Origin of the sequence: Kluyvera sichuanensis, assembly GCF_040930405.1 — a bacterium.
Lineage (GTDB): Bacteria > Pseudomonadota > Gammaproteobacteria > Enterobacterales > Enterobacteriaceae > Kluyvera > Kluyvera sichuanensis.
On the sequence record NZ_CP162271.1, the window covers coordinates 4056557 to 4114227 of the forward strand.

Sequence of the window (57671 nt, forward strand, 5' to 3'; positions counted from 1 at the left end):
AATTTGGCGACGACTAATGCTGTCATAATAACCTCGTGTCAGGGGAGGCCTGGTTTAAATAAACCGGACCAAATTATTCAGCCTTGGCACAAGGGAAGAGCGAAAAACGGGTGGGCGCAGAGCGATAAACAACTACGATTTCACCCAGAAGTGCTCCACCACTTGCGAAACGCCCGACTGCGAACGTTTCTGGTGACAACCCAGGGGATTCAGCCCCTGCAGCCGATGGTGAACGCAACCTGTTGTTCACGCATCTCGGCGTTGCTCCCCCTCAGGTGTTTTCACAGGATTGGTTCCTCCCACACCCTTTACCTGGGCAACGCGCCTCTTCTGGCCTGCGCACGCGCAGGTAGTACGTTTATAAATAAAGGGTTAGCGGGTAGCTTGTCAACGTTGGGGTTATGCGGATTTTTCATGCAGGCGAGCCCCACAGAAACGGGGCTTATAAAGGCTATACTTTTGTCTGTTTTCTGCGCGATTTTGCCAGCCTTAGGGGGGATAACATTAAAACCATCACAATTTTTTGTGACAGGCGCTACAATCGAGGCAGTTTGATTCTTAAATCAGAAGGGTATTGCTAATGAAAAACATCAACCCAACGCAGACCGCTGCGTGGCAGGCACTACAGAAACACTTCGATGCCATGAAGGACGTGACCATTGCGGAACTGTTCGCCAAAGATGGCGACCGTTTCAGCAAGCTTTCCGCCACCTTCGACGATCAGATGCTGGTCGATTTCTCCAAAAACCGTATTACCGAAGAGACCCTGGCAAAACTGCTGGATCTGGCCAAAGAGACCGATCTGAGCGGCGCGATTAAGTCCATGTTCTCCGGCGAGAAAATCAACCGCACCGAAGACCGTGCCGTGCTGCACGTGGCGCTGCGTAACCGTAGCAATACCCCGATTATCGTTGATGGCAAAGACGTGATGCCGGAAGTGAACGCGGTGCTGGAGAAGATGAAAGCCTTCTCTGAGGCGATCATCTCCGGTCAGTGGAAAGGCTATACCGGCAAATCCATCACTGACGTGGTGAACATCGGTATCGGCGGCTCCGACCTCGGCCCATTCATGGTGACTGAAGCGCTGCGTCCGTACAAAAATCATCTGAATATGCACTTCGTCTCTAACGTCGATGGTACCCACATCGCCGAAGCGCTGAAGAACCTGAACCCGGAAACCACGCTGTTCCTGGTGGCGTCTAAAACCTTCACCACTCAGGAAACCATGACCAACGCCCACAGCGCGCGTGACTGGTTCCTGGCAAGCGCGGGCGATCAGAAGCACGTGGCAAAACACTTCGCCGCGCTGTCTACCAACGGTAAAGCGGTGTCCGAGTTCGGTATCGATACGGCTAACATGTTTGAGTTCTGGGACTGGGTTGGCGGCCGTTACTCTCTGTGGTCCGCGATTGGTCTGTCTATCATCCTGTCTGTAGGCTACGACAACTTCGTTGAACTGCTTTCCGGCGCACACGCGATGGATAAGCACTTCTCCACCACCCCGGCCGAGAAAAATCTGCCGGTACTGCTGGCGCTGATCGGCATCTGGTACAACAATTTTTACGGTACCGAAACTGAAGCGATTCTGCCGTACGACCAGTACATGCACCGCTTTGCCGCGTACTTCCAGCAGGGCAACATGGAGTCCAACGGTAAATACGTTGACCGTAACGGCAACAAAGTTGAGCACCAGACTGGCCCAATCATCTGGGGCGAGCCGGGCACCAACGGCCAGCACGCGTTCTATCAGCTGATCCACCAGGGCACCAAAATCGTACCGTGCGATTTCATCGCCCCGGCCATCACCCACAACCCGCTGACCGACCACCATCCGAAGCTGCTGTCTAACTTCTTCGCTCAGACCGAAGCGCTGGCGTTTGGTAAATCCCGAGAAGTGGTTGAGCAGGAATACCGTGACCAGGGTAAAGACCCAGCAACCCTGGATTACGTGGTACCGTTCAAAGTGTTCGAAGGCAACCGTCCAACCAACTCCATCCTGCTGCGCGAAATTACCCCGTACAGCCTGGGTGCGCTGATTGCCCTGTACGAGCACAAAATCTTCACTCAGGGTGCAATCCTGAACATCTTCACCTTCGACCAATGGGGCGTTGAGCTGGGTAAACAGCTGGCTAACCGCATTCTGCCGGAGCTGAATGATGATAAAGCCATCGACAGCCACGATAGCTCCACCAACGGCCTGATCAACCGTTATAAATCCTGGCGCGCGTAAGGTTATATATTCTCAATGCCGGCGTAATGCCGGCATTTTTTTGTCAGATAATTCCGTATATCTCTGTTTTCTGAATTATATTGATATTGAGTATAATCCTAAATATCACCTATCCCAGGTGTGTGTTTCGGATTAACCGTATATTGCCATTTTTGTATCTTTAATTAACTGCTTGTTATTTATTGATATTTTATTTTCTTATATCCCATTTTCATATTTTCCTAAAAAACCTTCCCCTATTTCCCATCACCGAATTCCGTTCATTTGGTTGTGTATACTCGATGACGCCTGAATATTTTCGGGTACATCTCCATTCATCTAATGAAGGGAATATGCATGAAGAAAATCCTCTATGGCATTTTTGCCATATCGGCGTTTGCTGCGGCAAGCGCCAGCGCGGCACCTATTGAAACAGGTGAAGCGGCTGGTGCAGCAGCAACGTCCGTGTCGGCCGGGAGTTCAACCGCCACCAGCGCCAGCACCGTAGGTTCTGCGGTCGGTATGGCGCTGGCAGCGGCTGGCGGCGATGGTTCCAACACCGGGACCACCACCACGACCAGCACGACAACGACCACCCGTACCCAGTAGTAATCGGTACGTTAATCCTAACCACACTTCGGTGTGGTTATTTCGCCCCTGGAGAAGCGTCGTGAAGCGACTTGTTATTCCCCTAATTTGCCTGTTGCTTCAGGCGTGTTCACCCAGCACCAAGGGACTGGGGAAATCGCTTTGGCAAAGCGTATCTGGTGAGTCGGGCGTGCAGCTCACCGATGACGAAATCCAGACCATGCCGTACGCCAGCCAATATATGCAGCTTAACGGCGGCCCGCAGATCTTCGTGGTGCTGGCGTATTCCGAAGAAGGTCAGCAGAAATGGCTGACGCAGGACCGGGCGATGCTGGTCACTCAGCATGGACGGCTGGTGAAAACGCAGCTCGGGGGCGACAACCTGCTCACGGTGAATAACCTCGACAACGATCCCCTAGCCCGCCCGAACCAGATTACCGACGGCGCGCGCTGGACGCGGACGATGGGCTGGACCGAGCACCAGCAGGTGCGCTATGCCACCGCCACGTCCACCTTCCACTGGGACGATAACGACACGCTGACGATGGCAGGCCAGAACACCGCTGTGCGCGTGCTGGAAGAGGAGGTCACCACCTCTGAAGCGAGCTGGCACAACCGTTACTGGGTCGATAGCGAAGGTCAAATTCGCCAGTCGGAACAGTACCTCGGCGCGGGGACGTTCCCGGTGAAAACCACGCTTATCAAGGCGGCGAAATCATGAAAAAACCGTTAATTATCGCCGCGATGCTCAGCGCTATCTCCTTTGCCGCCCTGGCGGCAGGCACCGTTGAGGTTCATATGGCGGGCGTCGAAAAGCCGCTGACCTTAACCCACGCCGAACGACTAGCCGACCTGGTAGGGCAACCGAGGCTGGCGGGAAGTTGGTGGCCCGGCGCGGCGATCACCTCTCCGCTGGCAGCCGCTAAAGCCGGGCGTGAACATCAGGCGCTGTTGGCAGAACTTGCCGCGCTGGCGGTGGATGAGGGCGGCAGCGAGTCGGGGGCGATTAATGCTCTGCGCAACCAGTTGCAGGCTATCCCGGTGACCGGACGCTTACTGGTGCCGTTGGACCCTGACACCGTGCGGGTTCACAACAAAAATAACCCGCCGCTCGAAGGCAATTACACCCTGTGGCTGGGGCGCGAGCCTTCCACCGTTACGCTGGTGGGGCTGGTGGATAAACCGGGAAAAATGCCCTTCACGCCGGGGCGCGACGCCGCCAGCTACCTCGATGATGTCAGCCTGCTCAGCGGCGCGGATCGCAGCTACGCCTGGGTGATTTACCCGGACGGGCGCACGCAAAAAGCGCCGGTGGCGTACTGGAATAAGCGGCACGTTGAACCGATGCCCGGCAGCATTCTGTTTGTCGGCTTTGCCGACTCACTGTGGACGAATAAATATGAAGCGCTGAACGCTGAAATCCTTCGCTCCCTGTCGCAGCGGAGACCTGAATAATGAAAAAAGCCTGTCTTTACAGTCTACTGGCTCTATCGGTCAGCGCGGCGTGTCATGCGGAGACTTACCCCGCACCGATTGGCCCCTCGCAGTCAGATTTTGGCGGCGTTGGCCTGCTGCAAACCCCGACGGCGCGCATGGCGCGCGACGGCGAATTCAGCCTGAACTATCGCGATAACGATCAGTACCGCTATTACTCCGCCTCCGCCCAGTTTTTCCCGTGGCTGGAAACCACGCTGCGCTACACCGATGTGCGCACCAAAGACTACAGCAGCGTAGAGGCCTTCTCCGGCTCGCAAACCTATAAAGATAAAGCCTTCGACGTGAAGCTGCGCCTGTGGGAAGAGAGCTACTGGATGCCGCAGGTGGCGGTCGGGGCGCGTGATATCGGCGGTACCGGCCTGTTTGACTCAGAGTATATCGTTGCCAGCAAAGCCTGGGGGCCGTTCGACTTTACCCTCGGCTTAGGCTGGGGCTACCTCGGTACCAGCGGCAACGCGACCAACCCGTTTTGCTCCTACAGTGACAAATACTGCTACCGCGATAATAGCTATCGTAAAGCGGGCTCGGTCGACGGCAGCCAGATGTTCCATGGCCCGGCGGCCTATTTTGGCGGTATTGAGTACCAGACGCCGTGGCAGCCGCTGCGCCTGAAGCTGGAGTATGAAGGTAACAACTACCAGCAAGACTTTGCCGGCAAGCTCGATCAGAAGAGTAAAATTAACGTCGGCGCCATCTATCGCGTTACCGACTGGGCCGACGTGAACCTGAGCTACGAGCGTGGCAATACGGTGATGTTCGGCTTTACCCTGCGCACCAACTTTAACGACCTGCGTCCGTCCTATAACGACAACGCGCGCCCGACCTATCGACCTCAGCCGCAGGATCCGATCCTCCAGCATTCGGTGGTGGCGAACCAACTCACCCAGCTTAAGTACAACGCCGGATTTGCGGCACCGAATATTCAGGTGCAGGGCGACACGCTGTACGTTACCGGCGAGCAGGTGAAGTATCGTGATTCGCGTGAAGGGATCGAGCGTGCCAATCGGATCATTGCCAACGATCTTCCGGAAGGGATCCGCACGATCCGCATTACCGAAACGCGGCTGAATCTGCCGGAAGTGACCACGGAAACCGATGTGGCGAGCCTGCAACGACATCTTGCCGGGGAACCGCTGGGGCAGGAGACGCCGCTGGAGCAAAAACGCGTTGCACCAATCGTGCCGGATAAAACCGAGCAGGGCTGGTATATCGACAAATCGCGCTTTGATTTCCATATCGACCCGGTGCTTAGCCAGTCTATCGGCGGGGCGGAAAGCTTCTATATGTACCAGGTGGGCGTAATGGGCTCGGCGGACTGGTGGGTGACCGACCACCTGCTGACCAGCGGCAGCCTGTTTGCCAACGTGGCGAACAACTACGATAAATTTAACTACACCAACCCACCGAAGGACTCAACCCTGCCGCGCGTGCGTACGCATATCCGTGAATACGTGCAGAACGATGTGTACGTGAATAACCTGCAGGCGAACTACTTCCAGTACCTGGGCAATGATATCTACGGCCAGGTCTACGGTGGCTATCTGGAAACCATGTACGGCGGCGCGGGGGCGGAAGTGCTCTATCGCCCGGTGGATAGCAATTGGGCTTTCGGCCTGAACGCCAACTACGTGAAGCAGCGTGACTGGCGCAGCGCGCAGGACATGATGAAGTTTACCGACTACAGCGTAAAAACCGGTCATCTCACCGCCTATTGGACGCCATCGTTCGCGCAGGATGTGCTGGTGAAAGCCAGCGTCGGGCAGTATCTGGCGGGAGATAAAGGCGGTACGCTGGATATCTCGAAACACTTCGACAGCGGCATTGTGGTGGGCGCATACGCCACCATTACCAACGTTTCGGCGGACGAGTATGGTGAAGGGGAGTTCACCAAAGGGGTTTACGTGAATATCCCGATGGATCTCTTCACCTCCGGCCCAACCCGCAGCCGTGCGGTGGTTGGCTGGACGCCGCTGACGCGCGACGGCGGTCAGATGCTGGGTCGCAAGTTCGAGCTGTATAACATGACCGGCGATAAGAGCCAGAACTTCAGATAATGCTTATCCCGTAGCCCGGCCAAGCGAAGCGCCGCCGGGGATTTTTCGGCTCTGTGCCCATAGCCCCTCACCCCAACCCTCTCCCCAAAGGGGAGAGGGAGCCGTAGGTGCCACCGTCGTTACAGCAGCCGCAACAACCGCGCTGGATTCCCGGCGTACACCCCTTTCTCTTCAATGGAGCGGGTCACCACACTGCCCGCGCCAATCACCACGCCATCGCAAATCGACACCGCAAGGATGGTCGCACCGCTGCCGATAGAAACGTTGTTGCCAATCGTAATCCGCCCCCAGCTTTCGCGGTCGGCGTTGGGCTTGCCCTCGCGGAACATATCGTTGGCAAACATCACCCCGTGGCCGATAAAGCAGTCGCGTCCGACGGTGACGTACTCGCAGATAAAGGTGTGCGACTGGATTTTGCTGTTGTCGCCAATCCGCGTATTACCCTGAATCTCGACAAACGGGCCGATAAAAACGTTATCGCCAAGCGTGCAATCATAGAGGTTGGCGGGTTCGTAGATAACCACGTTTTCCCCACAGGTAACGTTGCGTGTATCGACCTGGCGAATGCTTTGCATGTACCGTCTACTCCTGATGATAAACAGATGTTGATTGTGCCAGCAGGCCACGCGCAGAGGTAAGGGATAAGGGGATAAAGTGTGCGGTGAGGCAGAGTTTAAGGTTCTCCCGTGAGGGCTGGCCATGAATACGCAGACGGTTTATGGAGCTTCAGGATGGATAAAAAAGTAGATCCAGATCACATTTCTGCGCTATACAAAGATCTCGGCCTAGAAAAAGAGGAGCTAGCCATGACGTCACTCTCTCGTCCCCGCGTTGAGTTTATCTCCACCATTCTGCAGACCGTGCTGAACCTGGGCCTGCTCAGCCTTGGCTTGATCCTGGTCGTGTTCCTCGGCAAAGAGACATTACACCTGGCGGACGTGCTGTTCGCTCCTGAGAGCACCAGCAAGTACGAGCTGGTGGAAGGGCTGGTGGTCTATTTCCTCTATTTTGAATTTATCGCCTTGATTGTGAAGTACTTCCAGTCTGGCTTTCACTTCCCGCTACGCTACTTTGTCTATATCGGTATTACCGCGATTGTGCGGCTGATTATCGTCGACCATAAATCACCGCTGGACGTGCTGATTTACTCCGCCGCCATTCTGCTGCTGGTGATTACGCTGTGGCTGTGCAATTCGAAGCGGCTGAAACGAGAATAAAGCCCGCACGTTTGTAGCCCGGCCAAGCGAAGCGCCGCCGGGAACGACTCGGAGCCTACCGATACCTGCGACAAAAAAAGGCGCTCCATAGGAGCGCCAAACAGTCACAAGTTAGGGTACGTTCAAGTTGAGGATAATAGCAGTGGCATTGCTGATGAAAATTAGCCCTTCACGCCCCCGGCCGTCAGGCCATTCACCAGCCAGCGCTGCGCCAGCAGGAAGACCACGGTAATCGGGATAGCGGAAAGTACGGCCGCCGCGGCAAAGTCACCCCACAGGTAGTTTTGCGGGTTGAGGTATTGCTGCATACCAACGGCCAGGGTGTAGCTGTTCACATCACGCAGCAGCAGTGATGCAACCGGAACTTCGGTGATCGCGGCGATAAACGACAGGATAAACACCACCGCCAGAATCGGTACCGACAGCGGTAGCAGAACCAGACGGAACGCCTGCCATGGGGTAGCGCCATCCAGCGCCGCCGCTTCTTCCAGAGAACCATCAATCGTTTCGAAGTAGCCTTTAATCGTCCAGACGTGCAGCGCGATACCGCCGAGGTAGGCGAAGATCACGCCGCCGTGAGTGTTCAGGCCGATAAACGGAATGTACTGGCCCAGACGGTCAAACAACGCGTACAGGGCAACCAGCGACAGCACCGCCGGGAACATCTGGAAAATCAGCATCCCTTTCAGCAGCGTGGCTTTGCCCGGGAAGCGCATGCGGGCAAAAGCGTAGGCGCAGGTGGTGGAGAGCGTCACGATGCCAATCGCGGTGATACCGGCGATTTTTACCGAGTTCCACAGCCACAACAGGACCGGGAACGGCGGCGGCGTTACGCGCCCATCGGCGTGCTCAACGCTGAAGCCCAGCGCCAGCTTCCAGTGCTCCCAGGAGATGTTCTCCGGGATCAGGCTGCCGGTGGCGAAGTTACCTTCGCGCAGTGAAATAGCGATAACCATCAGCAGCGGGAACATAATCGCCGCAATGAAAATCAGCAGCAGAAGGTGCGTGGTAAAGAGACGCAGTTTCTGAGATTTGGGTTGTACCATAGCCATGTTCGAGTCTCCCTTAATCAAACTTCATGCGCGTGGCTTTCAGGTTCACTATCGCAAGCGCACCGACCAGCAGGAAGATAAGCGTCGCAATCGCTGCCGCCAGACCGAAGTCCTGGCCGCCGCCGCCTTCAAAGGCGATACGGTAGGTATAGCTCACCAGCAGATCGGTATAGCCAGCCGGCGTGGTGGTGCCGAGACGGTCCGGGCCGCCGTTGGTCAACAGCTGAATCAGCACGAAGTTGTTAAAGTTAAAGGCGAAGCTGGCGATCATCAGCGGCGTCAGCGGCTTAATCAGCAGCGGTAACGTAATCTTGAAGAAGTTCTGGAACGGGCCTGCGCCATCCATTGCCGAGGCTTCATACAGGTCGTCCGGAATCGCCTTCAGCAGGCCCATGCACAGGATCATCATGTACGGGTAGCCGAGCCAGGTGTTGACGATCACAATCATCGAACGCGCGGTGGTCGGGTCGCTGAACCAGGCCGGTTTGATACCGAACAGCGCGCTCAGCATCATGTTGATTTCACCAAAGCTCTGGTTGAACAGCCCTTTGAAAATCAGAATCGAGATAAACGACGGTACGGCGTACGGCAGAATCAACAGCACGCGGTAGATAGCTTTGCCCTTCAGTGATTCCCACTGTACGAGGCAGGCCAGTACCATGCCGACGGCGACGGTCAGAATGACGGTCAGCACCGAGAAGACCACCGTCCAGACGAAGATAGCGAAGAACGGCTTCTGGATGCCCTCGTCGGTGAAGACGCGGGTGAAGTTGTCCCAGCCGATACCGACGGTGTAGCCAGGGCTCAGCTTCTCATCGCCCCAGGAACCGTCGGCGTTCACCGTCTGGTAGAAACCGACGTCATTGTTAGGACGGTATTTTACGCCGCTCTGGTTGTTGGTCAGCAGGCCGTCATCGGCCAGGGTGTAGAGCGGCTGGGTGCCGGAGAACTGGCGCAGCGAGCTCATGGTGACTTTGCTTTCATCCGGCAGCACGGCGGTCAGTTGGTTCAGCGCCTGACGGTTTTGGGTGATCACGCGAAGCTGCGCACGCTCGCCGGTCGGCAGCGCTTCTGTCTCTTTCAACTGCAGCTTCTGCTCGCCGCCAATCTTAAAGTTGTCGGAGAGGTAATTTTTGCCGCTCTCGCCGTCGGTGAGGGCCAGTTGCCACTCATCACCCGCCGGGAACAGGCTGAAGTTGTAGGTTTTGCCCGCCTGATAAGAACGGTCCATCAGCACCTGCTGGGCGCGTTCAAAGGTGAGCTGGTTGGTGCTGCTGTAGTTGGTAAAGGCGATGGCGATGGTGCAAATCAGCGGGAACAGGACGAACAGCCCCATCCCAGCCATACCAGGGTAAACGTAGCGCCAGGCGTAGGTTTTACGGTTGGCGAAAATATACAGGCCCGCTGAGCTTAAGATCAGCGTCATGATGGCGAACAGGTACTCCCCTTGTGCGTACATTAAAACTACAAGGTAACCCACCAGCAAGCCCAGCAGACCAATCACTGACCATTTCAGCGTGTCGCTTTGCCACCAATGTTTCTTTTTAATGACATCCATGGGGATCTTCCTCTACAGCGTTTGAGCTTTTCCCCTCTCCCTGAGGGAGAGGGGATAAAAACATTACTTGGTGATACGACCCTGCGCGTCCTTCAGCGCTGCATCGACGGTCTGACGACCGCTTGCGGCGTTGATGACCGCGGTACGAACGGCATACCAGAATGCAGACATCTGTGGGATGTTCGGCATGATTTCGCCTTTCTGGGCGTTATCCATGGTGGCCGCGATACGCGGATCTTTCGCTAAGGTATCCTGGAAGGATTTCAGCGCAACGGCGCCCAGCGGTTTGTCCTTGTTCACTTCTTCCAGACCCTGATCGGTCAGCAGGTAGTTTTCGAGGAACTCTTTCGCCAGCTCTTTGTTCGGGCTCGCCGCGTTGATACCAGCGCTCAGCACGCCAACGAACGGTTTAGACGGCTTGCCTTTGAAGGTTGGCAGCAGCGTAACGCCGTAGTTAACTTTGCTCTTGTCGATGTTTGACCACGCCCACGGACCGTTGATGGTCATCGCCGTTTCGCCCTTGTTGAAGGCCGCTTCCGCGATGGAGTAGTCGGTATCCGCGTTCATGTGTTTGTTCTTGATAAGGTCAACCAGGAAGGTCAGGCCCGCTTTCGCGCCAGCGTTGTCCACGCCCACGTCTTTCACGTCATACTTGCCGTTTTCAAACTTGAACGCATAACCACCGTCGGCAGCAATCAGCGGCCAGGTGAAGTACGGTTCTTGCAGGTTGAACATCAGCGCAGATTTGCCTTTCGCCTTCAGCGTCTTATCCAGCGCCGGGATCTCTTCCCAGGTTTTTGGTGGATTTGGCACGAGGTCTTTGTTGTAAATCAGCGACAGCGCTTCAACCGCGATTGGGTAAGCGATCAGCTTGCCGTTGTAGCGAACGGCATCCCAGGTGAATGGATAGAGCTTGTCCTGGAACGCTTTGTCCGGGGTGACTTCTGCCAGCAGGCCAGACTGTGCATAACCGCCAAAGCGGTCATGCGCCCAGAAGATGATGTCCGGGCCGTCGCCGGTAGCTGCAACCTGCGGGAATTTTTCTTCCAGCTTGTCCGGGTGTTCTACGGTGACTTTAATCCCCGTGTCTTTCTCAAATTTCTTACCTACCTCGGCCAGGCCGTTATAGCCTTTGTCGCCGTTGATCCAGATAACCAGCTTTCCCTCTTCAATTTTTGCCAGGGCAGAGGCGGAAAACATCATCGTGGTCAATGCGGACAGCGCGAGGATGCGAGCGCCAGTTTTAATTTTCATATATCCCGTCCTTTCTAGGTGATGTACTCGTGGATACACAGAGGTGGTTTAACGTCGATGAGTTTCCTTTTTTAGCAACCCCTTTCCATCCTCCTGGAGTCTACGCCCTAGGGGTCTGTAGTGTGATCTCCGTAACATAAATCCCGGTTATGCGTCTTGGCGCACAAAAAAAAGCGCCGTTTTTTGCAGGCCCCATCACGATTTTCGTTTTGATGAGATGTCATCGGGGGCAGAGCGCCCCTTCTCATCCTCCCGTCTCCTCCCCCATAAAAAACCGGGGGGGTGGAGGATTCACCGAATGGATGTGTACGGCATAGTCAGCCCATCTTGAATGTTTCTGTTGGTGACAAGTTGTAACGAGGGAGAAGGGCATGGCGAACGTACAGCTACGCAATGTAACGAAAGCCTGGGGCGACGTGGTGGTATCAAAAGATATCAACCTCGACATCCAGGAAGGGGAGTTCGTGGTGTTTGTCGGGCCATCCGGCTGCGGTAAATCGACGTTGCTGCGTATGATCGCGGGCCTCGAAACCATCACCAGCGGTGATTTGTTCATCGGTGAAACCCGCATGAACGATATCCCGCCAGCCGAACGCGGCGTGGGCATGGTGTTCCAGTCCTACGCGCTGTATCCCCATCTGTCCGTCGCCGAAAACATGTCCTTTGGCCTGAAGCTGGCCGGAGCCAAAAAAGAGATTATCAACCAGCGCGTGACCCAGGTCGCTGAAGTGCTGCAGCTAGCCCATCTTCTGGAACGTAAACCGAAAGCCCTGTCCGGCGGCCAGCGCCAGCGCGTGGCGATTGGTCGTACGCTGGTGGCCGAGCCGCGCGTCTTCCTGCTGGATGAACCACTTTCTAACCTGGACGCCGCGCTGCGCGTTCAGATGCGTATTGAAATCTCCCGTCTGCACAAACGGTTAGGCCGCACGATGATTTACGTCACCCACGATCAGGTTGAAGCGATGACGCTGGCCGACAAAATCGTGGTGCTGGACGCCGGTCGCGTCGCGCAGGTCGGGAAACCGCTGGAACTGTATCACTACCCGGCAGACCGCTTCGTTGCAGGCTTCATTGGCTCGCCGAAGATGAACTTCCTGCCGGTCAAAGTCACCGCGACCGCCATCGACCAGGTGCAGGTCGAGCTGCCGAACCGTCAGCAGATCTGGCTCCCGGTGGAGAGTAACAACGTTCAGGTTGGCGCCAACATGTCACTGGGCATTCGCCCGGAACACCTGCTGCCGAGCCACATCGCTGATGTGACGCTGGAAGGGGTGGTCAACGTTGTCGAGCAGCTTGGTCACGAAACGCAAATTCATATCCAGATCCCTGCCATCCGTCAAAACCTGGTCTATCGCCAGAACGACGTGGTGTTGGTTGAAGAGGGAGCCACATTCGCTATCGGTTTGCCGCCAGAGCGCTGCCATCTGTTCCGTGAGGATGGCACCGCATGTCGTCGGCTGCACAAAGAGCCAGGCGTTTAAAGAAGTCCCATAAAACAAAACAAGCATGAAGCTCTTACATCGCCAGCGATAAGGCAAGAAGGGTGGAATGTTCAAGAAAAGCAATGATCTCAGGAGATAGAATGATGATTACTCTGCGCAAACTCCCCGTGGCGGTTGCCGTCGCAGCAGGCATTATGTCTGCTCAGGCAATGGCCGTAGATTTCCATGGTTACGCGCGTTCCGGCATTGGCTGGACGGGCAGCGGCGGTGAACAACAGTGCTTCCAGGCAACCGGTGCCGGCAGTAAATACCGTCTCGGTAACGAATGTGAAACCTATGCTGAAATTAAATTAGGTCAGGAAGTGTGGAAAGAGGGCGATAAGAGCTTCTACTTCGACACCAACGTGGCTTACTCCGTAGCACAGCAGAACGACTGGGAAGCCACTGACCCAGCGTTCCGTGAAGCGAACGTCCAGGGTAAAAACCTGATCGAATGGCTGCCAGGCTCCACCATCTGGGCCGGTAAGCGCTTCTACCAGCGTCATGACGTTCACATGATCGACTTCTACTACTGGGATATTTCTGGTCCTGGTGCTGGTATCGAAAACGTTGATCTGGGCTTCGGTAAACTCTCTCTGGCAGCGACTCGTTCCTCTGAAGCAGGCGGTTCTTCTTCCTTCGCCAGCAACGACATCTATGATTACACCACCCGTACTGCGAACGACGTCTTCGACGTTCGTTTAGCGCAGATGGAAGTTAACCCAGGCGGCACCCTGGAGTTGGGTGTGGACTATGGCCGCGCTAACGAGCGTGATGGCTACTATCTGGTTGATGGCGCATCAAAAGATGGCTGGATGTTCACTGCTGAACATACCCAGAGCATGCTGAAAGGCTACAACAAGTTTGTTGTGCAGTACGCTACTGACTCCATGACCTCTCAGGGCAAAGGCCTGTCACAGGGTTCCAGCATTGGCACTACTGACGATATCAACTATGCGATGAACAACAACGGCCACCTGGTGCGTGTTCTGGATCATGGTGCGATCTCGCTGGGTGAAAACTGGGATCTGATGTATGTCGGTATGTACCAGGACATCAGCTGGGATAACAAGAACGGAACCAAGTGGTATACCGTGGGCGTTCGTCCAATGTACAAGTGGACGCCAATCATGAGTACCCTGCTGGAAGTCGGCTACGACAACGTCAAATCTCAGCAAACTGGCGATACCAACAACCAGTACAAAATCACCCTGGCACAACAGTGGCAGGCTGGCGACAGCATCTGGTCCCGTCCGGCAATCCGCGTGTTCGCAACTTACGCCAAGTGGGATGAAAAATGGGGCTATGCGCCAACGGGTAATGGCACCATTTCTGGCTACACACCTGGCGTAGCATACAGCGATACTGCTGCGAAGAGCTTTAGCCGTGGCGACAGCGACGAGTTCTCCTTCGGTGCTCAGATGGAAATCTGGTGGTAATTCAGCACTAACCTGAAGCAATAAACTGACGAGGGGCGAAAGCCCCTCTGTTCCGTAGGGTTTAGCGCGCTATTGCCTGGCTACCGCTAGACTGACGATTTCTGAGGTCATCATAATGAAAATGAAAAAAAGTCTCGTTGCTCTGTGCTTATCCGCTGGATTGCTGGCGAGCGTTCCGGGTATCAGCCTTGCGGACGTCAACTATGTGCCGCAAAACACCAGCGCCGCGCCCACTATCCCCACCTCGGCCCTCCAGCAGCTGACCTGGACGCCGGTCGATCAATCTAAAGTGCAGTCCACCCAAATTTCTACCGGTGGTCAGAGCCTGAACGTACCGGGCATCACCGGTAACGTCGTGGCCTACAGCGTGCCGGCCAATATTGGCGAACTCACGCTGACGCTGACCAGCGAAGTGAACAAACAAACCAACGTCTTTGCGCCGAACGTGCTGATTCTCGATCAGAACATGACGCCTTCTGCTTTCTTCCCAAGCAGCTACTTTACCTATCAGGCACCGGGCGTAATGAGCGCCGACCGTCTGGAAGGCGTTATGCGCCTGACCCCAGCCTTAGGCCAGCAGAAGCTGTATGTCCTGGTCTTTACCACGGATAAAGATCTCCAGCAGACCACTACGCTGCTGGACCCGGCTAAAGCCTACGCCAAAGGCACTGGCAACGCGGTACCGGATATCCCAGACCCGGTGGCAAAACACACCACTGACGGCCTCGTGAAGCTGAAGGTAAAAACCAACAGCAGCTCCAGCGTGCTGGTAGGCCCACTGTTTGGTTCCTCCGGCCCGGCACCGGTCACCGTGGGTAACACCGCCGCACCGGCCTATAGTGCGCCTGCTGCCGCCCCGGTGGTTGCGCCAGTCGCGGCTCCAGCGGCGAAAGCTGAGCCGATGCTGGATGACACGGAAACCTACTTCAACAACGGTATTAAACAGGCGGTAGCGAAAGGGGATATCGACAAAGCCCTGAAGCTGATGAATGAAGCCGAACGCCTGGGCTCGAAATCTGCTCGTTCCACCTTTATCGGCGCTGTAAAAGGCAAGGGGTAAGCTTTACCCCGCAGCGCCGATGTTTAGGCGAAGCCTTTTGGTGTGCCCATCCGGGCACGCCATTTTTCTACACTCCATAGCGTGACAACAAACTGTTGCACTGCTGTTGCGCTAATGATCGTATTTGACCATTCCTGCACCCCCTCCCGCTGTGTTCTGCGATACAATGGCCAGAAGCTATGTATTGGAGAGACAGGCATGTCGCACCCCGCACTGACGCAACTCCGCGCACTGCGCTATTTTGACGTCATTCCCCCGCTCGAATCGGCACAGCGTGACTGGCTGATGCTGGAAGATTCCATGACCAAACGGTTTGAGCAGTTCGGGAAACCCGTTAGCGTCACGCTGCTGAATGAAGCCTTCGTGGGCCGGGACGCGCTGGACGGTGAGCAGCACTTGCTGCCGGATGAACCTCGCTATTGGCTGCGAGAAATATTATTGTGCGTGGGCGACGAACCCTGGCTTGCCGGGCGTACCGTGGTGCCGGAGTCGACGCTGTGCGGCCCGGAACTGGCGCTACAGCAACTGGGGCAAACGCCGCTCGGGCGCTATCTGTTTACGTCATCGACGTTGACCCGGGATTTTATCGAAATAGGGTGTCATGATGCGCTGTGGGGGCGACGTTCCCGCCTGCGTCTGAGCGGCAAACCGCTGCTGCTGACGGAGCTTTTTTTACCCGCATCGCCGCTGTACTAAGAGGAAGAAGAAAAATGGAGTGGAGTCTTAGGTCGAATAAGCTGCTCGCTTACCATCGACTCATGCGTACGGACAAACCGATTGGCGCGCTATTGCTGCTGTGGCCGACGCTGTGGGCGCTGTGGGTGGCTTCCCCAGGCGTGCCACCGCTGTGGATCCTGGCGGTGTTTGTTGCCGGCGTCTGGCTGATGCGCGCCGCGGGCTGCGTGGTGAATGACTATGCGGATCGCAAATTTGACGGCCACGTAAAGCGCACCGCTAATCGGCCGCTGCCGAGCGGGGCGGTGACGGAGAAAGAGGCCCGTACGCTGTTTATCGTGCTGGTGCTGCTCTCCTTCATACTGGTGCTGACCCTCAACACCATGACAATCCTACTGTCGATTGCCGCGCTGGCATTGGCGTGGGTTTACCCGTTTATGAAGCGCTATACCCATTTGCCGCAGGTAGTGCTAGGCGCGGCGTTCGGCTGGTCTATCCCGATGGCCTTTTCCGCCGTCAGCGAAACGCTGCCGCTGAGCTGCTGGCTGATGCTGCTGGCTAACATCCTGTGGGCGGTAGCCTACGATACGCAGTACGCGATGGTTGACCGCGACGACGATGTGAAAATCGGCATTAAATCGACGGCGATTCTATTCGGCGATAACGACCGCCTGATTATCGGTATTCTGCAGGCGTGCGTGCTGGGGCTGATGGCGCTTATCGGCTGGCTGAACGGTCTGCATTGGGAGTTTTACTGGTCAATTCTGATTGCTGGCGCGCTGTTTGTTTACCAGCAGAAGCTGATTCGCCACCGCGAACGTGGGCCATGCTTCCAGGCGTTTCTGAATAATAACTACGTGGGGCTGGTGCTGTTTATTGGCCTGGCGATGAGTTACTGGCAGATCTGATACAGGTATTGCCGAAACGCCTTATCCGGCCTACAAACCGTTGCCCGACCCGTAGCCCGGCCAAGCGAAGCGCAGCCGGGATTGGCTCGGAGCCTACAAAATCAACGGATAAAAAAATCCCCGGTCTCAGCCAGGGATTTTTGTTTTTACTGCGCCGCCTCTTCCTGCGTCACGCTCTCAATCGTCAAGCGCACGTCCGAGGTAATCAGGTTTGCCATCATCTGGTACACCTTCATCGTCTCTTCCGGCTCGGCGTCGCCGCTGTCGCTGATATAGCCTTCATCGCGCAGGGTTAACACCAGAGAAGAGAACACCGCTTTATCGAAGAACTCCGGCGAGTTGATACCGTGCAGCACCGAGAGACGCTGCGCCAGCGTCCGGCTCTCTTTCTCCAGCGTACTGCGGTTCATCGACGGGTTGCCGCTCAGCAGCCAGAAGGTGATCGCATAACGCTGCAGCGTTTCGCGCGCGCCGGCAGCCAGCAGCTGCAGGGTGCGGGAGTGGGAAGCGTTGATACGCAGCTCGCCGTTGTGCTCGGCAAGCATCTCCTGACGAACCATCTCCGCAATCAGCGTATCGATAACCGCTGGCAGCTCCGCGCGATCCCAGCGCAGGAACAGCTCGGCTTTCAGCATCGGATACAGCGTATCGATAATGCTCAGCACCTGCTCGCGGGAAATCTGGCGATGCTGGGTCATAATCGACGCCAGCAGCGACGGCATGATCAGCATATGCGCGATGTTGTTGCGGTAGTAGGTCATCAGCACCGCCTGCTCGCGCGGCAGAATGATGATGTCACCGATGGTGTCCTTCTCAACTTCGAACTTGTTCATCTGCAGCGCGTGATCGATAAGCTCGCTGGCAGAAGAGGTTGGTGCCGTTGCATCAGGCGCATACGGTGCGTTACGCAGCAGCGCCAGATAGCAATCGAGCTGCTGAGTCAGCTGCTCGCGCGTCAGTGAACGCTGACGAGAAGCCAGCAGCGCGGTACAGCACAGGTTCATGGCGTTCGCCGCGCCTGCGTTGTTGATACGCACCATCAGCTCAGCCGCCATCTTGTTGACGGTCGGCGTCAGCCAGGCAGGACGCACGGCTTCGATCGGGTCGATAGACTCGCGCCACTCCGGCACATGGTGGTTCAGGTAGGTCATCAGCGGCATCGGTTCGCCGAAGTTGACGTAGCCCTGGCCTAGATTACGCAGCTTGCTCAAGCCGCGCAGCATCTGCGGCAGGCTCTCTTTCTCTTTGGTCGCGCCGCGCAGCTCTTTCGCGTAGGTGCCCACTTCCATCACGTGTTCGTAGCCGATGTAAATCGGCACTAACGTGATAGGGCGGGAACCGCCGCGCAGCATCGCCTGAATGGTCATCGACAGGGTGCCGGTTTTCGGATCCAGCAGACGACCGGTACGGGAACGCCCGCCTTCCACAAAGTACTCCACGGAGTAACCGCGGCTGAACAGCTCGCCGAGGTATTCGCGGAACACGGTGGAATAGAGCTTGTTACCCTTAAAGGTACGGCGAATAAAGAAGGCGCCCAGGCGACGGAAAATCGGGCCTGCTGGCCAGAAGTTCAGGTTGATACCGGCGGCGATATGCGGCGGCACCAGCCCCTGGTGATAGAGCACGTAAGAGAGCAGCAGGTAGTCCATGTGGCTGCGGTGACACGGCACATAGACAATTTCATGCCCGTCGTGCGCCAGCTGGCGTACGCGCTCGGCGTTGTGAACGTTAATGCCCTGGTACAAACGGTTCCAGGTGAAGCTGAGGATACGGTCGGTCAGACGAATCATCTCGTAGGAGAAGTTCGCCGCGATCTCTTCCATCAGCGCAATGGCGTTCTGCTGCGCTTTCTCGTGGGAAATTTTCTTGCTGCGCGCTTCGTCCTCCACCGCTTTGGCGATTGCTTTTGACGCCAGCAGCTTCTTGAACAGGTCATGACGAGCAGGAAGACGCGGGCCGACCGCCGCCAGACGCTGACGAGCAAAGTGCATACGCGCGACGCGAGCCAGTTTCTGAGCGATAGTTTTATCGGTACCGTGTTCGTCAGCCATGCGGCGCAGAGAGACGGAAGGCGAGAAGCGGACAAAGCTGTCGCGGCCAAGCCAGGAGACAGCAAAGAACTTCTGGAAGCCGTTCAGCATACGCAGCGGCGGGTTAACCTCGCCTTTTTCGCGTCCTGGGGAGCGACCAAACATCACCGATACCGGCACCATTTGCACATCCAGGTCAGGATTGCTGCGGTGCAAGTCGAGATAGTCGTGGAACAGTTTGATCGACTCTTCTTTCGGCGTGTAGTAGGTGAACACGCGCGGGCCGCCGTGGATAAAGACGTAGCGCGGCAGCAGCGTACCGTCGATCTCAAGCGGTTCAAGCGGGTCGGGTAAATCGTGCGCCAGGCACTGAGCGCGCAGCGTCAGCAAGTCAGCCTTAGAGTTATAAGGCAGGACGTACATAATAGGACGCGACGTATCAAGCCCCAATTCCTGGGCAGGTTGTGCCGGAATAGACTTGCTCTTTACCAGAACACTTAATGGTAAATTCAGTAATTTGTAGTAAATTCGTGGCCAGCCGGACATAAACGATGTAAAGCCTCTGGTTAATCATGCAAATGCGCGGCAAGAATATCAGAAAGTCCGTAAAATTTCTGTTCTACCGCCTCATAACAAGCATTGTCATTGACGTAAAAACGAAAAAGGTTCTTGAGATGGCCAATAATACCACTGGGATTACCCGAATCATCAAAGCTGCGGGCTATTCCTGGAAAGGATTCCGCGCGGCGTGGATCAATGAAGCGGCGTTCCGCCAGGAAGGGGTTGCCTCTGTTATCGCGATTATTATCGCCTGCTGGCTGGATGTCGATGCCATCACCCGTGTCCTGCTCATCGGGTCCGTCCTTTTGGTGATGATAGTGGAAATTCTCAATAGTGCACTGGAAGCAGTCGTTGACCGTATCGGCTCAGATTATCACGAGCTCTCCGGCCGGGCGAAAGACATGGGGTCGGCGGCGGTTCTGCTGTCTATTTTCGTGGCGGTGTTCACCTGGGCGACGCTGCTGTGGTCTCATTTTCACTAAAGTCGTGAAAACTGCCTGATTTCGTGAGTTTTATGGTTCCAAAATAGGCAGTAGCTGTATATACTCACAGCATAACTGTATATACACCCAGGGGGCGGAATGAAAGCGTTAACGACCAGGCAGCAAGAGGTGTTTGATCTCATTCGGGATCACATCAGCCAGACGGGCATGCCGCCAACGCGTGCGGAAATTGCTCAGCGCTTGGGGTTCCGTTCCCCAAACGCAGCTGAAGAGCATCTGAAAGCGCTGGCGCGTAAAGGCGTCCTTGAGATTGTTTCAGGCGCTTCTCGCGGTATCCGCCTGCTGGTAGAAGAAGAAGAGGGCCTGCCGCTGGTAGGCCGCGTCGCGGCGGGCGAACCGCTGCTGGCGCAGCAGCACATCGAAGGTCACTACCAGGTTGACCCGTCCCTGTTTAAGCCGAGCGCGGATTTCCTGCTGCGCGTCAGCGGTATGTCGATGAAAGACATCGGTATTATGGATGGCGACCTGCTCGCCGTGCATAAAACCCAGGACGTGCGTAACGGCCAGGTTGTGGTCGCACGTATCGACGAAGAGGTGACGGTAAAACGCCTGAAAAAACAGGGTAACGTCGTCGAACTGCTGCCGGAAAACAGCGAATTTAAGCCTATCGTGGTCGATCTGCGTCAGCAGAACTTCTCCATCGAAGGGCTGGCCGTTGGCGTTATCCGCAACGGCGAGTGGCTGTAACTCTCCCCCCATTCTAATGGCTGCGATACTTCCGCTATCGCAGCCTTTTTTCGTTCTGGTCAAAACTCATGCCGCTACTTACTCACGCCGATAAGGCGCTGTGGCGCCTTGCGCTGCCGATGATCTTCTCCAACATTACCGTGCCGTTGCTGGGGCTGGTCGACACCGCTGTTATCGGCCATCTCGATAGCCCCGTCTATCTGGGCGGCGTAGCCATTGGCGCCACGGCAACCAGCTTCCTGTTTATGCTGCTGCTGTTTTTGCGCATGAGTACCACCGGGCTCACGGCGCAGGCGTTTGGCGCGAAGAACCCGCAGGCGCTGGCCCGCGCGCTGGTGCAGCCGCTTATGCTGGCGCTGGGCGCCGGGCTGCTGATCATTCTTTTCAAAACGCCGCTGATTAACCTGGCGCTCTCCATCGTTGGCGGCAGCGGCGAAGTGCTGGAGCAGGCGCGGCGCTTCCTCGATATCCGCTGGCTCAGTGCCCCCGCATCGCTGGCGAACCTGGTGCTGCTCGGCTGGCTGCTGGGCGTGCAGTACGCCCGTGCGCCGGTCGTGCTGCTGGTGGTGGGGAACGTGCTGAATATCGTGCTCGACCTGTGGCTGGTGATGGGACTGCACATGAACGTGCAGGGCGCGGCGCTGGCAACGGCGATTGCCGAATACGCCACGCTGCTGGTGGGGCTGGGGATGGCGCGCAAGGTGCTGGTGATGCGCGGGATCTCGTGGGCGATGCTGAAAACGGCCTGGCAGGGCGATTTTCGCCGCCTGCTGGCGCTCAATCGCGACATCATGCTGCGCTCGCTGCTGCTCCAGCTCTGCTTCGGCGCGGTGACCGTCTTCGGTGCCCGCCTTGGCAGCGAAGTGGTGGCGGTGAACGCGGTGCTGATGACCATGCTGACCTTCACCGCCTACGCGCTGGACGGTTTTGCCTACGCGGTGGAAGCCCACTCCGGGCAGGCCTATGGCGCGCGCGACGGCAGCAAGTTGCTGGAGGTCTGGCGCGCAGCATGCCGCCAGGCGGGCGTCGTGGCGCTGGCGTTTGCGCTGATTTACGCCCTTCTGGGTGAACATATTGTGGCGCTGCTGACGTCGCTGCCTGAGCTACAGCAGCTTGCCGACCGTTATGTGCTCTGGCAGGCGGTGCTGCCGGTGATTGGCGTGTGGTGCTATCTGCTGGACGGAATGTTTATCGGCGCCACTCGCGGCGCGGAGATGCGTAACAGCATGGCGGTGGCTGCCGCCGGGTTTGCGCTCACCATGCTGGCGCTGCCGCTGCTTGGCAACCACGGACTGTGGCTGGCGCTCGCCGTATTCCTTGCACTGCGCGGGCTATCGCTGGCCTTTATCTGGCGTCGCCACTGGAAAAACAACAGCTGGTTTGCCTGACAAAATGGTTAAAGATTCCGAATAATGAAATGACCTCAGAATGACTGACTACAATTAACCTCACGCTTAGCGAAAAAGATGCCTTTCCTGAAGCATCGGTTTTGCTATTCACTCACTGACGATCGAGGATTCGATGATGAATAAAGACGAAGTCGGCGGTAACTGGAAACAGGTTAAAGGTAAAGTGAAAGAGCAATGGGGCAAACTGACCGATGATGATATGACGGTGATCGAAGGCAAACGCGATCAGCTGGTCGGTAAAATTCAGGAACGCTACGGCTACGCGAAAGATCAGGCCGAGAAAGAGGTGGATAGCTGGGACAAACGCCACAACCACCGCTGGTAATAACGTCCTCCTGCCCGTGCGTACAAGGAAGTACGCTCCCCCTGTTTAGCGCCTGCTAGCGGGATTTCTTCTTAATCTGAATGGTATGGTCGTGATGACAGTGTTCGTGCGCGCTGCACGCTTCCACTTCCACGCAGGCCGAACACAGCCCGTGTGCTTCAATCACGTTGTGACGCAGGGCAAAGCCCATTTTGGCCGCCAGTGCATGCATGATGTCTTCCACCCCTTCCGCACACTCTTCCTTCACCACGCCGCAGCGATCGCAGATAAACATGGCGGAGGTGTGGGTTGGCTGATCGAACAGGTGACAGAGCACGTAGCTGTTGGCTGATTCGACCTTATGCACGAAGCCTTGTTCGAGCAAAAACTCCAGCGCGCGATAAACCGTCGGCGGTTTAGCCTGCGGCTCTTTAACGCGCAGCAGGTCGAGCAGGTCGTAGGCGCTAATCGCCCCTTCCTGGAGACTCATCAGACGCAGCACTTCCAGACGTTGCGGAGTCAGGCGCACGCCGCGTTGCGCACACAGCTTTTCAGCCTGCGCTAACAGTTCTTGCGTAGTGGTCTTATCCATTGGCGTCCTCGGGTTACGGGTGAAACAAACCTCTACTTTATCATGTTATGCCGGAAACGCCGAGTTTCCGCAGGTGTGCTATAGGTGTGTTATAGCAGGCGTACTTCACACTCAGGATGAAAAATGATGAAAAGACCCGATTGCATTCGCCATTGGCATGACGTTGAAGGACCCGATGACTCCACTTACCCCGACAGCAATGAGCTTTTTGCCATCGGTGCGCCGCTGGCCCGCGCGCTGGGGTTGCGGCATCTTGGTATACACCACGAGCGTCTCCCGCCAGGTCGCCGCACCTCATACCCGCATGCGGAGAGCGACGAAGAGGAGTTTATCTACGTGCTGGAGGGCTACCCGCAGGCGTGGATCAACGGCTATCTGTGGAAGCTGCAGCCGGGAGATAGCGTCGGCTTTCCTGCCGGAACCGGCGTTTGCCATACCTTTATCAACAACACCTCCGAAGAGGTTCGGCTACTGGTGGTGGGTGAGGCGAACAAAAAACACAACCGCATCTATTACCCGCTGAATGCTTCGTACGCCGTGACGCGCGAGGATCGCTGGGTCGATCACCCGCCGCAGTTTTTCGGCCCTCACGATGGAAAACCTGGGCGAAATTAGCAGCATCTTCTATAAAGATTAGGGTGCTTATTAAAAATAACGATAACCGAAAAAATTTCAGTTAGAGGAGCACGCCGCTTTTTTTCCCGCTATTCACAGCAACAGTTCGTCTCCATCCTGGTGATAACGGATGGAGGGTTGTTTCATTACCGACAATAAGACGAGCAAACTGTGAATAAAAAAGACAAATTTTCGCTAATGGGAGTCGCTGTCTCCTTTTTCGTGGCGGGACAGGCAGGGGCGGCAAATGGCTGGACGGAGGCGCGTAACGACGCGATGGGCGGCACGGGGGTGGCTTCTGCGAATTATGGCAGCGGCGTACTCATCAACCCGGCGCTGCTGGCTAAGGCGAAGCCGGATGATGGTATCACGCTGATTGCGCCGACCATTGGTGCGCAGATTTCCGATAAGGACGATCTGCGCAGCAAAATTGACGACATCAGCGATGAGGTGAACAACTACCGGCGGGTGATAAGTACGCTTAATCTTAGCCAGATTTCAGCGACGGCAGGCGATCTGGCGAATCAACTCTCCTCGCTGAACGGAAAAACCGCCAGCGGGAAAGTCGGTGCTGGACTAGCCGTCAGTATTCCTAACGATACGCTGAACGTGGCTTTCGTGGCGAAAGCGAATGCAAGGGCGAGGGTCAGTTCGTATATCGATCAAGGGGATATTGCGCTTCTGCGCAGCATTCAGTCGAACCCTCTTAATGCGGCCGGTGCGAGTGATCAGGATCTCAAGTCGAAAGGCTACGGCCGCGCAGCGATCGTCAGTGACTACGGCGTGGCTATCGCGCGCCAGTTTGACGTCGGCGGCGTGCCGGTGTCGCTGGGCATTACACCAAAGCTGCAGCAAACCTGGCTCTATAACTACACCACCTCCATCTACAATTTCAGCAGCGACGATATCAATAGCAGCCGCTATCGCAATGACGATACCGGCTTCAACGTTGACGCCGGTTTGGCCGCTGATGTTGGTGATAACTGGACGGTGGGCCTAAGCGGGCAAAACCTGTTCTCCCGTGACATCGACACCAAAGAGGTCGATGGCGTGCGCGATACCTACCAGATTCGCCCGCTGGTGACCGCCGGGGTGGCCTGGCACACCGATATGCTGACCCTCAGTGCCGACGGCGATCTCACCGAAACCAAAGGCTTTAAAAGCGAGGAGACCTCACAGTACGTTGGCGTGGGCGCAGAAGTGCGGCCGCTCGACTGGCTGGCGGTGCGCGCGGGCTATCGCGCCGATGTGAAGAACAACGACAGCAACGTCTTTACCGGCGGCGTTGGCTTTGCGCCGTTTAACCGGGTGCACGTAGACCTGATGGGGCTGTATGGCGAAAACCAAACCTGGGGCGCGGGGGCACAGTTGAGCGTCGCGTTCTGACTGAACTCCCTTACCGGCGTCGATGCTGCGCACCTCGTCCGGGCTACAGAACCATACTATCCTGTAGCCCGGCCAAGCGGAGCGCCGCCGGGGCCCTCCTCCAGCATTACATCTCTGCTCAAGCTTTATGCTATAGTAGCGCCCCATTTTTCCGGATGCTTAAATAATCACCATGCTGTCAGAAACTTCGACTCCTGCTTTCCCCGCTCACCGTTTCTCCATCGCGCCGATGCTCGACTGGACCGACAGACACTGCCGCTACTTCCTGCGCCTGCTGTCGCAGCACACGCTGCTGTATACCGAAATGGTGACCACTGGGGCGATTATTCATGGCAAGGGCGACTATCTGGCCTATAGCGAAGAAGAGCATCCGATTGCGCTGCAGCTTGGCGGCAGCGACCCTGCGGCGCTGGCACACTGCGCGAAGCTGGCGCAAGAGCGCGGCTACGATGAAATTAACCTCAACGTTGGCTGCCCGTCCGACCGCGTGCAGAACGGCATGTTTGGCGCCTGCCTGATGGGCAATGCGCAGCTGGTGGCGGATTGCGTCAAGGCGATGCGCGATGTGGTCTCCATTCCGGTAACGGTTAAAACCCGCATCGGTATCGACGACCAGGACAGCTACGAATTCCTCTGCGATTTTATCGACACGGTCTCCGGCCGCGGCGAGTGCGAGATGTTTATTATTCACGCCCGTAAAGCCTGGCTCTCCGGTTTAAGCCCGAAAGAGAACCGCGAAATTCCGCCGCTGGACTACCCGCGCGTCTACCAGCTCAAGCGTGATTTCCCGCACCTGACGATGTCGATCAACGGCGGCATTAAGTCGCTGGAAGAAGCTAAAGCGCACCTGGAACATATGGACGGCGTGATGGTGGGCCGCGAAGCCTATCAGAACCCTGGCATTCTGGCTTCGGTTGACCGCGAAATCTTTGGTGCCACCGACGTTGACGCTGATCCTATCGCGGTGGTGCGCGCCATGTATCCGTACATCGAGCGTGAGCTGAGTAACGGCACCTATCTGGGCCATATCACTCGTCATATGCTGGGCCTGTTCCAGGGGATTCCTGGCGCCCGCCAGTGGCGTCGCTACCTGAGTGAGAACGCCCATAAAGCCGGTGCCGATATCAACGTGCTGGAACACGCGTTACAGCTGGTGGCCAATAAGCGTTAATTTTTTCGCTAATTTCTGGTCAAATTCACCACGCCCTGCACAACGTTGCGGGGCGTTTTTATTGATAATCAATAAGTTAGTTTTGGCACGGTTTTTGTAATAGTTCAGACAGTGATGTTTGAATTCTGGGAGAACCACCATGCTGGAACTGTTATTTGTGATTGGATTTTTTGTGATGCTGCTGGTCACCGGGATTTCACTGCTCGGCATTATTGCCGCGCTGGTGGTGGCCACCGTATTAATGTTCGTCGGCGGGTTGTTTGCGATTATGATTAAGTTACTGCCGTGGTTGATCCTTGCGGTCGCGGTGGTGTGGATTATCCGGGCGATTAATTCGCCGAAAGAACGGCCGTATCGCGGCAATTATCGGAGGTATTGAGGTACTCGTCACAACCTCAATAATTTTGCATAAAACCCCATAGGATTTGCGTAATAAATCTGTCACTATTGCCGTCGTTAACGAATTCATCGAGCTGTACCCTACATACAGCCGAACTAAAAAAAGAAAGGGCTTCCTACGGGAAGCCCTAGTCTTTTGTGCGATACAACCGTTATGGAATCAGCAGGCTTGAACCCTGCGTTGCCCGGCTCTCCAGAATCTCATGTGCGCGTCGCGCGTCCTTCAGCGGGTACTTCTGACTCTCCGCCACGTCCACTTTGATAATGCCGCTCGCAATCAGCGAGAACAGCTCGTGGCTGGCCTCTTTCAGCTCGTCATAGTTGGTGATGTAGCCGTTCAGGGAAGGGCGGGTGGCGAACAGTGAGCCTTTTTGATTAAGAATGCCGAGGTTAACCCCGGTGACCGGGCCGGAAGAGTTCCCGAAGCTGACCATCAGCCCGCGGCGCTTTAAGCAGTCCAGCGACGCTTCCCAGGTGTCTTTCCCCACCGAGTCGTACACCACCGACAGCTTTTTCCCACCGGTTAGCTCTTTGACGCGCTCGGCGATATTCTCATCGCGATAGTTAATCACCTGCCAGGCACCGGCCGCGAGCGCACGCTGTGCTTTCTCCGCGCTGCCGACGGTACCGATAAGCTTCGCCCCTAATGCTTTAGCCCACTGGCAGGCAATCAGCCCCACGCCGCCTGCGGCGGCATGGAACAGGAACGCTTCGCCGGGTTTGATTTCGTAGGTTTTGCGCAGCAGATAAAAAACGGTTAAGCCCTTGAGGAACGAGGCGGCGGCCTGCTCATAGGAGATAGCCGCTGGAAGCAGGGCGACCTTATCCGCCGGGACGTTATGCACCGAACTGTAAGCGCCAAGCCCGGACTGCGCATAGACCACGCGATCGCCCGCCTTAATATGCGTTACGTTGCTGCCGACCTGGCTGACCACGCCCGCCGCTTCGGTGCCTAAACCGCTCGGCATTGACGGCGGTGGGTACAGCCCGCTACGAATGTAGGTGTCAATATAGTTGATACCGATGGCTTTGTTTTCCACCTGGACTTCGTTTTCACCAGGGGCGGATGGGGTGAATTCAACGGCGTTCAGCACTTCCGGGCCGCCATGTTTGCTAAATTCAATACGGGTTGCCATGCTTCCTCCAGAACGATTATGTGGTAATCTTTCGACCCACTCTTTATCTCGGTAATACCATTCACTATGGCAGCAAATAAACCCTTCAACAAACCGCAAACCGAACCTCGCGTCCGCGATTTTCAGGTAGACGGGCTGAAAGTACCGCCGCACTCGATTGAAGCGGAACAATCGGTGTTGGGCGGTCTAATGCTGGACAACGAGCGCTGGGACGACGTTGCCGAGCGCGTGGTGGCGGAAGATTTTTATACCCGTCCGCACCGTCACATCTTTACGGAGATGGGGCGTTTGCAGGAAGGCGGTAGCCCGATTGACCTGATTACGCTCGCGGAATCGCTGGAGCGCCAGGGGCAACTGGATAGCGTTGGCGGGTTTGCCTATCTGGCAGAACTCTCCAAAAATACGCCAAGTGCGGCAAACATTAGCGCTTACGCTGACATCGTCCGCGAACGTGCCGTTGTCCGTGAAATGATTGCAGTGGCCAACGAGATTGCCGAAGCCGGCTTTGACCCGCAGGGGCGCACCAGTGAAGATTTGCTGGATCTCGCCGAGTCCCGCGTCTTTAAAATCGCCGAAAGCCGCGCCAACAAAGACGAAGGCCCAAAAAATATTACCGAAGTGCTCGACGCTACCGTCGCGCGCATCGAACAGCTTTTCCAGCAACCGCATGACGGCGTCACCGGGGTGAACACCGGCTATGACGACCTCAACAAGAAAACTGCGGGCCTGCAACCGTCGGACCTGATTATCGTGGCGGCGCGTCCGTCGATGGGTAAAACCACCTTTGCGATGAACCTCGTCGAAAACGCGGCGATGTTGCAGGATAAACCGGTACTGATCTTCAGTCTCGAGATGCCCTCTGAACAGATTATGATGCGTTCTCTGGCATCGCTATCGCGCGTTGACCAGACCCGTATTCGTACCGGCCAACTCGATGACGAGGACTGGGCGCGTATCTCCGGCACCATGGGCATTCTGCTGGAAAAACGAAATATCTATATCGATGACTCCTCCGGCCTGACGCCGACGGAAGTGCGCTCCCGCGCGCGCCGTATCGCCCGTGAACACGGCGGCATCGGCCTTATCATGATTGACTACCTTCAGCTGATGCGCGTGCCGTCGCTTTCCGACAACCGTACGCTGGAGATCGCCGAAATTTCCCGCTCGCTCAAAGCGTTAGCCAAAGAGCTGCACGTGCCGGTTGTGGCGCTGTCGCAGCTTAACCGCTCTCTGGAACAGCGCGCGGACAAACGCCCGGTCAACTCCGACCTGCGTGAATCCGGCTCCATCGAGCAGGATGCCGACTTAATCATGTTCATCTATCGTGATGAGGTTTATCACGAAAACAGTGACTTAAAAGGCATCGCCGAGATTATTATCGGTAAACAGCGTAACGGCCCCATCGGTACGGTACGCCTGACGTTTAACGGTCAATGGTCGCGCTTTGATAACTACGCTGGCCCGCAGTACGACGACGAATAACAACGCTGAATCAGCAAACACATACCAAGGAACACAAATGCAAGCGGCAACTGTAGTCATTAACCGCCGCGCTCTGCGACACAACCTGCAACGTCTGCGTGAACTGGCACCTGCCAGCAAGCTGGTTGCGGTGGTGAAAGCGAACGCTTACGGACACGGCCTCCTCGAGACCGCGCGAACGCTCCCCGACGCCGATGCTTTTGGCGTTGCCCGTCTTGAAGAAGCGCTGCGCCTGCGCGAGGGCGGCATTACTCAGCCGATCCTGCTGCTGGAAGGCTTCTTCAATGCGACCGATCTGCCGACGATTGCCGCGCAGCATCTGCATACCGCCGTACACAACATCGAACAGCTTGAAGCGCTGGAAACTGCTGATATCAGCGAACCGGTCACCGTGTGGATGAAGCTCGACACCGGCATGCACCGTCTGGGCGTACTCCCGGAAGATGCCGATGCGTTCTATCAGCGCCTGAGCCAGTGTAAAAACGTGCGTCAGCCGGTTAACGTGGTCAGCCACTTTGCCCGTGCCGACGAACCGGAATGCGGCGCAACGGAAAAACAGCTCGCTATTTTCACCGCCTTTACCGACGGCAAACCGGGCCTGCGTTCTATCGCGGCATCCGGCGGCATTCTGCTGTGGCCGCAGTCGCACTTCGATTGGGCGCGCCCTGGCATCATTCTCTACGGCGTCTCTCCGCTGGAGCAGAAACCGTGGGGCCCGGACTTCGGCATGCAGCCGGTGATGTCGCTGACTTCCAGCCTGATTGCCGTGCGCGAGCATAAAGCCGGTGAACCGGTTGGCTATGGCGGCACCTGGGTTAGTGAACGCGATACCCGCCTCGGTGTGGTGGCAATGGGCTACGGCGATGGTTACCCGCGCGCGGCACCGTCCGGCACGCCAGTGTTGGTCAACGGCCGTGAAGTGCCGATTGTCGGCCGCGTGGCGATGGATATGGTCTGCGTCGATCTGGGCCCGAACGCCCAGGATAAAACTGGTGATGAAGTGATTATGTGGGGCAATGGCCTGCCGGTGGAACGCATTGCTGAAATCACAAAAGTGAGTGCTTACGAACTTATTACGCGCCTGACGTCGCGGGTGGCGATGAAGTATATCGATTAGTTTTACGCCGCTATTCCCCGGCGTCACTGCGTTCGGCCGGGCTACAATGTAAACGTAGCCCGGCCGAACGCAGTGACGCCGGGAAAAACCCACCAACTACCGCTCGACCTTCCTCCCCATCCGGTTTATTGTGTTATTTCCTGCCTTCTGTAAACCTGGAGAACCATCGCGTGTTTCAAAAAGTTGACGCCTATGCGGGCGACCCTATCCTTTCTTTAATGGAACGCTTTAAAGAAGATCCGCGCAGCGACAAAGTTAACCTCAGCATCGGCCTGTACTACAACGAAGATGGCATTATTCCGCAGCTTCAGGCGGTGGCCGAGGCCGAAGCGCGCCTTAACGCGCAGCCGCACGGCGCGTCGCTGTATCTGCCGATGGAAGGGCTGAACAGCTATCGCCATACCGTGGCTCCGCTGCTGTTTGGCGCCGATCATCCGGTTCTCCAGCAGCAGCGTGTAGCAACCATCCAGACGCTGGGCGGCTCCGGCGCGCTGAAAGTGGGGGCAGATTTCCTCAAGCGCTATTTCCCGGATTCTGGCGTCTGGGTCAGCGACCCAACCTGGGAAAACCATATCGCGATTTTTGAAGGCGCAGGCTTCAAGGTCGGCACTTATCCGTGGTTCGACAACGACACCAACGGCGTGCGCTACGACGCGCTGCTCGAAACACTGAACACGCTGCCAGCGCGCAGCATCGTGCTGCTGCATCCATGCTGCCACAACCCAACCGGCGCAGATCTGACGCATGATCAGTGGGACGGCGTGGTGGAAGTGCTGAAAGCCCGCGATCTGATTCCGTTCCTCGACATCGCCTACCAGGGCTTTGGCGCGGGCATGGACGACGACGCCTACGCGATCCGCGCGATTGCCGACGCAGGCCTGCCGGCGCTGGTCAGCAACTCGTTCTCCAAAATCTTCTCCCTGTACGGCGAACGCGTCGGCGGCCTGTCGATTATCTGTGAAGATAACGACACCGCGCTGCGCGTACTGGGCCAGCTGAAAGCGACCGTACGCCGCAACTACTCCAGCCCGCCAAACTTCGGCGCGCAGATTGTGGCTGCCGTGCTCGGTGATGCCGAGCTGAAAGCCAACTGGCTGGCGGAAGTGGAAGGGATGCGCACCCGCATTCTGGACATGCGTCAGGCGCTGGTGAACGTGCTGAAAGAAGAGATGCCGAACGGTAACTTCGACTATCTGCTCAAACAGCGCGGGATGTTCAGTTACACCGGCCTGAGTGCTGCACAGGTCGATCGCCTGCGCGATGAGTTTGGTGTCTACCTGATTGCCAGCGGTCGTATGTGCGTGGCGGGTCTCAACAGCCGTAACGTACAGCGCGTGGCAAAAGCATTTGCTGCAGTAATGTAAGTAAGTGCTTACGCTGGCTCGGAGGTATATTCTGAGCCAGCGTCCTTTCAAAGCACTAAACTGTGATCCCCTTACTTTTTTCAGGATTATTCTGAGATAAACCTTTCAATCGCATCCCTCAGACGGTAAGGTCGCAGTGCTTTTATTTGAAGCAACACTCACTTTATTACAATAACGACTCGACGAATTAAGGGAAAACATGCGCAAGATCACGCAAGCTCTCAGTGCCGTCTGCTTGTTATTTGCACTGAATGCTTCGGTGACGGCTCACGCCTCGTCACCTTCTCCAATCTATCCAGGCACCGACGTTGCGAAGCTGGCCGAACAGGCTCCTATCCACTGGGTTTCCGTGGCGCAAATTGAAAACAGCCTGATGGGCCATCCGCCAATGGCGGTCGGTTTTGATATCGACGACACCGTGCTGTTCTCAAGCCCAGGCTTCTGGCGCGGGCAAAGAACCTACTCCCCGGACAGCCAGGATTACCTGAAGAACCCGGAGTTCTGGGAAAAAATGAATAACGGCTGGGACGCGTTCAGCATCCCGAAAGAAGTGGCGCGTTCGCTGATTGCGATGCACGTGAAGCGCGGCGACAGCATCTACTTCGTCACCGGTCGTAGCCAGACCAAAACCGAAACCGTCTCCAAAACGCTGCAGGATGATTTCCTGATCCCTGGCGCGAACATGAACCCGGTGATTTTTGCCGGTGATGAACCGGGCCAGAACACCAAGACCCAATGGCTGAAAGAGAAGAACATCAGGGTGTTCTACGGCGATTCCGATAACGACATCACCGCAGCGCGTGAAGTGGGAGCCCGCGGTATCCGCGTCCTGCGCGCCTCTAACTCGACCTACCGCCCGCTGCCGCAGGCCGGTGCGTTTAACGAAGAAGTGATCGTTAACTCCGAGTACTAACGCCCTACCAATAAATGATGCTTTTTTAGTCAAAATCAGGCGCTGAAAGGTTTATCCTTTCGGCGTCTTGTTGCACACTGAGATGATGCTTTTTTGCACAACGTGGTTGGCGAGACTGAGGAGTATAAAATGATGACCAGTTCGGATCTTCTGCAGTACTGCATGGCGAAGCGTGGCGCGGAACAGAGCGTACACAGCGACTGGAAAGCAACACAAATTAAAGTGGCCGACGTGCTGTTTGCGATGGTGAAGGATGTGGAAGACCGCCCGGCGGTGTCGCTGAAAACCAGCCCCGAACTGGCAGAACTGCTGCGCCAGCAGCATAAAGACGTTCGCCCAAGTCGCCATCTCAACAAAGCGCACTGGAGCACCATCTACCTGGACGGTTCGCTGCCAAGCTCACAAATTTACTATCTGGTGGATGCGTCGTATCAGCTGGCGGTGGATCTGCTGCCGGAAACGCTCCGACAGCAGATGTACTCGTGATTAACCCAGTAGAGGCTTCAGGAAACGTGCCGTATGCGAGGCTTCGCAGTTCGCCACCGTTTCTGGCGTACCGGAAACGAGGATTTCACCGCCGCCGCTACCGCCTTCCGGACCGAGATCGACAATCCAGTCCGCGGTCTTAATCACGTCCAGGTTGTGCTCGATAACCACAATGGTGTTGCCCTGATCTCTGAGCTGATGCAGCACTTCCAGCAGCTGCTGGATGTCGGCAAAGTGCAGGCCGGTGGTCGGTTCGTCCAGAATATAGAGCGTTTGACCGGTGCCGCGTTTTGACAGCTCGCGCGCCAGCTTCACGCGCTGCGCTTCACCGCCGGAGAGCGTAGTGGCCGACTGGCCGAGACGGATGTAGGTCAGGCCAACGTCCATCAGCGTTTGCAGCTTACGCGCCAGCGCCGGAACGGCATCGAAGAACTCACGTGCCTCTTCAATGGTCATATCCAGCACTTCGTGGATAGTCTTGCCCTTGTACTTAATCTCCAGCGTTTCGCGGTTATAGCGTTTGCCTTTGCACTGGTCGCACGGCACGTAGATATCCGGCAGGAAGTGCATTTCGACTTTGATGACGCCATCACCCTGACAGGCTTCGCAGCGACCGCCACGGACGTTAAAGCTGAAACGGCCAGGCGTATAGCCGCGTGAACGCGATTCCGGCACACCGGCAAACAGTTCACGCACCGGCGTAAAGACGCCGGTATAGGTAGCCGGGTTGGAACGCGGGGTACGGCCAATTGGGCTCTGGTCGATATCGATAACTTTATCGAAATGTTCCAGCCCCTGAACGTCGCGGTACGGCGCTGGTTCAGCGATGGTGGCGCCGTTTAACTGGGTCTGGGCAATCGGGAACAGCGTGTCGTTAATCAACGTCGATTTACCAGAACCGGAGACGCCGGTGATGCAGGTAAACAGGCCGACCGGCAGCGTCAGGGTGACGTCTTTCAGGTTGTTACCCGTGGCGCCCGTCAGCTTGAGGACTTTTTCCGGGTTTGCCGGCACGCGGTTTTTCGGCACTTCAATTTTGCGTTTTCCGCTCATGAACTGCCCGGTTAACGACTCTGGCACCGCCATAATGTCGTCCAGCGTCCCTTCAGCCACTACCTGACCGCCGTGGACACCGGCGCCAGGGCCAATGTCGATAACGTGGTCGGCGGCGCGAATCGCGTCTTCGTCGTGCTCTACCACAATCACCGTATTGCCAAGGTTACGCAGGTGAATCAGCGTGCCGAGCAGACGTTCGTTGTCGCGCTGGTGCAAGCCGATAGACGGCTCATCCAGCACGTACATCACGCCAACCAGCCCCGCGCCAATTTGGCTTGCCAGACGGATACGCTGCGCCTCGCCGCCGGAGAGGGTCTCTGCGGAGCGGGAAAGCGTCAGGTAGTTCAGGCCGACGTTGACCAGGAACTTCAGGCGGTCACCAATCTCTTTCAGCACTTTTTCCGCAATTTGCGCACGCTGGCCGGAGAGTTTCAGGTTATTGAAGAAGTCCATGGCGTGGCCGATGCTCATATCTGAGATCGTCGGCAGCGGCGTATTTTCAACGTAGACGTGGCGCGCTTCGCGACGCAGGCGGGTGCCGTCGCAGCTGGCGCACGGACGGTTGCTGATGAACTTCGCCAGCTCCTCGCGCACCGCGCTGGATTCCGTCTCTTTATAGCGGCGCTCCATGTTGTGCAGCACGCCTTCGAACGGATGGCGACGCACGGACGTATCGCCACGGTCGTTGATGTATTTGAATTCAATCGACTCTTTGCCGGAGCCGTAGAGAATCGCTTTCTGCGCGGCGGCATCAAGGCTTTCCCACGGCGCTTCAACGTCGAATTCGTAGTGTTCTGCCAGCGATTTGAGCATCTGGAAGTAATAGAAGTTACGACGATCCCAGCCGCGAATCGCGCCGCCAGCCAGCGACAGCTCTGGATTCTGGATCACGCGGTCAGGGTCGAAATACTGCTGCACGCCCAGGCCATCGCAGGTTGGGCACGCGCCCGCCGGGTTGTTGAACGAGAACAGGCGTGGTTCAAGCTCGCGCATGCTGTAGCCGCAGATTGGGCAGGCGAAGTTGGCGGAGAACAGCAGCTCTTCCGCTTTCGGGTCGTCCATATCGGCGACCACCGCCGTGCCGCCGGAAAGCTCCAGCGCGGTTTCAAACGATTCCGCCAGACGCTGCGTCAGGTCATCGCGTACTTTAAAGCGGTCAATCACCACTTCGATGGTGTGTTTCTTCTGCAGTTCGAGCTTCGGCGGATCGGACAGATCGCAGACTTCACCGTCGATACGTGCGCGGATATAGCCCTGGCTTGCCAGGTTTTCCAGCGTTTTGGTGTGCTCGCCCTTACGTTCTTTAATGATCGGGGCCAGCAGCATCAGGCGTTTACCTTCCGGCTGCGACAGCACGTTATCGACCATCTGGCTGACGGTTTGCGCCGCCAGCGGCACATCGTGATCCGGGCAGCGTGGCTCGCCTACGCGAGCGTAAAGCAGACGCAGGTAGTCGTGAATTTCGGTAATGGTACCGACCGTCGAACGCGGGTTGTGTGACGTCGACTTCTGCTCGATAGAAATCGCAGGCGACAGCCCTTCAATATGATCGACATCCGGCTTTTCCATCAGCGACAGGAACTGGCGTGCATAGGCAGAAAGTGATTCTACATAGCGACGCTGCCCCTCGGCGTAGAGGGTGTCAAAAGCCAGTGAGGATTTGCCAGACCCGGACAGCCCGGTCACAACAATCAGTTTGTCGCGAGGGATGACGAGGTTGATATTTTTGAGATTATGGGTGCGGGCGCCCCGAACTTCGATCTTATCCATTCACCTTTCCCGGTAGAGGAGATACACGGATTGCCTGGTTTGTTAGAAGGACAAACGGCAGAAACGGCTAATTATGACACAACTTAACCTGAATGAATATACAGTATTGGAATGCCGATTCCGGATGCTGGTGAAAATTGCAGCGGGATAAGATGTTTAGTGGAATATACCTCGCAGCTACCAAAATACCGTCTGGAAATGATACACTGGCGCGTTTACACTTAATCAAGATTCATATTTCAGGAGAGACAAACATGGCCAGCAGAGGCGTAAACAAGGTGATTCTCGTCGGTAACCTGGGCCAGGACCCGGAAGTACGCTACATGCCGAATGGTGGCGCAGTTGCCAACATTACGCTGGCGACTTCCGAATCCTGGCGCGACAAAGCGACCGGTGAAATGAAAGAGCAGACTGAATGGCACCGCGTTGTGCTGTTCGGCAAGCTGGCGGAAGTAGCAGGCGAATACCTGCGTAAAGGCTCTCAGGTCTATATTGAAGGCCAGCTGCGTACCCGCAAATGGACCGATCAGTCCGGCGCTGAAAAATACACCACCGAAGTGGTGGTTAACGTTGGCGGCACCATGCAGATGCTGGGTGGCCGTCAGGGCGGCGGTGCACCAGCAGGTGGCGGCCAGCAGCAGCAGGGCGGTTGGGGCCAGCCTCAGCAGCCACAGGGCGGCAACCAGTTCAGCGGCGGCGCGCAGTCTCGTCCGCAGCAGCAGTCCGCTCCGGCTCCGTCTAACGAACCGCCAATGGACTTCGATGACGATATCCCGTTCTGATAAACGGCAGATAACCGTCTGAAAAAAAGCCCCGATTCGTCGGGGTTTTTTTATGTCTGTTGGGTCGGAGCCGATCCCGGCGGCGCTGCGCTCGGCCGGGCCACGATTAGGTTTGCATGGGATTGCGTTGATGGCATCGTAGCCCGGGCGAGGCGTTCACGCCGACCCCGGGGAGACCCGGAGCCTACTGCTGCGCCTTATCGCTCGCCGGAATAATCGGCGGCTTCCCGGTCGCCGCCCGCTTGCGGTTGATCTCATCCAGCACCAGCCGATAGGCAATGTAATACTTATAAATATTGCCAACGTAGGTCACCGTCTCCGCACCTATCTTCTCAGCGGCCAGATTCTCGACGTTGCCAAACCAGACGTTCGGATCAAAACCGCGCTTCTGCGTCTCTACCCGTAAACGCGCAATCCGTGCCGGCCCCGCGTTATAAGAGGCAAACGAAAACAGTGCCTTATCCAGCTGTGTCATCGGTTCGTCGCCGTAGTAGCGGTCGATCATCCAGCGCATATACTTCACCCCGGCGTGAATATTGGGGTCGAGCTGTTTGATATCGCCGACCTTCAGCTCCTTGCCAGTTTTCGGCATCACCTGCATCACGCCGATGGCCCCGACGTGGCTGCGCACCGATTGATTTAACCGCGATTCCTGGTAGCCCTGCGCCGCCATCAGCAGCCAGTCAACGTCATAGCGATCGCCATATTTCCTGAACACCTCCACCATTTTCAGAAATTTACGTCGTTCTTTTTCCGCCGCCGCGTTCTTTACGTATTTCGCACTTTTCAGGTAGCGTAGCAGCAGCGTATTGCCCAGCGTGCTGCCCTGGCGGTTCTCTTTCACAAAGCCGTTAAGCTCAGTGAGGAGCTTGGGATTATCTTTGCGCACCGCCCAGGCGATGCTGCCGTTATCGCGCAGCACCACATCCTCATGCACCTGAATTTTGGGGAAGACCTGCTGCCAGAAAACCGCCTTGTGATGATCAACCACCGTCAGCGGGATCAGCCCGGCGTTGAGCATCTCCAGCAGATCTTCATCCTCCAACGCCTCCGGGGCGGCTTTGATGATGACCGGTGGTTTTGCCGCTTTGACGAACTGCGCGTTGAGCGCGGTCAGGCTCTCGTAATAGCTCGACGATTTACGCACAAACACCGTTTTTCCGGAAAGGTCATCCAGGTTGTTAACCTGCGGTGACGCGGGGCCGGAAATCAGCAGCTCCTTGATATCGTTATAGATAGGATCAGTAAAGGCAACCGCCTGCTGGCGGGACGGTGTGATGGTCAGGTTAGCGGCGGCGATATCGCCTTTTCCCTCGTTGAGCGCGGTAAACAGGTTATCGCGGGTCACCGGCACAAAAATAATCCGCACCTTCAGATGCTTCTGCTTAAGCTTCTTATCCTTTGCTAGCTGTGCGTTCAGGCTGCGCTCAAAGGCGGCGAAAATATCGTGCGTCGCGCCGCGCTGCTGTCCTTTGTCGATAAAAAAGAAGGTTTTACTGTAAGTGGTTAAAACGCGAATCACGCGACGGTCAAGCATGCCGGGCAGGTCGCCTTTCCACGGCTGCATGATGCTTTCGATATTCACTTCCAGCGCATCGCTTTGTTCATCCGGTTTGGGGGCGGCATAAGCCGGGGTGGACAGCAGCAGGGCGCTTAAACAGACGGTAATGAGGCGATGAAAAGGGATGGCGTTCATGGTGCGGCACTCCGCAAGGCGCATCCGTCAATTTTAGTAGAAGATGGCTAAAAAACCTGGCAGGAGTATGGCTTTTTCAGGCCGTCGGAGGCCGCTATCTGGTTAGCATCGATGGCAACGGCTACAATGCACATTTTGTGCCATGGAGAGACATAATGACCAGCCTGAATCGGATGCTGTCGGTACTTGACCTGTTCACTGCAGAACGCCCCGTGTGGGAAGCCGACCGTATCGTGGAAGCGCTGGGATGCTCCACGCCCACCGGCTATCGCTACCTGAAAGAGCTGATGCACACTGGCCTGCTGCAGCGCTTTAACGGTGGCTATTATGCGCTGGGGCCACGCATCACCCTGCTGGATTATGTCATCCGCAGCACCGACCCGCTGCTGGCAGCCAGCATCCCGCAGATGCGTGAGCTAGTGAAGCAGACGGGTTGTCATTGCACGCTCTCCAGGCTTGATGGCGATGTGTTTCTCGACCTGCATCACGAGTCCTCGACTCAGGACATTGCGTTGATTTACGGCCGAGGCCGTCCGCGCCCGATGTTTTCCGGCAGCGCGCCAAAAGTGGTTATCGCCAACCAAACCTCGAAGCAGCAGCGTGGGCTGTACGAACGCTTTCGTGAAGAGGTGCTGAGGGCAGGATTAGGCGACACGGAAGAGGCGTTCCTGAAACGGATGCTGCAAATTCGCAAAGCGGGGTGCTACCGGGCGGATGAAGAGTTGGCGGCGGGGGTGTCATCGCTGTCGGTGCCGCTGCGTTTTGCGCCAAAAGAGCACTGCGCCGCGCTGGCGCTGGTCTCATCGACTCAACATTTTGCGCAAAGCAACGTGGGGGAGTGGCAGGACAAACTTAAAAAAGCGGCCCGGCGTATTGCGTTGGCCTTAGACGGGGAATAGCCGCATTCAGACAATAAAAAACCCCGCCGTGGCGGGGTTTTCTGCAATTAATAGAGCGCGACCGGCCATTCTGGCGGCGTCTGGCTCATCACTTCAACCATCACATCTTTGATATTGTTAAAGATAGTGGAAATCTCGACCAGAGTAATCCCTAACAGGCTGGTGGCAAACCAGCAGGCGGCCGCAAGACCCAGCATGCTGCAAATAGCGCCCAGGCCGATGTAGTCGGCTTTACGGAGTTTGATTTTCAGGGTACTAGCAACGAACATCAGCACGGCGCTGGTTAACGGCCAGCGTAACAGCGTAACGCCTGCGGTAAGTGAAAGCATGGGACCTTTTCCTCAGAGATAAACAACAAGCTGCCCTGACAGCACTTGTGTAATGAGGCACTGGGCGCTCTGGCTATCTGAAGGCATTCACAAATTGAGTGAAACAGTGTTTCTGTTTCATCTCGTTATGTGAACTATATCACGTTTGTTGTTTTATTCACCAGAGGTAAACGCAGGATTTTTGTCAATCCAATAACCATCCTGTAAGCATGGGTAAGGCCGCCACACGCGGTGCAGCAGCCTGAATGCGGATTAAGCGGAGATCTGGTGGCGGTAGTCCGTCGGCGTGCGGTCAAACTCGCGGCGGAATACGCGTGAGAAGGTCTGTTGCGAAACGTAGCCGAGATCCATGGCGATATCAAAGATAGGCCGCTGGGTGGTGCGTAGCGCCTCTGCGGCAAGCAGCAGGCGTCGCTGGCGGATGTAGTCACCCAGCGTCTGATGCATCACGGTGCGGAACATTCTTTGCAGATACCACTTCGAGTAGCCGGACTTACGGGCCACGATGTCGATATTAAGCGGTTGATCGATATGTTCATCTATCCATTCAATTAGCGTTTGAATAATTTCCCGATGGGACATAAGGCTCTCCCCGTTGTCTATTTTTGCGTCGATTTCTGTTCTGTCGGCGAGTATAATTCCTCAAGTTAACTTGAGGTAAAGCGGATTATGGAAAAAAAGACGACGCGCATAAAAACGCTGTTATCACCCGGCGAAGTAGCGAAACGAACTGGGGTTGCGGTCTCTGCGTTACATTTTTATGAAAGCAAAGGGCTGATCCACAGCACACGCAACAGTGGCAATCAGCGGCGCTATAAGCGCGACGTGCTGCGCTATGTGGCGATCATTAAAATTGCCCAGCGCCTCGGCATTCCGCTGGCGACTATCGGCGACTCGTTCAGCGTGCTGCCGGAAAACCATACCCTCGGGCCAAAAGACTGGAAGCATCTCACTACCCAGTGGCGCGAAGAGCTGGATAAACGCATTCACGCCATGGAGGCGCTGCGTGACCAGCTTGACGGCTGCATCGGCTGCGGCTGTATGTCGTTGCGCGACTGCCCGCTGCGTAACCCCGGCGATAAACTGGGGGAAGAAGGGACCGGGGCGCGTTTGCTGGAAGAAGAATAATCCTTATGCATTCCTCTCCGGAAAATTGCGACATTTTTGCCATAGAAATGTTGCCGGATTGCGCATGGACGATAACGTTTGCGCATGGGTTGAGCAATTCTTCATCGGCATTCGTTAATTTTCATAAACCAGGGCAAACTTCTGTTGAAAAAAGGGGCATAAAAGCCAGATAATCGTTTGCCTTCAAATTTCGGACGCATCTTACGCCGAAAATGAGCGGGCCAACCTTATCTCGCACACGCCGAGGGTAAGGAATTCCGAATATCGTTTTGTCTGCGCGGAGTTAATCGTTTGCTTTTTTGTGGCTCCCCTATTGCCGCAAGTAGCACATGGAGATGACGCTTAGCTGGAAGTGGATGTTCCACCACGCAGACGAACGAATGATAAAAACTCTCAGGGGATGTTTTCTATGTCTACGCCTTCAGCGCGTACCGGCGGTTCGTTAGACGCCTGGTTTAAAATTTCTGCACGTGGTAGCTCCGTTCGTCAGGAGATTGTCGCCGGTCTCACTACCTTCCTGGCGATGGTTTACTCGGTGATCGTGGTGCCGGGCATGCTGGGTAAAGCCGGTTTCCCACCGGCAGCGGTCTTTGTGGCGACCTGCCTGGTGGCCGGTGTCGGTTCTATCGTGATGGGCCTGTGGGCAAACCTGCCGCTGGCGATCGGCTGTGCAATCTCACTGACCGCCTTCACCGCTTTCAGCCTGGTGCTGGGCCAGCACATCAGTATTCCGGTTGCGCTGGGCGCGGTATTCCTGATGGGTGTACTGTTTACCATCATTTCTGCCTCCGGTATCCGTAGCTGGATTTTGCGCAATCTGCCGCAGGGCATTGCGCACGGTACGGGCATTGGTATCGGCCTGTTCCTGCTGCTGATCGCCGCGAACGGCGTTGGCATGGTAGTGAAAAACCCACTGGACGGCCTGCCGGTTGCGCTGGGTCAGTTCGATAGCTTCCCGGTCATTATGACGCTGGTCGGTCTGGCGATGATCATCGGTCTGGAGAAACTGAAGGTACCGGGCGGCATTCTGCTGACCATCATCGGTGTCTCCATCGTCGGCCTGATTTTCGATCCAAACGTGCACTTCTCCGGCGTGTTCGCCATGCCATCGCTGAGCGATGACAAAGGCAACTCGCTGATCGGCAGCCTTGATATTATGGGCGCGCTGAATCCGGTTGTGCTGCCAAGCGTGCTGGCGCTGGTGATGACCGCGGTGTTTGACGCCACCGGGACTATCCGTGCGGTAGCCGGTCAGGCAAACCTGTTGGATAAAGACGGCCAGATCATCAATGGCGGCAAAGCGCTGACCACTGACTCCCTGAGCAGCGTGTTCTCGGCAGTTGTGGGCGCATCCCCGGCAGCGGTCTATATCGAATCCGCAGCGGGTACGGCGGCAGGCGGTAAAACGGGTTTAACGGCGATCACCGTCGGCATCCTGTTCCTGCTGATTCTGTTCCTCTCTCCGCTCTCTTACCTGGTTCCAGGCTATGCCACCGCACCAGCGCTGATGTACGTCGGCCTGCTGATGCTGAGCAACGTGGCGCGCATCGACTTTAACGACTTTGTTGACGCGATGTCCGGGCTTATCACCGCTGTGATGATCGTGCTGACCTGTAACATCGTTACCGGCATCATGATTGGCTTCGCGACCCTGGTGATTGGCCGCGTGGTTTCTGGCGAATGGCGTAAGCTGAACATCGGCACCGTGATTATTGCGGCGGCGCTGGTGGTGTTCTATGCGGGCGGTTGGGCGATTTAATCTCGCCACTGCCGTACAAAAAACCCGCCTGATGGCGGGTTTTTTATTTGTGGCTTGGCCGGGCTACGCGTCCGGACTTTTTTTCTATTTTCAGCCACCTCTCGTTTCCTTTTGCGTTAATCTGGGTAACGTAAACTCGGAAGCACGACGCTTCATGTTTTGAATAATAAGACAACGCTGTAAACAGGGAACGCATGGAAATATTCTTTACCATACTCATCATGACCCTTGTGGTTTCGCTCTCCGGGGTGGTTACGCGCGTAATGCCCTTCCAGATCCCACTTCCATTAATGCAAATCGCCATCGGCGCGCTGCTGGCGTGGCCGACGTTTGGTTTGCACGTTGAATTTGACCCGGAACTGTTCCTCGTTCTGTTTATCCCGCCGCTGCTGTTTGCCGACGGCTGGAAAACGCCGACCCGTGAGTTTATTGAGCATGGGCGAGAGATCCTCGGGCTGGCGCTGGCGTTAGTGCTGGTGACGGTAGTGGGGATTGGCTTCCTGATCTACTGGATTGTGCCGGGTATTCCGCTGATTCCAGCCTTTGCGCTGGCTGCCGTGCTGTCTCCGACCGATGCCGTGGCGCTCTCCGGGATTGTCGGGGAAGGGCGCATCCCGAAAAAAATCATGGGGATTCTGCAGGGCGAGGCGCTGATGAACGACGCCTCTGGCCTGGTGTCGCTGAAGTTTGCCGTCGCGGTAGCGATGGGCACGATGGTGTTTACCGTCGGTGGCGCCACGGTGGAATTCCTCAAAGTGGCGATTGGCGGCATCCTGGCGGGCTTTGTGGTCAGCTGGTCGTACGGTCGCTCAATGCGCTTCCTCAGCCGCTGGGGCGGTGATGAACCCGCCACGCAGATTGTGCTGCTGTTCCTTCTGCCGTTCGCCTCTTACCTGATCGCCGAACATATCGGGGTGTCCGGTATCCTCGCGGCGGTAGCGGCCGGGATGACCATCACCCGTTCCGGCGTGATGCGCACCGCGCCGCTGGCGATGCGCCTGCGTGCCAACAGTACCTGGGCGATGCTGGAGTTTGTGTTTAACGGCATGGTGTTCTTGCTGTTGGGTCTACAACTGCCAGAGATTCTCGAAAGCTCGCTGGTAGCGGCAGAGGCCGACCCGAACGTTGAAACCTGGATGCTGTTTACCGATATCATCCTGATTTACGCGGCGCTGATGCTGGTGCGTTTTGGCTGGCTGTGGACGATGCGCAAGCTGAGCCAGCGCTTCCTGAAAAAGAAACCGATGGAGTTTGGTTCATGGACCACCCGCGAGCTGCTGATCTCCTCCGTAGCCGGTGTGCGCGGGGCGATTACCCTTGCCGGTGTGCTCTCCATCCCGCTGCTACTGCCTTCAGGCGACGCCTTCCCGGCGCGCTATGAGCTGATCTTCCTGGCTGCGGGCGTGATTCTGTTCTCGCTGTTTGTCGGGGTGATCGCTCTGCCGATTCTGCTGCGTCATATTGAGTCGGGCGATAACGTCCAGCAGCGTAAAGAAGAGCGCCTGGCGCGGGCCGCAACGGCTGACGTGGCGATTGTCGCCATCCAGAAAATGGAAGAGCGTCTTGCCGCGGATACCACCGAGAATATCGATAACCAACTGCTGACCGAGGTCAGTTCACGCGTGATTGGTAACCTGCGTCGCCGCGTCGATGGGCGTAACGATGTAGAAACCTCAATGCTGGAAGAGCAGCTTGAACGCCGCTTCCGCCTGGCGGCGCTGCGTTCCGAGCGCGGGGAGCTGTACCACCTGCGTGCGACGCGCCAGATCAGCAACGAGACTTTGCAGAAACTGCTGCACGACCTCGACCTGCTGGAAGCGCTGTTGATTGAAGATGCGTAATACGGATAAAGCGTGTGCCGATCAGTTCCCTCTCCCCCATGGGGAGAGGGCTAGGGTGAGGGGATGGCGCCGAGCATAAACCCTCACCCCAACCCTCTCCCTTAAAAAGGGAGAGGGGGCGCACCGTGCCTAAACTTCTACTCCGGCACCTTAAACCCCTCGCAGCACTTCAGCCACGCCTGGGCGCTGTGAGACAAATAGACCCCTTCGCGCCAAATCATCCCTAACTGCCAGCGCAGATCGCTCTCCAGCGGCAGCCATCGCAGGGTTTTCTCATCGAGCCTGCGGCAAATCGGCTCCGGCAAAATTGCCACGCCAACGCCCGCCTGCACCATCGCGGCGAGAAAATCCCATTGTCCGCTTCGCACCGCAATGCGCGGCTTGACGTTATGACGCGCAAACAGCTGCATCAGCTGGCGGCTAAGGGCGAAATCTTCGTTGTAGATAAGCAAAGGATGCGCGGCGAGCTGCTGTGGTGAAACCGAGGTCTGTTCCAGCCAGTCGCCGGAGCGCGGCACCAGTACGCAAAGGGGGTGACTGAACAAGAGCCGGGTAGTCAGTGCGCTCTCTTCTTCCACCGGCAGCGCCGTCATCGCCAGATCCAGCTCGCCGTTCATTACCGCCTGCTGCACGGTCAGGCCGCCGCCTTCGGAAATTTTCAGCTCCACGCCGGGATAGCGCTGGCGAAACAGGCTAATGGGCCCGGCCATCAGCATGCCAACCATCGGTGGAATACCGAGGCGCAGCACGCCTTTGTTGAGATGGTTAATGTCGCTAAGCTCGGCCTCCAGCTGGCGAAATTCGTCGAGGATAGCCAGCCCGCGATCGAACACCACCTGCCCGGTATCGGTCATCAACAGCTTACGGCCGTCGCGAATGAGCAGGGTGCAGTTCAGCTCATCTTCCAGATTTTTGAGCATCTTACTGATGGTGGGTTGCGTCACGAAGAGCTTCTCCGCCGCGCGGGTAAAGCTCTGCTGACGAACGACTTCGACAAAGTAGCGCAGCGTTCTGATGTCCATGATTATGCCTCTTAACTATGCTACCGATGAGTTTAATTCATTTTTGTCATCATCGTTGTCTCACTATACTGTGCCTCTCTCATTTTTTCTGGACATCCCTCCATGGCTGAGGCCTTAGGGCGCGTTGTGCCCTCCGTTTTAAACCGTCTTCAGGTTCCGGTGCAGGTTGTGCTGTACGCAGGTCTGTTTGTGTTTGCTGACTATCTGGTGAACCGGTGGCATCTGCCGCTGCCCGCTAATCTGGTGGGCATGGTGCTGCTGTTGGCGCTGATTGTCTGCCATATCGTGCCGCTGAAATGGGTTCGCGCCGGGTCGCGCTGGCTGCTGGCGGAAATGCTGCTGTTCTTTGTGCCGGCAGTGGTGGCGGTGGTGAACTATGCCCAATTGCTGATGGTCGACGGCTGGCGGATTTTTGTGGTGATTGCGCTGAGCACGATGATGGTGCTGGCGGCGACCGCATGGGTGGTCGATAAGGTTTATCGCTACGAACTGAAGCGGATGCGCCATGAGTAACTTTCAGCTGAGCGTGCTGTGCCTGGCGATTACGCTGGTGCTCTACTTTGCCAACAAACGCCTCTATCGCCGCTTTCGCAAGCTGCCGCTGATGCCGCTGGTGCTGACCCCGGTGTTATTGGTGCTGATGCTGGTGTTCGGCCATATCTCCTATCAGAACTACATGGGCGAAGCGCACTGGCTGCTGTGGCTGCTCGGCCCGGCGACCATTGCGTTTGCGGTGCCGGTGTACGACAACCTGGCGATCATCAAACGCCACTGGATGTCGCTGTCAGCGGGGGTGATCACGGCGACGGTAGTCGCGGTGACCAGTTCGGTGTGGCTGGCACGGCTGTTTACGCTGCCGGATGAAATCCAGCGTAGCCTGGCGGTGCGTTCCATCACCACGCCGTTTGCTCTGGCGGCGGCAAAGTCGCTCGGCGGCCAGCCTGAGCTGGTGGCGCTGTTTGTGGTGGTGACCGGCGTATTCGGCATGGCGATTGGCGACGTGCTGTTCCTGCGCTTATCCATTCGTGAAGGGATGGCAAAAGGCGCGGGCTTCGGCGCGGCATCGCACGGTGCCGGGACGGCGCGCTCCTATGAGCTGGGGCCGCAGGAAGGCGTGGTGGCGAGTCTGGTGATGATGCTGTCCGGCGTGGTGATGGTGCTGGTGGCGCCGTTAGTGGGCTGGATAATGTTCTGATGCTGCTGCCGGGTGGCGCTGCTGTACGACCGGATACATAGGTAACACTTCAGACCGGGAACATAGGTAACACTTTCCTAGTCTATCCGGATAATACTACGGCTTTTCCGGTCATAGTAAGCAAGCGTTATTCCGTTAAAGATGATGGCCTCAACGCCATCATCTTTTTCTTCCAGCATGATGTATTCCCCCAGCAGCGCTTCGCTCAGGAACACCTCCTTACCGATGTGTATCACCCCCTTCGACATCACTCTGTACAGCCGCGCTCCTTCAGGCCATTCATACTCAGGTACTTTACCGTCCCAGCTGCGCGATGATGGCCGCCATACCTCACCCGGCGTGGTTCCTCCCAGCGCTTCATGTGGACGCTCCTGGTTGAACTCTTCTCTGTAATGACTGAACCAGGCCTGTTGCTCTTCCAGCGTTCTGAAGATATTCCCGTGTTTCAGTGCGCTTTTCAGCGAACGGTGCATCCGCTCATGGCGACCATTTTCCTCCGGATGCCCCTTTCTGATTCGCTCGGGCCTGATGCCCAGTTTGATAAGCCAGACCGACAGACGGCTGAGACCCGCCACCCCAACGCCAGCAAAGGGCTGCCCGTTGTCGGTTCGCAGCACATCCGGCAGACCGTACTCAAGGAAGGAGTCGGTGAGGCACTGTCGGGCAAAGGCGGTGTTCTCGTGATGATTACCCCGGCAGCTCAGAAGGTAGCGGCTGTGGTTATCCGTCAGCGTAAACGGGTGGCAGTACTCCCGGCTCAGCAGTCTGAACTTCCCTTTAAAATCAGCGCTCCAGACCTGATTAATATCCTGGATAGTGGTCAGCGGCTGACGATTCCCGGGCGTTCTGTGTCTACGCTTTCTGTCCGGAACCATCCCCTGACGCTTGAGGATATCGCCGATAGTGCTGGCAGCCGGGACCGGGAAGTCGGCCTGATGATTAAGGAGCCACATCCGCAGTTTTTTAGGTCCCCAGTCAGGATGTTTTTGCCGTAATGCCATCAGATGGGCAGCAATATCTGGCGGGACGGTGCGGGAATGTGAGAGTGGCGCCCGTGAGCGGTCGAAAAGCGTCGCAGGCTCTGAAGGGTCGAAACGCCCGAGCCATTTATAGCCCGTTTTACGACTGATGCCGAAGAGACGGCAGAGTGCGGAGAAAGACATCGTGCCAGCGTGGCTGGCACGGATAAAATCAAGACGTTGCATAGGTCGGGTCTCAGTCCAGGGCATAGCGAGTCTCCTCTTCTATGCCTGTTATAACTGTTACCCATGTATCCGGTCTAAAGTGTTACCTATGTTCCCGGTTTGTACCCTGCGCTTACCCGGCCTACAGGGGCGCAATCCCGTAGGCCTGATAAGCGACGCGCCATCAGGAAAAACTAGCGGTTCAACCGCCGCACAATCCGCTCCACCTGCTGGCGGAAATCGGCGACCACTTCCGCGGTCGTCTGCTTACCGAGGTCCAGCTTCTCGCGGGCCGAGGTAAACTGATCGATAACCTGCAAATCCTCAATATACGGCGTGGCGACAGCGGTGGTGTGCAGCGACTGCGCCTGGCGCAAGCCGGCAACGACCGGGTCATTCGGGTCAATCACCCCTTTTTCGGTGAGCAGCGTTTCTGCCGCCTTGTTCAGCGGAATACCGCGCTCCAGCCCTAATGCCTCCACCGACTGCGGGTCGCTGACCAGGAAATTCAGCAACATAGCGGCCTCTTTCGGATGTTTGGTCGACTTCGCCACCGAGAACATCTGCGAGGTTTTAAAGTAGACGCCGGACTCATCCGTTCCCGGCTGCATCACGTAGTCGCCGAGCACCAGTTTCGCCGGTGGCGTCATGTTGTTGGCAAACATCCGGATGGTGATGTTCCAGGTGAACAGACCGCCCCATTCGCCGTTAATCCACGGCTTCATCTCATACAGATTGCCCTTGCCGTAGGCGGAGAGCGTTTTCGGTGACGGCAGTACGTGGTCATCGCTCAGCCGCTTCACAAAGTTGAACGCCTCAATCCACTGCGCCTCATCCCAGGCAAACTTACCGTCGCTGTTGAACATCGGCTTCTGGTGTTTCTGCATCATGTAGGCGTTGAGCAGCAGGATCACGTCCTGATCGACCATGGTGTACGGATAGTAGTTGTTGCCCAGTTTCTGCTGGAATACCTTCCCGGCGGCAAAGAACTCGTCCCAGGTTTTAGGATAGGCCAGCCCGGCTTTTTGCCAGGTCACGTCGTTGTAGTAAAAGACCGGCGCGTTGACTGAGATAGGCAGGCCGTTGAGCTTGCCTTTGACGGTGGTGGACTGCAAATCTTTGGCCTGATACTGGCTGAAATCAAGCTCGCCCTTGAGCTTATTGAGGTCGTAATAGCCTTCGCCGTTTTTGGAGAAGATGATCAGCCACGGCCAGTTGGTCTGCATCACGTCCGGCTCGGTGCCGCTGGCCATCTGGGTGGTCAGGCGCGAGAGGTGCCCGTCCCAGCCGGTGTATTCGGCCTTCACTTTGATATCGGGATACTTTTTCTCGAAGGCTTCCAGCGCTTTCAGCGTCGCCTGGTGACGGCTATTGCCGCCCCACCACGACATGCGTAATTCAACGGGCTGTTGCGCCCAGGCAGAGGTACAGGAAAATAACAGCGATGCGATGACACCTGAAACGAGTTTATTCATTATTTGTCTCCAGGATAGAGGCATTAATAGCGTTATTAAACAGGTGAGTAACAGCAAAATACTGACCAGTCACTCCGGCGCAGCCTCCCTGCCGCGCCGGAAAGCATGCGGCTTAACGTTTTGTCAGACGGGAAACCAGTTCAAACTCCTTAAAGTTCACCGGGCGCTGCTGCTGCATCGAAATGTTGCCCGCAATACCGGTGAGGATAGACATCGCCCCCGCGCGGTGGTCGGCAGCGCGCTGCAGCGGGTCGTTGCCCGGCTCGCCGAACAGGTCCGCCAGCATGGCGTTATCGCCGCCGCCGTGGCCGCCTTCACCGAGGTTAAATTCCGCTTTCCACGGCTCGGCAAACATCGGGAAGATGGTGATATCACACTGCTCCAGGCTGCCTTCGTTTTCGCGTTTGCCACCGGCGTTGACGTAGGATTTCTCGACGATCTTCATCTCCAGACGGCCTTCGGTGCCGTTAAACACCACGTTCAGCCCTTCCCATGGCAGATAGGCGTTAAGCGAGTAGGTGAGCTGCACCTGGTTCTGGTATTTCACCAGCACCGACATGGTGTCTTCGATGGTGATGCCGTCGCTGAACACGCTCTGGTCGCGGAAGTAGTTATCTTCGTGCTCGGCGTCCAGATACAGCGCTTTCAGCTGTTCGTTGTCCGCCATATTCAGCGCGAACGGGTCGTCCTTCGCTTCGGCAAAGCCGTGGGTGCGCGGGTAGAACTGGCTGACGCCGCGCTTCTCGGCGTTCTCTTTGCCGTAGAACTGCAGGCTGCCTTCGGCGTACACGCGCTCCGGATAGCTTGCCAGCCAGAAGTTCATCAGGTCGAAATGGTGGGTCGATTTATGTACCAGCAGGCCGCCGCTGTTGCGTTTTTCGCGGTGCCAGCGGCGGAAATAGTCCGCGCCGTGTTCGGTATTGAGCAGCCACTCGAAGTGAACGGAGGTGACGTTGCCAATCACGCCCTGCATCAGCAGTTCACGCACTTTGCTGTGGTGCGGCGCATAGCGATAGTTGAAGGCCACGCGCACGGTGTGCCCGGTCTCTTCGATGGCGTCCAGAATACGCAGCGCGCGCTTCTCGTCGATGGTCATCGGCTTTTCGGTGATCACATCGCAGCCCGCGTGCAGCGCCCGAACGATATAGTCGTCGTGGGTGCGGTCCATGGTGGTGACGATGACGATGTCCGGGCGGGTTTCGCGGATCATCTCTTCAAACTGCGCCGCTTTCCAGGTAGATACCGGCTCGGCTCCCTCTTTTTGCAGCAGCGTATTGGCGTAATTCATTCGCGTCTGGTTGGTGTCGCAAAAGGCGACCATTTTGGCGTTATTACGCCAGGTTCCACCAATAGCGGAAATATATAAACCTGCACGACCTCCAGTCCCGACCAACGCATATTTTTTCATGACATCCTCGATTAATATATCAACACCAAAATCAGCAAGGCGACGCAATGAAACGTATTCCGCATCAATTGATGGAGCTGAACAGCACTTTTATCTGGCACTGGCCCTGGTTTATTCAGGGCGTTAAAAGCGCGAAACAGCACGGTTTCACCGGCATCATCCTGCACCAACAGGAACTGCTTTCCATTCTTGCGACGCCCTCGCCGTTGAGTCCGAAACTCCACGTCGAGAACCTTATTCATCAGCAGCATTACGCGCTGCAGTATTTAAAACGCGTTGACCGTTATCTGGCGGAAAATAACCTTTCGTTCTGGCTACAGGGGGAAGCGGCGCCTAATGACGACATTATTAAGCGTAAATTTCCCGAACTGACCTTCGACGAAAGAAGCGCGCCGGATTTCTGGCAGCAGTTTTATGCCGCGATACTGCATCCGCTATTGCCGTCGTTGCCACATCTCAGCGGCATGATTCTGAGCCTGACCACCCCGGACTTTCAGACCGCTCGCTGGCAGCAGAGCCTGCACGATGTCTGGAGCCTGCTGCGCGCCCAGGGGAAAAAGCTGGTGCTGCGCGACTTTATTGATGACAGCTGGCCGCGCCAGCAGCTTTCCAACATTCTTGCTCGGCTCTCGGACGACGTTCGCGCCTCTATCAAAGCCACCGAACTGGACTATCACCCCGGTTTTGCTAACCACCCGCACATTGCGACGCTGCCGGGGCATAAAAAATGGATCGAGTACGATCTTTTCGGTACAGGCTACGGCTGGACCGCGCTGCCGTGCTATCTGGCCGATGAGATCAGCGGTCGCCTGAGCTGGGCGCTGAGCGCCGCCGAAAACGAAATTGAGGCCATTACCTCTCGCGTGAGCTGGCAGTGGCTGCCCGATAGCCGGGTTATGGACTCCGCCAACGCCATTAATCTCTTTGGGCTGTCTGCCGCCAACCAGGTTGACGACTCTGCGCCATCAGCCTTTGAACGCTGGGCCGCGCATCAGCAGCTTGGCTTTCGCTCGACGCAGGATAAACATCAGCTCTCTGCCATCGTCCACGCCAGCTACGACTGGCTGTGTAAAACGCCGAACTTCCTCGGACGGCGGTTGCACTACCAAAGCCAGATCCCGGAGAGCCTCTCTCAGGCGCAGCAGTTGCTGCATATGGACACCCGCAGCGCCAACTGGATGCACGCCTGGCAGCCCTTAATGCCGACTGACGACCCGGCGCTTGGCAAAGAGCAGCGCGAGCGGGTGACGCTGGAAAAAGAGGCCGCCTGCTTCCTCGCGGCCCGCACGGTGCAAAATCTGCGAGAGCTGATGCCGCGAATTACCTGCCCGGACGACACGCTGGAGGTGCTGCTAGCCGCCTGGCGTAGCGCGGAAATCTACAGCCAGATGTTCTCTCGCGTCGCGGCGGCGGTGACCGACGCCCTGTGGCTGGATCACTACGGCCCGCAAAGCCTGCCCGCCGACACGCTGCAAAAGCATCAACAGCAGCTACTTCGTTATGCCGATACGCTGGAACGTTGGCTGGTGAACCCGCCCGCCAGCGGCCCGCTGTTCTTGCCGCTGCTGTTAAGCCCGGAGCGCTTAACCCGCTTTGCCAGAAGCCTTGAGTAAAGAATAAAAAGCGCGGCGAGCGTTGTCTGTAAACGTCGTAGAGGTAAAACCGGGGATTGGCGTGAAAACGGGAAAAGTGTGATGGCCTTTGCGAATCGCAGATAAAGCTTGTGATGCGCATCGACTTTTTTCGTTTTGGCGACGTGATAAACGTCACCTGAAGGGGGAAAAAATGTGATCCCCGACCAGGCGGCCGGGGAGGGGATTTTAGTGTGCGCGGCCCTGGTCGATGCCCAGACCGGTCTGCGAACGGATGAACTGCGCGCGGAACTGCTCGCGTTCACGATTACCTTCTTCGGAGTTATCGGTGGCAGAGAAGAACCAGATACCGATAAAGGCGATGGCAATAGAGAACAGCGCCGGATACTCATACGGGAAGATAGCCTTCTCGTGGCCGAGGATCGTCACCCAAATGGTTGGGCCAAGGATCATCAGTACCACCGCCGTCAGCAGGCCAAGCCAGCCACCAATCATGGCGCCACGAGTGGTCAGTCTTGACCAGTACATAGAGAGCAGAATGATCGGGAAGTTGCAGCTTGCCGCGATGGAGAACGCCAGGCCCACCATGAACGCGATGTTCTGATTCTCGAACAGAATGCCCAGCAGAATCGCTACCACGCCCAGCACCAGCACGGTGATTTTTGAGACCTTCAGCTCTTCACGTTCGGTTGCGCCTTTCTTAAAGACGTTGGCGTACAGGTCGTGAGAAACCGCTGAAGCCCCGGCCAGCGTCAGACCGGCGACCACCGCCAGAATGGTGGCGAAGGCGACCGCAGAGATAAAGCCGAGGAACAGGTTACCGCCCACGGCATCGGCCAGGTGAACCGCCGCCATGTTGTTGCCGCCAATCAGCGCGCCCGCCGCGTCTTTAAACGCCGGGTTCGCCCCGACCAGCATGATCGCGCCGAAGCCGATGATAAAGGTCAGGATGTAGAAGTAGCCCATAAAGCCGGTGGCGTAGAACACGCTCTTACGTGCTTCGCTGGCGTCGCTGACGGTGAAGAAACGCATCAGGATGTGTGGCAGGCCCGCAGTACCAAACATCAGGCCGAGACCCAACGACAGCGCCGATATTGGATCTTTCACCAGCCCACCTGGGCTCATGATGGCCGCACCTTTCGGGTGTACCGCCATCGCTTCGGTGAACAGGTTATTGAAGCTAAAGCCGACGTGTTTCATCACCATAAAGGCCATGAAGCTGGCGCCGAACAGCAGCAGCACCGCTTTGATAATTTGTACCCACGTGGTGGCGAGCATGCCGCCGAACAGCACGTACATCACCATCAGCACGCCAACCAGCACCACGGCGACGTGGTAGTTGAGGCCGAACAGCAGTTCGATAAGCTTACCGGCACCCACCATCTGGGCGATGAGGTACAACGCGACCACCACCAATGAGCCGCAGGCGGAAAGCATACGGATTGGCCCCTGCTTCAGTCGGTACGACGCGACGTCGGCAAAGGTGTAGCGGCCGAGGTTACGCAGGCGTTCGGCAATCAGGAACAGAATGATTGGCCAGCCGACGAGGAAGCCGAGCGAGTAGATCAGTCCGTCATAGCCGGAGGTGTACACCAGTGCGGAGATACCGAGGAACGAGGCCGCTGACATAAAGTCACCGGCGATCGCCAGCCCGTTCTGGAAACCGGTGATGTTGCCGCCAGCGGTGTAGTAATCGCTGCGTGAACGTACGCGCTTTGAGGCCCAGTAGGTGATGTACAGCGTCAGCATGACGAAAATCAGGAACATGATAATCGCCTGCCAGTTGGTTGGCTGGCGCTCAACGTGTCCGCTAATCGCATCGGCCGCGTTGGCTGCGAAAGGAAGTGTGGCGGCCAGCGCCGTCAGGACTTTCTTCATGATGCTTTTACCTCACGCAGTACGGCCTTGTTCAGGCGATCGAATTCATTGTTGGCCCGCCAGACGTAGACGCCGGTCAACAAGAAGGAAATGACGATAATGCCGATCCCAATCGGGATGCCGCGCGTGACGCTAGTGCCCGGATGCAGCGGCGTGCCAAGCCAGCCAGGGGCAAAAGCGATGAGTAAAATAAAACCGACGTACACCACTAACATGATCAGCGATAAGAAGGTGGCAAACCGTTGCCGTTTTTCGACGAGCTCCCTGAAATGCGCACTATCTTCTATCTGCTGACAAATTTGATCATTCATCACAGAGTCTCCAGAGGTTTTTTTACGTAGTGTTTTTTGTTGTGCAAATCAGAACCAGAACACCGTACTGTTCCTTTCTCCGAACGGAAAAAGGATCGGGCGAGGGGCGGTGTACGGCGGTGCACCCTCACCCCGGCCCTCTCCCGGTGAACAGGAGAGGGGGAAGTCTGCCCTTATGACGGCATCGTGATGGCCTGCTTCTCTTCCAGCAGTTTGTCCACCACGCCCGGATCGGCGAGCGTAGAGGTATCGCCCAGGTTGCTGGTGTCGCCAGCGGCGATCTTGCGCAGAATGCGGCGCATGATCTTGCCCGAACGGGTTTTTGGCAGCGAGTCGGTCCAGTGCAGCACATCCGGGGTTGCCAATGGGCCAATCTCTTTACGGACCCAGTTGCGCACCTCGGTATACAGCGCTGGCGTCGGCTCTTCGCCGTGGTTCAGCGTGACGTAGGCGTAAATCGCCTGGCCTTTAATGTTGTGCGGAATACCAACGACGGCGGCTTCGGCAATTTTCGGGTGTGATACCAGCGCCGATTCGATTTCTGCGGTTCCTAAGCGGTGGCCGGAGACGTTCAGCACGTCATCGACGCGGCCGGTGATCCAGTAGTAACCATCTTCATCACGACGTGCGCCGTCGCCGCTGAAGTACATGTTTTTGAAGGTGGAGAAGTAAGTCTGCTCAAAGCGCTCATGGTCGCCGAACAGGGTACGCGCCTGGCCCGGCCAGGAGTCGGTAATCACCAGGTTACCCTCGGTCGCTCCTTCCTGCGGATGGCCTTCGTTATCAACCAGCGCGGGCTGCACGCCGAAGAACGGACGGCTGGCGGAGCCGGCCTTCAACTCGATGGCGCCCGGCAGCGGGGTGATCATAAAGCCGCCGGTTTCGGTCTGCCACCAGGTGTCCATCACCGGGCACTTCTCGTTGCCGATCTGCTTCCAGTACCACTCCCAGGCTTCCGGGTTAATCGGCTCGCCGACGGAACCCAGAATGCGCAGGGAAGAGCGGTCGGTTCCCGCGGTGGCTTTATCGCCTTCCGCCATCAGCGCACGAATCGCCGTTGGCGCGGTATAGAGAATGTTGACCTTATGCTTGTCCACCACCTGGCACATACGCGCCGGGGTAGGCCAGTTTGGCACGCCTTCGAACATCAGCGTCGTCGCGCCGCAGGCCAGCGGGCCGTACAGCAGATAGCTATGCCCGGTGACCCAGCCCACGTCGGCGGTACACCAGTAGATGTCGCCCTGATGGTAGTCGAAGACATATTTAAAGGTCGTTGCGGCGTACACCAGGTAACCGCCGGTAGTGTGCAGCACGCCTTTCGGCTTACCGGTGGAACCGGAGGTATAGAGGATAAACAGCGGATCTTCGGCGTTCATCTCGGCAGGCTGATGCTGGTCGCTGGCTTTTTCCATCAGGTCGTGCCACCACAGGTCGCGGCCTTCATGCCAGTCAATATTGCCGCCGGTGCGCTTCAGCACCACCACGTTTTCGATGGTTTTGACGTTCGGGTTTTTCAGCGCGTCGTCGACGTTTTTCTTCAGTGGTACGTTGCGCCCAGCGCGAACGCCTTCGTCAGAGGTGATCACCAGACGAGAACTGGAGTCGATGATACGACCGGCAACGGCTTCCGGTGAGAAGCCGCCAAAGATAACGGAGTGGATGGCACCGATACGGGCGCAGGCCAGCATCGCCACCGCCGCTTCCGGCACCATCGGCATATAGATAGCCACCACGTCGCCCTTTTTCACGCCCAGCGATAGCAGGGTGTTGGCGAAGCGACACACGTCGCGGTGCAGTTCGCGGTAGGTAATGTGTTTGCTTTGGGAGGCATCGTCGCCTTCCCAGATGATGGCGGTCTGGTCGCCACGGGTCTCCAGATGACGGTCCAGGCAGTTTGCTGCCAGGTTCAGGGTACCGTCTTCGTACCATTTGATGGAGACGTTGCCAGGGGCAAAGGAGGTGTTTTTAACTTTGGTGTAAGGCTGCATCCAGTCGAGGATTTTTCCCTCTTCACCCCAGAACGCATCCGGGTTGGTGACAGACTGGTGATATTTGGTCTGGTATTGCTCCGGGTTTATCAGGCAGCGTTCTGCAATATTTGCAGGAATAGAGTGTTTGTGAATTTGGCTCATGCTTTTTTTCTCCTTGTAAGATGTTAATAATATGTCTCATAAAAGTTAATAACAGAGGGAGAAGACGCTTTGTTTACTATTTGCGCGGCAGATCACGCAATATTGGAATTGTTCAAATAACGTTCATTTGATTCTTTGAACAAAAATAATTCCGCAGGGGGATTTATAGAAAAATACCGATTTTTTCTTTTTTTATAACAAAAGCTTATAAATAATTACTGGTAGAAATCAGCGGTAATATGGATTTAGGCAGTGAAAAGCCCTGTTCTGAAAGGGTTGCGCGAGACACCGTGCAGATGATACTGATATTGCGCGTTAAAAACCTCTAAAAGTAAACGCAACACAAATCACCCCCTTTCAAATGGATACCATTCCGGTTTGGCATGGTATTTTTCATTGAGGAAGTCTGCAGTTATGAAAAAAGCTCGAATCAGCCTGGCCTGGCAAATTCTGATTGCCCTGGTGCTGGGTATTATTCTCGGTAGTTACCTGCATTATCATAGCGATAGCCGCGACTGGCTGGTTATGAATCTGTTATCACCTGCTGGCGATATATTCATCCACCTGATTAAAATGATTGTGGTGCCGATCGTTATTTCTACGCTGATCGTGGGAATAGCCGGCGTCGGCGATGCAAAGCAATTAGGACGAATCGGCGCAAAAACCATCATCTATTTCGAAGTGATCACCACGGTAGCGATTATTATCGGTATTACCATGGCGAATGTCTTCCAGCCTGGATCAGGGATCGACATGTCACAGCTGGCGACGGTGGACATTTCGAAATACCAAAGCACCACCGCCGAAGTGCAAAGCCATGCGCATGGTCTGATGGGCACCATTCTGTCGTTGGTGCCAACCAATATCATCGCCTCGATGGCGAAAGGCGACATGCTGCCGATTATCTTCTTCTCGGTGCTGTTTGGTCTGGGGCTCTCCTCGCTGCCTGCCACCCACCGCGAACCGCTGGTTACGGTGTTCCGTTCGATCTCTGAAACCATGTTCAAGGTCACCCACATGGTGATGCGCTACGCGCCGGTTGGCGTATTCGCACTGATCGCCGTGAC

At 56.5% G+C, this 57671-nt stretch carries 52 protein-coding genes and 1 riboswitch (2 of these 53 running past the window's edge); of the genes, 33 read left to right on the forward strand and 19 right to left on the reverse strand.

The window, feature by feature from the left end; all coding sequences use genetic code 11:
* On the reverse strand, window positions 1-26 hold the beginning of the coding sequence (gene lysC, locus AB2B48_RS19465) for a lysine-sensitive aspartokinase 3 (protein ID WP_368299893.1). Its footprint begins 1324 nt before the window's first position; the window shows 26 of its 1350 coding nt (coding positions 1-26); the start codon lies at window positions 24-26; its stop codon lies beyond the left edge, outside the window.
* Window positions 27-140: 114 nt separating this feature from the next.
* A riboswitch (Lysine riboswitch) is annotated at window positions 141-338 on the reverse strand.
* 242 nt (window positions 339-580) lie between these two features.
* Between lysC and pgi the strand changes: the two genes are divergently transcribed.
* From pgi to AB2B48_RS19490, 5 genes are all read left to right on the forward strand, one after another.
* Entirely contained in the window at window positions 581-2230 is a 1650-nt protein-coding gene (gene pgi / locus AB2B48_RS19470) for a glucose-6-phosphate isomerase (RefSeq protein ID WP_368299894.1), read from the forward strand.
* A gap of 336 nt (window positions 2231-2566) precedes the next feature.
* Window positions 2567-2818, forward strand: a complete 252-nt coding sequence (yjbE, locus tag AB2B48_RS19475; protein ID WP_035895200.1) for an exopolysaccharide production protein YjbE — start codon at window positions 2567-2569, stop codon at window positions 2816-2818.
* Window positions 2819-2879: 61 nt separating this feature from the next.
* Window positions 2880-3518 (forward strand): YjbF family lipoprotein, encoded by a 639-nt coding sequence (locus AB2B48_RS19480; RefSeq protein ID WP_368299896.1) that lies wholly within the window; start codon window positions 2880-2882, stop codon window positions 3516-3518.
* A complete protein-coding gene (locus tag AB2B48_RS19485; protein WP_368299898.1) occupies window positions 3515-4252 on the forward strand; it encodes a capsule biosynthesis GfcC family protein in 738 nt (245 codons plus the stop codon). The genes AB2B48_RS19480 and AB2B48_RS19485 overlap by 4 nt, the downstream gene beginning before the upstream one ends.
* Entirely contained in the window at window positions 4252-6348 is a 2097-nt protein-coding gene (locus AB2B48_RS19490) for a YjbH domain-containing protein (protein WP_368299900.1), read from the forward strand. The genes AB2B48_RS19485 and AB2B48_RS19490 overlap by 1 nt, the downstream gene beginning before the upstream one ends.
* A 119-nt stretch (window positions 6349-6467) precedes the next feature.
* On the opposite strand, the gene AB2B48_RS19495 is transcribed toward AB2B48_RS19490, so the two are convergent.
* On the reverse strand, window positions 6468-6923 hold the full coding sequence (locus AB2B48_RS19495) for an acyltransferase (protein ID WP_185668439.1): 456 nt from the start codon (window positions 6921-6923) through the stop codon (window positions 6468-6470).
* A 231-nt stretch (window positions 6924-7154) separates the two neighbouring features.
* On the opposite strand from AB2B48_RS19495, the gene psiE reads away from it, so the two are divergent.
* Window positions 7155-7565: a phosphate-starvation-inducible protein PsiE gene (gene psiE, locus AB2B48_RS19500; RefSeq protein ID WP_035896861.1), complete on the forward strand. Its 411-nt coding sequence runs from the start codon at window positions 7155-7157 to the stop codon at window positions 7563-7565.
* A 161-nt stretch (window positions 7566-7726) separates the two neighbouring features.
* Here psiE and malG read toward each other — a convergent pair whose 3' ends face one another.
* The 3 genes from malG to malE form a co-directional block, all read right to left on the reverse strand.
* Window positions 7727-8617, reverse strand: a complete 891-nt coding sequence (gene malG / locus AB2B48_RS19505) for a maltose ABC transporter permease MalG (protein WP_185668440.1) — start codon at window positions 8615-8617, stop codon at window positions 7727-7729.
* 13 nt (window positions 8618-8630) lie between these two features.
* Complete coding sequence (malF, locus tag AB2B48_RS19510) at window positions 8631-10175, reverse strand: maltose ABC transporter permease MalF (RefSeq protein ID WP_333012314.1); 1545 nt, start codon at window positions 10173-10175, stop codon at window positions 8631-8633.
* A 63-nt stretch (window positions 10176-10238) separates the two neighbouring features.
* Window positions 10239-11429, reverse strand: coding sequence for a maltose/maltodextrin ABC transporter substrate-binding protein MalE (gene malE, locus AB2B48_RS19515; protein WP_185668442.1), 1191 nt, complete (start codon window positions 11427-11429; stop codon window positions 10239-10241).
* A 371-nt stretch (window positions 11430-11800) separates the two neighbouring features.
* Here malE and malK point away from each other — a divergent pair, with 371 nt between their 5' ends.
* From malK to ubiA, 5 genes are all read left to right on the forward strand, one after another.
* Window positions 11801-12910 carry a maltose/maltodextrin ABC transporter ATP-binding protein MalK gene (malK, locus tag AB2B48_RS19520; protein WP_185668443.1) on the forward strand — a complete coding sequence of 370 codons (1110 nt, stop codon included), beginning with the start codon at window positions 11801-11803 and terminating at the stop codon, window positions 12908-12910.
* A 101-nt stretch (window positions 12911-13011) separates the two neighbouring features.
* Window positions 13012-14349, forward strand: a complete 1338-nt coding sequence (locus tag AB2B48_RS19525; RefSeq protein WP_368299902.1) for a maltoporin — start codon at window positions 13012-13014, stop codon at window positions 14347-14349.
* Between the two features lie 115 nt (window positions 14350-14464).
* Window positions 14465-15409, forward strand: coding sequence for a maltose operon protein MalM (malM, locus tag AB2B48_RS19530; protein WP_368299903.1), 945 nt, complete (start codon window positions 14465-14467; stop codon window positions 15407-15409).
* A gap of 198 nt (window positions 15410-15607) precedes the next feature.
* Entirely contained in the window at window positions 15608-16105 is a 498-nt protein-coding gene (gene ubiC / locus AB2B48_RS19535; RefSeq protein ID WP_333012317.1) for a chorismate lyase, read from the forward strand.
* Window positions 16106-16119: 14 nt separating this feature from the next.
* The gene (ubiA, locus tag AB2B48_RS19540) at window positions 16120-16992 is read left to right on the forward strand and encodes a 4-hydroxybenzoate octaprenyltransferase (RefSeq protein WP_185668447.1); all 873 of its coding nucleotides are present in this window, start codon (window positions 16120-16122) and stop codon (window positions 16990-16992) included.
* 146 nt (window positions 16993-17138) lie between these two features.
* Here ubiA and plsB read toward each other — a convergent pair whose 3' ends face one another.
* Window positions 17139-19568 (reverse strand): glycerol-3-phosphate 1-O-acyltransferase PlsB, encoded by a 2430-nt coding sequence (plsB, locus tag AB2B48_RS19545; protein WP_368299905.1) that lies wholly within the window; start codon window positions 19566-19568, stop codon window positions 17139-17141.
* A 128-nt stretch (window positions 19569-19696) separates the two neighbouring features.
* Here plsB and AB2B48_RS19550 point away from each other — a divergent pair, with 128 nt between their 5' ends.
* From AB2B48_RS19550 to AB2B48_RS19565, 4 genes are all read left to right on the forward strand, one after another.
* On the forward strand, window positions 19697-20065 hold the full coding sequence (locus tag AB2B48_RS19550) for a diacylglycerol kinase (RefSeq protein WP_185668449.1): 369 nt from the start codon (window positions 19697-19699) through the stop codon (window positions 20063-20065).
* 99 nt (window positions 20066-20164) lie between these two features.
* The gene (gene lexA / locus AB2B48_RS19555) at window positions 20165-20773 is read left to right on the forward strand and encodes a transcriptional repressor LexA (protein ID WP_035897335.1); all 609 of its coding nucleotides are present in this window, start codon (window positions 20165-20167) and stop codon (window positions 20771-20773) included.
* A 68-nt stretch (window positions 20774-20841) separates the two neighbouring features.
* On the forward strand, window positions 20842-22161 hold the full coding sequence (gene dinF, locus AB2B48_RS19560; RefSeq protein ID WP_220440476.1) for an MATE family efflux transporter DinF: 1320 nt from the start codon (window positions 20842-20844) through the stop codon (window positions 22159-22161).
* A 136-nt stretch (window positions 22162-22297) separates the two neighbouring features.
* A complete protein-coding gene (locus AB2B48_RS19565) occupies window positions 22298-22507 on the forward strand; it encodes a CsbD family protein (RefSeq protein ID WP_035897337.1) in 210 nt (69 codons plus the stop codon).
* A gap of 55 nt (window positions 22508-22562) precedes the next feature.
* On the opposite strand, the gene zur is transcribed toward AB2B48_RS19565, so the two are convergent.
* Window positions 22563-23078, reverse strand: coding sequence for a zinc uptake transcriptional repressor Zur (gene zur, locus AB2B48_RS19570; RefSeq protein WP_035897338.1), 516 nt, complete (start codon window positions 23076-23078; stop codon window positions 22563-22565).
* Between the two features lie 126 nt (window positions 23079-23204).
* Between zur and AB2B48_RS19575 the strand changes: the two genes are divergently transcribed.
* The 4 genes from AB2B48_RS19575 to pspG all read left to right on the forward strand — a co-directional run bounded on the left by AB2B48_RS19575 (window position 23205) and on the right by pspG (window position 26629).
* Window positions 23205-23693 carry a cupin domain-containing protein gene (locus AB2B48_RS19575; RefSeq protein ID WP_035897345.1) on the forward strand — a complete coding sequence of 163 codons (489 nt, stop codon included), beginning with the start codon at window positions 23205-23207 and terminating at the stop codon, window positions 23691-23693.
* A gap of 171 nt (window positions 23694-23864) precedes the next feature.
* Window positions 23865-25079, forward strand: a complete 1215-nt coding sequence (locus AB2B48_RS19580) for a conjugal transfer protein TraF (RefSeq protein WP_368299907.1) — start codon at window positions 23865-23867, stop codon at window positions 25077-25079.
* Window positions 25080-25251: 172 nt separating this feature from the next.
* Window positions 25252-26250, forward strand: coding sequence for a tRNA dihydrouridine(20/20a) synthase DusA (dusA, locus tag AB2B48_RS19585; protein WP_333497086.1), 999 nt, complete (start codon window positions 25252-25254; stop codon window positions 26248-26250).
* Between the two features lie 139 nt (window positions 26251-26389).
* Entirely contained in the window at window positions 26390-26629 is a 240-nt protein-coding gene (gene pspG / locus AB2B48_RS19590) for an envelope stress response protein PspG (RefSeq protein WP_185668454.1), read from the forward strand.
* Window positions 26630-26801: 172 nt separating this feature from the next.
* On the opposite strand, the gene AB2B48_RS19595 is transcribed toward pspG, so the two are convergent.
* On the reverse strand, window positions 26802-27785 hold the full coding sequence (locus AB2B48_RS19595) for a quinone oxidoreductase (protein ID WP_368299910.1): 984 nt from the start codon (window positions 27783-27785) through the stop codon (window positions 26802-26804).
* Window positions 27786-27851: 66 nt separating this feature from the next.
* Here AB2B48_RS19595 and dnaB point away from each other — a divergent pair, with 66 nt between their 5' ends.
* The 5 genes from dnaB (at window position 27852) to AB2B48_RS19620 (ending at window position 33147) form a co-directional block, all read left to right on the forward strand.
* Window positions 27852-29267, forward strand: coding sequence for a replicative DNA helicase (gene dnaB, locus AB2B48_RS19600; RefSeq protein ID WP_035896759.1), 1416 nt, complete (start codon window positions 27852-27854; stop codon window positions 29265-29267).
* 37 nt (window positions 29268-29304) lie between these two features.
* Window positions 29305-30384, forward strand: a complete 1080-nt coding sequence (alr, locus tag AB2B48_RS19605; protein WP_368299911.1) for an alanine racemase — start codon at window positions 29305-29307, stop codon at window positions 30382-30384.
* Window positions 30385-30554: 170 nt separating this feature from the next.
* Window positions 30555-31748, forward strand: coding sequence for an aromatic amino acid transaminase (gene tyrB / locus AB2B48_RS19610; RefSeq protein ID WP_185668457.1), 1194 nt, complete (start codon window positions 30555-30557; stop codon window positions 31746-31748).
* Window positions 31749-31947: 199 nt separating this feature from the next.
* Window positions 31948-32661, forward strand: a complete 714-nt coding sequence (aphA, locus tag AB2B48_RS19615; protein ID WP_185668458.1) for an acid phosphatase AphA — start codon at window positions 31948-31950, stop codon at window positions 32659-32661.
* Window positions 32662-32793: 132 nt separating this feature from the next.
* Window positions 32794-33147, forward strand: coding sequence for an MmcQ/YjbR family DNA-binding protein (locus AB2B48_RS19620; protein ID WP_185668508.1), 354 nt, complete (start codon window positions 32794-32796; stop codon window positions 33145-33147).
* On the opposite strand, the gene uvrA is transcribed toward AB2B48_RS19620, so the two are convergent.
* On the reverse strand, window positions 33148-35973 hold the full coding sequence (gene uvrA, locus AB2B48_RS19625) for an excinuclease ABC subunit UvrA (RefSeq protein WP_185668459.1): 2826 nt from the start codon (window positions 35971-35973) through the stop codon (window positions 33148-33150).
* 254 nt (window positions 35974-36227) lie between these two features.
* Here uvrA and ssb1 point away from each other — a divergent pair, with 254 nt between their 5' ends.
* Complete coding sequence (gene ssb1 / locus AB2B48_RS19630) at window positions 36228-36755, forward strand: single-stranded DNA-binding protein SSB1 (protein WP_035896752.1); 528 nt, start codon at window positions 36228-36230, stop codon at window positions 36753-36755.
* Window positions 36756-36939: 184 nt separating this feature from the next.
* Here ssb1 and AB2B48_RS19635 read toward each other — a convergent pair whose 3' ends face one another.
* A complete protein-coding gene (locus tag AB2B48_RS19635) occupies window positions 36940-38451 on the reverse strand; it encodes a lytic transglycosylase F (RefSeq protein WP_317983853.1) in 1512 nt (503 codons plus the stop codon).
* A gap of 155 nt (window positions 38452-38606) precedes the next feature.
* Between AB2B48_RS19635 and AB2B48_RS19640 the strand changes: the two genes are divergently transcribed.
* A complete protein-coding gene (locus tag AB2B48_RS19640) occupies window positions 38607-39350 on the forward strand; it encodes an IclR family transcriptional regulator (RefSeq protein WP_368299913.1) in 744 nt (247 codons plus the stop codon).
* 47 nt (window positions 39351-39397) lie between these two features.
* Here AB2B48_RS19640 and AB2B48_RS19645 read toward each other — a convergent pair whose 3' ends face one another.
* Together AB2B48_RS19645 and soxS are read right to left on the reverse strand one after the other, a co-directional pair.
* On the reverse strand, window positions 39398-39679 hold the full coding sequence (locus tag AB2B48_RS19645; protein WP_035895939.1) for a YjcB family protein: 282 nt from the start codon (window positions 39677-39679) through the stop codon (window positions 39398-39400).
* A gap of 252 nt (window positions 39680-39931) precedes the next feature.
* Window positions 39932-40261: a superoxide response transcriptional regulator SoxS gene (soxS, locus tag AB2B48_RS19650; RefSeq protein WP_185668463.1), complete on the reverse strand. Its 330-nt coding sequence runs from the start codon at window positions 40259-40261 to the stop codon at window positions 39932-39934.
* An 87-nt stretch (window positions 40262-40348) separates the two neighbouring features.
* Between soxS and soxR the strand changes: the two genes are divergently transcribed.
* The 3 genes from soxR (at window position 40349) to AB2B48_RS19665 (ending at window position 44407) form a co-directional block, all read left to right on the forward strand.
* A complete protein-coding gene (soxR, locus tag AB2B48_RS19655) occupies window positions 40349-40807 on the forward strand; it encodes a redox-sensitive transcriptional activator SoxR (protein ID WP_185668464.1) in 459 nt (152 codons plus the stop codon).
* A gap of 409 nt (window positions 40808-41216) precedes the next feature.
* Window positions 41217-42566: an NCS2 family permease gene (locus AB2B48_RS19660; protein WP_185668465.1), complete on the forward strand. Its 1350-nt coding sequence runs from the start codon at window positions 41217-41219 to the stop codon at window positions 42564-42566.
* A 194-nt stretch (window positions 42567-42760) separates the two neighbouring features.
* Window positions 42761-44407 carry a Na+/H+ antiporter gene (locus AB2B48_RS19665; protein ID WP_368299915.1) on the forward strand — a complete coding sequence of 549 codons (1647 nt, stop codon included), beginning with the start codon at window positions 42761-42763 and terminating at the stop codon, window positions 44405-44407.
* A 137-nt stretch (window positions 44408-44544) separates the two neighbouring features.
* On the opposite strand, the gene AB2B48_RS19670 is transcribed toward AB2B48_RS19665, so the two are convergent.
* Entirely contained in the window at window positions 44545-45429 is an 885-nt protein-coding gene (locus tag AB2B48_RS19670; RefSeq protein ID WP_185668467.1) for a LysR family transcriptional regulator, read from the reverse strand.
* 102 nt (window positions 45430-45531) lie between these two features.
* Here AB2B48_RS19670 and AB2B48_RS19675 point away from each other — a divergent pair, with 102 nt between their 5' ends.
* Complete coding sequence (locus tag AB2B48_RS19675) at window positions 45532-45942, forward strand: CidA/LrgA family protein (protein WP_185668468.1); 411 nt, start codon at window positions 45532-45534, stop codon at window positions 45940-45942.
* Complete coding sequence (locus AB2B48_RS19680) at window positions 45935-46624, forward strand: LrgB family protein (protein WP_333497075.1); 690 nt, start codon at window positions 45935-45937, stop codon at window positions 46622-46624. The genes AB2B48_RS19675 and AB2B48_RS19680 overlap by 8 nt, the downstream gene beginning before the upstream one ends.
* Before the next feature lie 77 nt (window positions 46625-46701).
* Here AB2B48_RS19680 and AB2B48_RS19685 read toward each other — a convergent pair whose 3' ends face one another.
* The 3 genes from AB2B48_RS19685 to AB2B48_RS19695 all read right to left on the reverse strand — a co-directional run bounded on the left by AB2B48_RS19685 (window position 46702) and on the right by AB2B48_RS19695 (window position 50691).
* Window positions 46702-47829, reverse strand: coding sequence for an integrase core domain-containing protein (locus AB2B48_RS19685; RefSeq protein WP_368299760.1), 1128 nt, complete (start codon window positions 47827-47829; stop codon window positions 46702-46704).
* Between the two features lie 173 nt (window positions 47830-48002).
* Window positions 48003-49283, reverse strand: coding sequence for an ABC transporter substrate-binding protein (locus AB2B48_RS19690; RefSeq protein ID WP_368299916.1), 1281 nt, complete (start codon window positions 49281-49283; stop codon window positions 48003-48005).
* Window positions 49284-49395: 112 nt separating this feature from the next.
* A complete protein-coding gene (locus tag AB2B48_RS19695) occupies window positions 49396-50691 on the reverse strand; it encodes a Gfo/Idh/MocA family protein (RefSeq protein WP_368299918.1) in 1296 nt (431 codons plus the stop codon).
* 47 nt (window positions 50692-50738) lie between these two features.
* Here AB2B48_RS19695 and AB2B48_RS19700 point away from each other — a divergent pair, with 47 nt between their 5' ends.
* Window positions 50739-52304 carry a hypothetical protein gene (locus AB2B48_RS19700; protein WP_368299919.1) on the forward strand — a complete coding sequence of 522 codons (1566 nt, stop codon included), beginning with the start codon at window positions 50739-50741 and terminating at the stop codon, window positions 52302-52304.
* 207 nt (window positions 52305-52511) lie between these two features.
* Here the strand turns inward: AB2B48_RS19700 and actP are convergent, their stop codons facing one another.
* The 3 genes from actP to acs form a co-directional block, all read right to left on the reverse strand.
* Window positions 52512-54161, reverse strand: a complete 1650-nt coding sequence (actP, locus tag AB2B48_RS19705) for a cation/acetate symporter ActP (RefSeq protein WP_185668473.1) — start codon at window positions 54159-54161, stop codon at window positions 52512-52514.
* Window positions 54158-54472 carry a DUF485 domain-containing protein gene (locus AB2B48_RS19710; protein WP_106928512.1) on the reverse strand — a complete coding sequence of 105 codons (315 nt, stop codon included), beginning with the start codon at window positions 54470-54472 and terminating at the stop codon, window positions 54158-54160. Before AB2B48_RS19710 ends, actP begins: the two co-directional genes overlap by 4 nt.
* A gap of 173 nt (window positions 54473-54645) precedes the next feature.
* Window positions 54646-56604 (reverse strand): acetate--CoA ligase, encoded by a 1959-nt coding sequence (gene acs, locus AB2B48_RS19715; RefSeq protein WP_368299922.1) that lies wholly within the window; start codon window positions 56602-56604, stop codon window positions 54646-54648.
* Window positions 56605-57018: 414 nt separating this feature from the next.
* Between acs and gltP the strand changes: the two genes are divergently transcribed.
* On the forward strand, window positions 57019-57671 hold the start of the coding sequence (gene gltP / locus AB2B48_RS19720; RefSeq protein ID WP_185668475.1) for a glutamate/aspartate:proton symporter GltP. It continues 661 nt past the right edge of the window; only the first 653 of its 1314 coding nucleotides appear in the window; its start codon is at window positions 57019-57021; the stop codon falls past the right edge of the window.

Bases quoted from the DNA above. Each gene is read 5' to 3' on its own strand.
- lexA (WP_035897335.1), top strand. From the start codon at position 20,165: ATGAAAGCGTTAACGACCAGGCAGCAAGAGGTGTTTGATCTCATTCGG.
- dnaB (WP_035896759.1), top strand. From the start codon at position 27,852: ATGGCAGCAAATAAACCCTTCAACAAACCGCAAACCGAACCTCGCGTC.
- AB2B48_RS19495 (WP_185668439.1), bottom strand. From the start codon at position 6,923: ATGCAAAGCATTCGCCAGGTCGATACACGCAACGTTACCTGTGGGGAA.
- psiE (WP_035896861.1), top strand. From the start codon at position 7,155: ATGACGTCACTCTCTCGTCCCCGCGTTGAGTTTATCTCCACCATTCTG.
- AB2B48_RS19490 (WP_368299900.1), top strand. From the start codon at position 4,252: ATGAAAAAAGCCTGTCTTTACAGTCTACTGGCTCTATCGGTCAGCGCG.
- pgi (WP_368299894.1), top strand. From the start codon at position 581: ATGAAAAACATCAACCCAACGCAGACCGCTGCGTGGCAGGCACTACAG.
- AB2B48_RS19485 (WP_368299898.1), top strand. From the start codon at position 3,515: ATGAAAAAACCGTTAATTATCGCCGCGATGCTCAGCGCTATCTCCTTT.
- soxR (WP_185668464.1), top strand. From the start codon at position 40,349: ATGGAAAAAAAGACGACGCGCATAAAAACGCTGTTATCACCCGGCGAA.
- alr (WP_368299911.1), top strand. From the start codon at position 29,305: ATGCAAGCGGCAACTGTAGTCATTAACCGCCGCGCTCTGCGACACAAC.
- AB2B48_RS19680 (WP_333497075.1), top strand. From the start codon at position 45,935: ATGAGTAACTTTCAGCTGAGCGTGCTGTGCCTGGCGATTACGCTGGTG.
- AB2B48_RS19645 (WP_035895939.1), bottom strand. From the start codon at position 39,679: ATGCTTTCACTTACCGCAGGCGTTACGCTGTTACGCTGGCCGTTAACC.
- AB2B48_RS19700 (WP_368299919.1), top strand. From the start codon at position 50,739: ATGAAACGTATTCCGCATCAATTGATGGAGCTGAACAGCACTTTTATC.
- ubiC (WP_333012317.1), top strand. From the start codon at position 15,608: ATGTCGCACCCCGCACTGACGCAACTCCGCGCACTGCGCTATTTTGAC.
- ssb1 (WP_035896752.1), top strand. From the start codon at position 36,228: ATGGCCAGCAGAGGCGTAAACAAGGTGATTCTCGTCGGTAACCTGGGC.
- dinF (WP_220440476.1), top strand. From the start codon at position 20,842: ATGCCGCTACTTACTCACGCCGATAAGGCGCTGTGGCGCCTTGCGCTG.
- plsB (WP_368299905.1), bottom strand. From the start codon at position 19,568: ATGTCCGGCTGGCCACGAATTTACTACAAATTACTGAATTTACCATTA.
- dusA (WP_333497086.1), top strand. From the start codon at position 25,252: ATGCTGTCAGAAACTTCGACTCCTGCTTTCCCCGCTCACCGTTTCTCC.
- ubiA (WP_185668447.1), top strand. From the start codon at position 16,120: ATGGAGTGGAGTCTTAGGTCGAATAAGCTGCTCGCTTACCATCGACTC.
- pspG (WP_185668454.1), top strand. From the start codon at position 26,390: ATGCTGGAACTGTTATTTGTGATTGGATTTTTTGTGATGCTGCTGGTC.
- AB2B48_RS19660 (WP_185668465.1), top strand. From the start codon at position 41,217: ATGTCTACGCCTTCAGCGCGTACCGGCGGTTCGTTAGACGCCTGGTTT.
- AB2B48_RS19670 (WP_185668467.1), bottom strand. From the start codon at position 45,429: ATGGACATCAGAACGCTGCGCTACTTTGTCGAAGTCGTTCGTCAGCAG.
- AB2B48_RS19690 (WP_368299916.1), bottom strand. From the start codon at position 49,283: ATGAATAAACTCGTTTCAGGTGTCATCGCATCGCTGTTATTTTCCTGT.
- AB2B48_RS19595 (WP_368299910.1), bottom strand. From the start codon at position 27,785: ATGGCAACCCGTATTGAATTTAGCAAACATGGCGGCCCGGAAGTGCTG.
- AB2B48_RS19675 (WP_185668468.1), top strand. From the start codon at position 45,532: ATGGCTGAGGCCTTAGGGCGCGTTGTGCCCTCCGTTTTAAACCGTCTT.
- malG (WP_185668440.1), bottom strand. From the start codon at position 8,617: ATGGCTATGGTACAACCCAAATCTCAGAAACTGCGTCTCTTTACCACG.
- AB2B48_RS19565 (WP_035897337.1), top strand. From the start codon at position 22,298: ATGAATAAAGACGAAGTCGGCGGTAACTGGAAACAGGTTAAAGGTAAA.
- malM (WP_368299903.1), top strand. From the start codon at position 14,465: ATGAAAATGAAAAAAAGTCTCGTTGCTCTGTGCTTATCCGCTGGATTG.
- AB2B48_RS19640 (WP_368299913.1), top strand. From the start codon at position 38,607: ATGACCAGCCTGAATCGGATGCTGTCGGTACTTGACCTGTTCACTGCA.
- AB2B48_RS19575 (WP_035897345.1), top strand. From the start codon at position 23,205: ATGAAAAGACCCGATTGCATTCGCCATTGGCATGACGTTGAAGGACCC.
- soxS (WP_185668463.1), bottom strand. From the start codon at position 40,261: ATGTCCCATCGGGAAATTATTCAAACGCTAATTGAATGGATAGATGAA.
- AB2B48_RS19665 (WP_368299915.1), top strand. From the start codon at position 42,761: ATGGAAATATTCTTTACCATACTCATCATGACCCTTGTGGTTTCGCTC.
- uvrA (WP_185668459.1), bottom strand. From the start codon at position 35,973: ATGGATAAGATCGAAGTTCGGGGCGCCCGCACCCATAATCTCAAAAAT.
- AB2B48_RS19695 (WP_368299918.1), bottom strand. From the start codon at position 50,691: ATGAAAAAATATGCGTTGGTCGGGACTGGAGGTCGTGCAGGTTTATAT.
- actP (WP_185668473.1), bottom strand. From the start codon at position 54,161: ATGAAGAAAGTCCTGACGGCGCTGGCCGCCACACTTCCTTTCGCAGCC.
- acs (WP_368299922.1), bottom strand. From the start codon at position 56,604: ATGAGCCAAATTCACAAACACTCTATTCCTGCAAATATTGCAGAACGC.
- AB2B48_RS19635 (WP_317983853.1), bottom strand. From the start codon at position 38,451: ATGAACGCCATCCCTTTTCATCGCCTCATTACCGTCTGTTTAAGCGCC.
- AB2B48_RS19620 (WP_185668508.1), top strand. From the start codon at position 32,794: ATGACCAGTTCGGATCTTCTGCAGTACTGCATGGCGAAGCGTGGCGCG.
- AB2B48_RS19710 (WP_106928512.1), bottom strand. From the start codon at position 54,472: ATGAATGATCAAATTTGTCAGCAGATAGAAGATAGTGCGCATTTCAGG.
- malK (WP_185668443.1), top strand. From the start codon at position 11,801: ATGGCGAACGTACAGCTACGCAATGTAACGAAAGCCTGGGGCGACGTG.
- AB2B48_RS19550 (WP_185668449.1), top strand. From the start codon at position 19,697: ATGGCCAATAATACCACTGGGATTACCCGAATCATCAAAGCTGCGGGC.
- malE (WP_185668442.1), bottom strand. From the start codon at position 11,429: ATGAAAATTAAAACTGGCGCTCGCATCCTCGCGCTGTCCGCATTGACC.
- AB2B48_RS19685 (WP_368299760.1), bottom strand. From the start codon at position 47,829: ATGCAACGTCTTGATTTTATCCGTGCCAGCCACGCTGGCACGATGTCT.
- aphA (WP_185668458.1), top strand. From the start codon at position 31,948: ATGCGCAAGATCACGCAAGCTCTCAGTGCCGTCTGCTTGTTATTTGCA.
- AB2B48_RS19525 (WP_368299902.1), top strand. From the start codon at position 13,012: ATGATGATTACTCTGCGCAAACTCCCCGTGGCGGTTGCCGTCGCAGCA.
- zur (WP_035897338.1), bottom strand. From the start codon at position 23,078: ATGGATAAGACCACTACGCAAGAACTGTTAGCGCAGGCTGAAAAGCTG.
- yjbE (WP_035895200.1), top strand. From the start codon at position 2,567: ATGAAGAAAATCCTCTATGGCATTTTTGCCATATCGGCGTTTGCTGCG.
- malF (WP_333012314.1), bottom strand. From the start codon at position 10,175: ATGGATGTCATTAAAAAGAAACATTGGTGGCAAAGCGACACGCTGAAA.